At 42.4% G+C, this 57671-nt stretch carries 58 protein-coding genes and 1 pseudogene (1 of these 59 running past the window's edge); 23 read left to right on the top strand and 36 right to left on the bottom strand.

Annotated elements, in window-relative coordinates; translation table 11 throughout:
• Positions 1 to 189: 189 nt before the first annotated feature.
• Positions 190 to 921, bottom strand: a complete 732-nt coding sequence (gene yaaA / locus IKB69_RS03080) for a peroxide stress protein YaaA (protein WP_290945989.1) — start codon at positions 919 to 921, stop codon at positions 190 to 192.
• Between the two features lie 60 nt (positions 922 to 981).
• Between yaaA and IKB69_RS03085 the strand changes: the two genes are divergently transcribed.
• Positions 982 to 1515, top strand: coding sequence for a DUF4149 domain-containing protein (locus IKB69_RS03085; protein ID WP_290945992.1), 534 nt, complete (start codon positions 982 to 984; stop codon positions 1513 to 1515).
• A gap of 35 nt (positions 1516 to 1550) precedes the next feature.
• Here IKB69_RS03085 and IKB69_RS03090 read toward each other — a convergent pair whose 3' ends face one another.
• The 5 genes from IKB69_RS03090 to IKB69_RS09135 all read right to left on the bottom strand — a co-directional run bounded on the left by IKB69_RS03090 (position 1551) and on the right by IKB69_RS09135 (position 6592).
• On the bottom strand, positions 1551 to 2867 hold the full coding sequence (locus IKB69_RS03090; RefSeq protein WP_290945994.1) for an RNA polymerase factor sigma-54: 1317 nt from the start codon (positions 2865 to 2867) through the stop codon (positions 1551 to 1553).
• Between the two features lie 8 nt (positions 2868 to 2875).
• A complete protein-coding gene (gene lptB, locus IKB69_RS03095; RefSeq protein WP_290946152.1) occupies positions 2876 to 3592 on the bottom strand; it encodes an LPS export ABC transporter ATP-binding protein in 717 nt (238 codons plus the stop codon).
• A gap of 84 nt (positions 3593 to 3676) precedes the next feature.
• Positions 3677 to 4129: a tRNA (adenosine(37)-N6)-threonylcarbamoyltransferase complex ATPase subunit type 1 TsaE gene (tsaE, locus tag IKB69_RS03100; RefSeq protein WP_290945996.1), complete on the bottom strand. Its 453-nt coding sequence runs from the start codon at positions 4127 to 4129 to the stop codon at positions 3677 to 3679.
• Positions 4119 to 6119 (bottom strand): DNA polymerase III subunit gamma/tau, encoded by a 2001-nt coding sequence (locus tag IKB69_RS03105; protein ID WP_290945998.1) that lies wholly within the window; start codon positions 6117 to 6119, stop codon positions 4119 to 4121. The genes tsaE and IKB69_RS03105 overlap by 11 nt, the downstream gene beginning before the upstream one ends.
• A gap of 14 nt (positions 6120 to 6133) precedes the next feature.
• Positions 6134 to 6592 carry a cytochrome c gene (locus IKB69_RS09135; RefSeq protein ID WP_363240144.1) on the bottom strand — a complete coding sequence of 153 codons (459 nt, stop codon included), beginning with the start codon at positions 6590 to 6592 and terminating at the stop codon, positions 6134 to 6136.
• A gap of 83 nt (positions 6593 to 6675) precedes the next feature.
• Between IKB69_RS09135 and folD the strand changes: the two genes are divergently transcribed.
• The 9 genes from folD to ychF are packed head-to-tail and all read left to right on the top strand — an operon-like array spanning position 6676 to position 13880.
• Positions 6676 to 7527, top strand: a complete 852-nt coding sequence (folD, locus tag IKB69_RS03115) for a bifunctional methylenetetrahydrofolate dehydrogenase/methenyltetrahydrofolate cyclohydrolase FolD (protein WP_290946000.1) — start codon at positions 6676 to 6678, stop codon at positions 7525 to 7527.
• A gap of 16 nt (positions 7528 to 7543) precedes the next feature.
• Complete coding sequence (lepB, locus tag IKB69_RS03120) at positions 7544 to 8518, top strand: signal peptidase I (RefSeq protein ID WP_290946002.1); 975 nt, start codon at positions 7544 to 7546, stop codon at positions 8516 to 8518.
• Between the two features lie 21 nt (positions 8519 to 8539).
• Entirely contained in the window at positions 8540 to 9205 is a 666-nt protein-coding gene (locus tag IKB69_RS03125) for a site-2 protease family protein (protein WP_290946005.1), read from the top strand.
• Between the two features lie 6 nt (positions 9206 to 9211).
• Positions 9212 to 9646, top strand: a complete 435-nt coding sequence (gene rpiB, locus IKB69_RS03130; protein ID WP_290946007.1) for a ribose 5-phosphate isomerase B — start codon at positions 9212 to 9214, stop codon at positions 9644 to 9646.
• Position 9647: 1 nt separating this feature from the next.
• The gene (locus IKB69_RS03135) at positions 9648 to 9986 is read left to right on the top strand and encodes a hypothetical protein (RefSeq protein WP_115011649.1); all 339 of its coding nucleotides are present in this window, start codon (positions 9648 to 9650) and stop codon (positions 9984 to 9986) included.
• Positions 9987 to 10006: 20 nt separating this feature from the next.
• Entirely contained in the window at positions 10007 to 10567 is a 561-nt protein-coding gene (gene apt, locus IKB69_RS03140) for an adenine phosphoribosyltransferase (protein WP_290946011.1), read from the top strand.
• Positions 10567 to 11301: a DedA family protein gene (locus IKB69_RS03145; protein ID WP_290946013.1), complete on the top strand. Its 735-nt coding sequence runs from the start codon at positions 10567 to 10569 to the stop codon at positions 11299 to 11301. The genes apt and IKB69_RS03145 overlap by 1 nt, the downstream gene beginning before the upstream one ends.
• Complete coding sequence (locus tag IKB69_RS03150; RefSeq protein ID WP_290946015.1) at positions 11301 to 12776, top strand: leucyl aminopeptidase; 1476 nt, start codon at positions 11301 to 11303, stop codon at positions 12774 to 12776. The genes IKB69_RS03145 and IKB69_RS03150 overlap by 1 nt, the downstream gene beginning before the upstream one ends.
• A 3-nt stretch (positions 12777 to 12779) precedes the next feature.
• Positions 12780 to 13880 (top strand): redox-regulated ATPase YchF, encoded by a 1101-nt coding sequence (gene ychF, locus IKB69_RS03155; RefSeq protein ID WP_290946017.1) that lies wholly within the window; start codon positions 12780 to 12782, stop codon positions 13878 to 13880.
• Between the two features lie 152 nt (positions 13881 to 14032).
• Here ychF and IKB69_RS03160 read toward each other — a convergent pair whose 3' ends face one another.
• The 3 genes from IKB69_RS03160 to IKB69_RS03170 form a co-directional block, all read right to left on the bottom strand.
• Positions 14033 to 15529 (bottom strand): hypothetical protein, encoded by a 1497-nt coding sequence (locus tag IKB69_RS03160; RefSeq protein ID WP_290946018.1) that lies wholly within the window; start codon positions 15527 to 15529, stop codon positions 14033 to 14035.
• A 274-nt stretch (positions 15530 to 15803) separates the two neighbouring features.
• Positions 15804 to 15962 carry a hypothetical protein gene (locus IKB69_RS03165; RefSeq protein ID WP_290946020.1) on the bottom strand — a complete coding sequence of 53 codons (159 nt, stop codon included), beginning with the start codon at positions 15960 to 15962 and terminating at the stop codon, positions 15804 to 15806.
• A gap of 377 nt (positions 15963 to 16339) precedes the next feature.
• Complete coding sequence (locus IKB69_RS03170; RefSeq protein ID WP_290946022.1) at positions 16340 to 17848, bottom strand: sodium-dependent transporter; 1509 nt, start codon at positions 17846 to 17848, stop codon at positions 16340 to 16342.
• A gap of 120 nt (positions 17849 to 17968) precedes the next feature.
• Between IKB69_RS03170 and IKB69_RS03175 the strand changes: the two genes are divergently transcribed.
• The gene (locus IKB69_RS03175) at positions 17969 to 19042 is read left to right on the top strand and encodes a tyrosine-type recombinase/integrase (RefSeq protein WP_290946024.1); all 1074 of its coding nucleotides are present in this window, start codon (positions 17969 to 17971) and stop codon (positions 19040 to 19042) included.
• Here the strand turns inward: IKB69_RS03175 and IKB69_RS03180 are convergent.
• From IKB69_RS03180 to IKB69_RS03260, 17 genes and pseudogenes are all read right to left on the bottom strand, one after another.
• Complete coding sequence (locus IKB69_RS03180) at positions 19023 to 19571, bottom strand: methylated-DNA--[protein]-cysteine S-methyltransferase (RefSeq protein ID WP_290946026.1); 549 nt, start codon at positions 19569 to 19571, stop codon at positions 19023 to 19025. The genes IKB69_RS03175 and IKB69_RS03180 overlap by 20 nt on opposite strands.
• 2 nt (positions 19572 to 19573) lie before the next feature.
• Positions 19574 to 20200 carry an ATP phosphoribosyltransferase gene (hisG, locus tag IKB69_RS03185; protein WP_290946028.1) on the bottom strand — a complete coding sequence of 209 codons (627 nt, stop codon included), beginning with the start codon at positions 20198 to 20200 and terminating at the stop codon, positions 19574 to 19576.
• 2 nt (positions 20201 to 20202) lie between these two features.
• Positions 20203 to 20880 (bottom strand): type III pantothenate kinase, encoded by a 678-nt coding sequence (locus IKB69_RS03190; protein ID WP_290946030.1) that lies wholly within the window; start codon positions 20878 to 20880, stop codon positions 20203 to 20205.
• On the bottom strand, positions 20880 to 22016 hold the full coding sequence (locus IKB69_RS03195; RefSeq protein ID WP_290946032.1) for a hypothetical protein: 1137 nt from the start codon (positions 22014 to 22016) through the stop codon (positions 20880 to 20882). The genes IKB69_RS03190 and IKB69_RS03195 overlap by 1 nt, the downstream gene beginning before the upstream one ends.
• Positions 22016 to 22699: a tetratricopeptide repeat protein gene (locus tag IKB69_RS03200; protein ID WP_290946034.1), complete on the bottom strand. Its 684-nt coding sequence runs from the start codon at positions 22697 to 22699 to the stop codon at positions 22016 to 22018. Before IKB69_RS03200 ends, IKB69_RS03195 begins: the two co-directional genes overlap by 1 nt.
• A gap of 16 nt (positions 22700 to 22715) precedes the next feature.
• The gene (dut, locus tag IKB69_RS03205; protein WP_290946036.1) at positions 22716 to 23171 is read right to left on the bottom strand and encodes a dUTP diphosphatase; all 456 of its coding nucleotides are present in this window, start codon (positions 23169 to 23171) and stop codon (positions 22716 to 22718) included.
• 24 nt (positions 23172 to 23195) lie between these two features.
• A complete protein-coding gene (greA, locus tag IKB69_RS03210; protein ID WP_290946038.1) occupies positions 23196 to 23687 on the bottom strand; it encodes a transcription elongation factor GreA in 492 nt (163 codons plus the stop codon).
• A 50-nt stretch (positions 23688 to 23737) separates the two neighbouring features.
• Positions 23738 to 25078, bottom strand: coding sequence for a DNA repair protein RadA (radA, locus tag IKB69_RS03215; RefSeq protein WP_290946040.1), 1341 nt, complete (start codon positions 25076 to 25078; stop codon positions 23738 to 23740).
• Complete coding sequence (gene ftsY, locus IKB69_RS03220) at positions 25078 to 25953, bottom strand: signal recognition particle-docking protein FtsY (RefSeq protein ID WP_290946041.1); 876 nt, start codon at positions 25951 to 25953, stop codon at positions 25078 to 25080. Before ftsY ends, radA begins: the two co-directional genes overlap by 1 nt.
• A gap of 8 nt (positions 25954 to 25961) precedes the next feature.
• On the bottom strand, positions 25962 to 26630 hold the full coding sequence (locus IKB69_RS03225; RefSeq protein WP_290946043.1) for a thioredoxin fold domain-containing protein: 669 nt from the start codon (positions 26628 to 26630) through the stop codon (positions 25962 to 25964).
• A 34-nt stretch (positions 26631 to 26664) separates the two neighbouring features.
• Positions 26665 to 28239 carry a ribonuclease Y gene (gene rny / locus IKB69_RS03230; protein WP_290946045.1) on the bottom strand — a complete coding sequence of 525 codons (1575 nt, stop codon included), beginning with the start codon at positions 28237 to 28239 and terminating at the stop codon, positions 26665 to 26667.
• Positions 28148 to 28867: a 5-formyltetrahydrofolate cyclo-ligase gene (locus IKB69_RS03235; protein WP_290946047.1), complete on the bottom strand. Its 720-nt coding sequence runs from the start codon at positions 28865 to 28867 to the stop codon at positions 28148 to 28150. Before IKB69_RS03235 ends, rny begins: the two co-directional genes overlap by 92 nt.
• 3 nt (positions 28868 to 28870) lie before the next feature.
• Complete coding sequence (locus IKB69_RS03240) at positions 28871 to 30178, bottom strand: hemolysin family protein (protein WP_290946156.1); 1308 nt, start codon at positions 30176 to 30178, stop codon at positions 28871 to 28873.
• Between the two features lie 61 nt (positions 30179 to 30239).
• On the bottom strand, positions 30240 to 31820 hold the full coding sequence (locus IKB69_RS03245; protein ID WP_290946049.1) for an inorganic phosphate transporter: 1581 nt from the start codon (positions 31818 to 31820) through the stop codon (positions 30240 to 30242).
• Positions 31821 to 32011: 191 nt separating this feature from the next.
• Positions 32012 to 34162, bottom strand: a complete 2151-nt coding sequence (gene flgE, locus IKB69_RS03250) for a flagellar hook protein FlgE (RefSeq protein WP_290946051.1) — start codon at positions 34160 to 34162, stop codon at positions 32012 to 32014.
• A gap of 201 nt (positions 34163 to 34363) precedes the next feature.
• Positions 34364 to 35362 (bottom strand): annotated as a pseudogene (locus tag IKB69_RS03255) (CapA family protein); the annotation flags it as partial.
• A 29-nt stretch (positions 35363 to 35391) separates the two neighbouring features.
• On the bottom strand, positions 35392 to 35538 hold the full coding sequence (locus IKB69_RS03260) for a hypothetical protein (RefSeq protein WP_290946053.1): 147 nt from the start codon (positions 35536 to 35538) through the stop codon (positions 35392 to 35394).
• Between the two features lie 254 nt (positions 35539 to 35792).
• On the opposite strand from IKB69_RS03260, the gene rpsB reads away from it, so the two are divergent.
• From rpsB to IKB69_RS03280, 4 genes are read left to right on the top strand one after another with little or no spacing between them, the layout of a single operon-like run.
• The gene (gene rpsB / locus IKB69_RS03265; RefSeq protein ID WP_290946055.1) at positions 35793 to 36566 is read left to right on the top strand and encodes a 30S ribosomal protein S2; all 774 of its coding nucleotides are present in this window, start codon (positions 35793 to 35795) and stop codon (positions 36564 to 36566) included.
• Positions 36567 to 36619: 53 nt separating this feature from the next.
• Positions 36620 to 37684, top strand: a complete 1065-nt coding sequence (tsf, locus tag IKB69_RS03270) for a translation elongation factor Ts (RefSeq protein WP_290946057.1) — start codon at positions 36620 to 36622, stop codon at positions 37682 to 37684.
• 45 nt (positions 37685 to 37729) lie between these two features.
• Positions 37730 to 38356: a phosphoserine phosphatase SerB gene (gene serB / locus IKB69_RS03275; RefSeq protein ID WP_290946059.1), complete on the top strand. Its 627-nt coding sequence runs from the start codon at positions 37730 to 37732 to the stop codon at positions 38354 to 38356.
• Positions 38357 to 38363: 7 nt separating this feature from the next.
• The gene (locus IKB69_RS03280) at positions 38364 to 39242 is read left to right on the top strand and encodes a radical SAM/SPASM domain-containing protein (protein WP_290946061.1); all 879 of its coding nucleotides are present in this window, start codon (positions 38364 to 38366) and stop codon (positions 39240 to 39242) included.
• On the opposite strand, the gene IKB69_RS03285 is transcribed toward IKB69_RS03280, so the two are convergent.
• Positions 39232 to 39894 carry a YgjP-like metallopeptidase domain-containing protein gene (locus tag IKB69_RS03285; RefSeq protein WP_290946063.1) on the bottom strand — a complete coding sequence of 221 codons (663 nt, stop codon included), beginning with the start codon at positions 39892 to 39894 and terminating at the stop codon, positions 39232 to 39234. The genes IKB69_RS03280 and IKB69_RS03285 overlap by 11 nt on opposite strands.
• 73 nt (positions 39895 to 39967) lie before the next feature.
• On the opposite strand from IKB69_RS03285, the gene rplI reads away from it, so the two are divergent.
• The 8 genes from rplI (at position 39968) to IKB69_RS03325 (ending at position 47949) form a co-directional block, all read left to right on the top strand.
• On the top strand, positions 39968 to 40411 hold the full coding sequence (gene rplI, locus IKB69_RS03290; RefSeq protein WP_290946064.1) for a 50S ribosomal protein L9: 444 nt from the start codon (positions 39968 to 39970) through the stop codon (positions 40409 to 40411).
• A gap of 9 nt (positions 40412 to 40420) precedes the next feature.
• A complete protein-coding gene (locus IKB69_RS03295) occupies positions 40421 to 42805 on the top strand; it encodes a hypothetical protein (protein WP_290946066.1) in 2385 nt (794 codons plus the stop codon).
• A 134-nt stretch (positions 42806 to 42939) separates the two neighbouring features.
• A complete protein-coding gene (locus tag IKB69_RS03300) occupies positions 42940 to 43785 on the top strand; it encodes a substrate-binding domain-containing protein (RefSeq protein WP_290946068.1) in 846 nt (281 codons plus the stop codon).
• 119 nt (positions 43786 to 43904) lie between these two features.
• Positions 43905 to 44870, top strand: coding sequence for a 16S rRNA (cytosine(1402)-N(4))-methyltransferase RsmH (gene rsmH / locus IKB69_RS03305; protein WP_290946070.1), 966 nt, complete (start codon positions 43905 to 43907; stop codon positions 44868 to 44870).
• A 29-nt stretch (positions 44871 to 44899) separates the two neighbouring features.
• Positions 44900 to 45232, top strand: coding sequence for a hypothetical protein (locus tag IKB69_RS03310; RefSeq protein ID WP_290946072.1), 333 nt, complete (start codon positions 44900 to 44902; stop codon positions 45230 to 45232).
• 69 nt (positions 45233 to 45301) lie between these two features.
• Entirely contained in the window at positions 45302 to 45553 is a 252-nt protein-coding gene (locus IKB69_RS03315; RefSeq protein ID WP_290946074.1) for a YfhL family 4Fe-4S dicluster ferredoxin, read from the top strand.
• Positions 45553 to 47010 carry a Ppx/GppA phosphatase family protein gene (locus tag IKB69_RS03320; protein ID WP_290946076.1) on the top strand — a complete coding sequence of 486 codons (1458 nt, stop codon included), beginning with the start codon at positions 45553 to 45555 and terminating at the stop codon, positions 47008 to 47010. The genes IKB69_RS03315 and IKB69_RS03320 overlap by 1 nt, the downstream gene beginning before the upstream one ends.
• Positions 47011 to 47019: 9 nt before the next feature.
• Complete coding sequence (locus IKB69_RS03325; RefSeq protein WP_290946078.1) at positions 47020 to 47949, top strand: lipid A biosynthesis lauroyl acyltransferase; 930 nt, start codon at positions 47020 to 47022, stop codon at positions 47947 to 47949.
• A 52-nt stretch (positions 47950 to 48001) separates the two neighbouring features.
• Here the strand turns inward: IKB69_RS03325 and IKB69_RS03330 are convergent, their stop codons facing one another.
• The 9 genes in view from IKB69_RS03330 to recJ are tightly spaced (at most 38 nt apart) and all read right to left on the bottom strand, a layout consistent with a single transcriptional unit that may run on beyond the window.
• The gene (locus tag IKB69_RS03330) at positions 48002 to 48670 is read right to left on the bottom strand and encodes a flagellar protein (protein ID WP_290946080.1); all 669 of its coding nucleotides are present in this window, start codon (positions 48668 to 48670) and stop codon (positions 48002 to 48004) included.
• On the bottom strand, positions 48667 to 49086 hold the full coding sequence (locus IKB69_RS03335) for a flagellar FliJ family protein (RefSeq protein ID WP_290946082.1): 420 nt from the start codon (positions 49084 to 49086) through the stop codon (positions 48667 to 48669). Before IKB69_RS03335 ends, IKB69_RS03330 begins: the two co-directional genes overlap by 4 nt.
• Entirely contained in the window at positions 49070 to 50356 is a 1287-nt protein-coding gene (locus IKB69_RS03340) for an adenylosuccinate synthase (protein ID WP_290946084.1), read from the bottom strand. Before IKB69_RS03340 ends, IKB69_RS03335 begins: the two co-directional genes overlap by 17 nt.
• A 3-nt stretch (positions 50357 to 50359) precedes the next feature.
• The gene (locus tag IKB69_RS03345; protein WP_290946086.1) at positions 50360 to 51226 is read right to left on the bottom strand and encodes an ATP phosphoribosyltransferase regulatory subunit; all 867 of its coding nucleotides are present in this window, start codon (positions 51224 to 51226) and stop codon (positions 50360 to 50362) included.
• 9 nt (positions 51227 to 51235) lie between these two features.
• Entirely contained in the window at positions 51236 to 52165 is a 930-nt protein-coding gene (locus IKB69_RS03350; protein WP_290946088.1) for a ribose-phosphate pyrophosphokinase, read from the bottom strand.
• A gap of 38 nt (positions 52166 to 52203) precedes the next feature.
• The gene (locus tag IKB69_RS03355) at positions 52204 to 53817 is read right to left on the bottom strand and encodes a hypothetical protein (protein WP_290946090.1); all 1614 of its coding nucleotides are present in this window, start codon (positions 53815 to 53817) and stop codon (positions 52204 to 52206) included.
• Positions 53814 to 56384: a Smr/MutS family protein gene (locus tag IKB69_RS03360; RefSeq protein WP_290946092.1), complete on the bottom strand. Its 2571-nt coding sequence runs from the start codon at positions 56382 to 56384 to the stop codon at positions 53814 to 53816. The genes IKB69_RS03355 and IKB69_RS03360 overlap by 4 nt, the downstream gene beginning before the upstream one ends.
• Positions 56378 to 56629 carry a hypothetical protein gene (locus IKB69_RS03365; protein ID WP_290946094.1) on the bottom strand — a complete coding sequence of 84 codons (252 nt, stop codon included), beginning with the start codon at positions 56627 to 56629 and terminating at the stop codon, positions 56378 to 56380. Before IKB69_RS03365 ends, IKB69_RS03360 begins: the two co-directional genes overlap by 7 nt.
• Positions 56626 to 57671 carry the 3' portion of a single-stranded-DNA-specific exonuclease RecJ gene (gene recJ, locus IKB69_RS03370; RefSeq protein ID WP_290946096.1) on the bottom strand. Its footprint extends 604 nt past the window's final position, so 1046 of the gene's 1650 nt are visible here — the last part of the coding sequence; its start codon lies off the right edge, out of view — the gene reads right to left on this strand; its stop codon occupies positions 56626 to 56628. Before recJ ends, IKB69_RS03365 begins: the two co-directional genes overlap by 4 nt.

Consider the following 57671-nt stretch of genomic DNA (forward strand, 5'->3'; position numbering starts at 1 on the left):
ACCAAAAATAACAATATCGCGATCCAAACCACACTTTAAATTATGATAAAAGCTGGAATAAGAAAGCTAAATGCTATGAAATTTTGGGAAGCAGAATATTATAGATTCATTACTTAAATGTTGCTGAAAGGGATTGGAAAACCAAGCATTTAAATCACTCGACCCAAATTGCCACTTGCTACTACCTGATCAGCAAGAAGTGGAGTAAGCAAAGTTCGTGCTAATATAATAGCGTAGCTTTTCTGCTAAATCTGACATGCCAACTATGCTAGCATAAAACAACGCAAGCTCTCTTAATGCCAAGCCGCGATGATATTTTGCTTGATGACTTACCCTGCTAGGGAAATTTAGCGTGTAGTGGGGTAGTTTGATAGGATATGCCTTGACATATACCTGCGCGCGCAGATCAACAATCGTTTCATCTACCTCTGTAGATAAGAACTCATCTATCTCTTCTTGTTGAGCTTGATAAAGCTTACGCAAAGACAAAGTGCTAGACTTGTAATTCTGATTGAGATGATAGAAGGGCAGTCTATCGCTAGCACGCACAAGTCCAAATAAATTACTTGTAATGAGCACAGAATCCAGTAAGAATCCTTGCGCACTAGAATCTAAGCTACAAAAATCCAAAGCCTTATACGCCACGCCATTATACAACTCTATGGCTTGGATTCTAGGGGAGTCTAAAATCTCACTACAAAGCCCCAAAGTCTCTAAGCTAAGCCTCTTGGTGCCAAACACTTTGCATAGCTCATCATCTAAAGCATTTTGCAATGTGGATAAATATGACTGTATATGCGCATTGCGCGCATTCTTACCACCCCACATCATATCATCTATCAAACACACACCACGCTCATTACACTTAATAATCTCAGCAGGATTTTGCTTACTCTCGCTTGGGCTTAAAAGTATTTTCATTGTAACTCTTTTAGTGTATGATTGCGCACATTATACTGCATTGTCTAAAGGAAGTCACTAATGAAAGTCTTTATCATCTGTATCACAGGTATTTATCTGCTTGCCTTGGGGATTATCATAGGTGGGATCATCGCGTGTGGTGCGCTTATTGCACCTGTAATATTTAACGCTTCGCAATATCTTGCCGCTATTGAGATAGCAAATCCATCGGGTATAACACGCTATGCTTCGGGGATTTTAATGACAGAGATTTTTGTGCGCTTCAACTATCTACTCAATGCTATGGCAATTTTTATCCTTATGTATGAGCTGCTTGTCTTTAATATCTCATCAAAAAAATCTTTGTTTCTCTTGGGAGTTGGGATGTTTAGCGTGGTACTTATCTTTCTTTGTACGATGTATTACACACCAGTAATCATCGCCGCACAAGCTGATGGTGCGGCGATGACTGCCACAGAAGAGTTTGAAAGTATCCACACCCAAAGCGAAATGATCTTTCAGATTCTACTTATCTCATTAAGTACTTCGTTTTTATGGCGCGTATATCTCCTGTGCTTTAACTTACCAACTACGCCAAAATCGCGCAGGAAATAAATCTGCTAGTTTAGAATCTACCTTATCCGCGCATTCTACACGCTCATTTCATAGAGCTTTTTTCTCTCGCTTGAACTAGCGATATTAAGCTGCTGGCGGTATTTAGTGATGGTGCGACGCACGATTTTTAGCCCAAACTTTTGCTCAATCATCGATAAAATCTTGAGATCACTTAAAGGCTTTTTTTTGTTTTCATTTTTAATGATTTCAAGCAAAAAGTCTTTGATAGAAGCATTACTCACATCACCATCGATCGCCGTGGTAAAGAAACTCTTAATCGCAAACACACCGCGCGAGCATTCCAGATATTTGTTTGAAATAGCGCGTGAAATTGTGCTTGGTGCGTAGCCCAGCTCTTGAGCGATGTCCCTAAGCTTCATAGGTTTTATCTCTCCACCAGTAAAAAAGTCGTATTGATAATCCACAATCATTAACCCTACTTTTTTAATCGTAGCTTTCCTCATCTCAAGTGCATCGATTAAATCCTTTGCTTCTTTGACCTTAGATTTTATGTAGCCCTGATCGTTTGCTTGCGGATCTTTCTCAAACTGCCTATGAAACTGGTGATACTCAATAGCTACTTTATCAAGCGTTATGATTGGATAGCATTCATCATTAGTATGTACGATAATGTTGTTGTCTTCTTCATAAATGTATAAATCTGGGATTTTGTAGGCTTCTTCGTGGGCAAAGTCTAAAGCAGGGGGGTTTTTAAAACTGCGGATAATATGCATTGCTTCGTTGTATTTAGCATGTTTTTTAAAGGTGTGGTGCGTATCAAGCTTGGTGATGATCTGCTCACACAGCGCATAAGTTTCATTATCAGCTTCACTTACCTCTAGTTGGAAAAAAAAACTCTCCACCACATCTCTTGCCCCCACTCCCCTTGGTTCTAAGAAGCAAAATCGCTTGCGCACACTCTCATACTCTTGCACACTAACTTCTAGTCTTCTAGCCGCCAGCTCGATGTCTTCTTGAAAGTAGCCTTCTGCGCTAATACCATCTATAATATCAAAGGCGATCATTCTACTAAGCTCTGTGGGGAAAAGTGGAGGACAAATCTGGCGGTAAAGATTTTCATATAAGCTTTCTCGTGCAATTGTGAGCTGCTCGATTTTATCGCTATTACCAGCTCTCATGCTAGGATTTTGTGGGAGTCTGCGAAATGCCGAGCCAAAATCCTTACTTAAAGGAGATTGCAGTGTGATGAAAGGATTTTCTTTCACATATTCTTTCAAAATATCTTCTACTTCAAACAAATCACTTTGCAAAATGGGAAGCCAACTTTTCAGTGTAGTAGAAAGCTTGCCCTTGATGTTTTGTCGAAGTCTTGTACCACCAGCCACTGCCACGCTCTATCCTACGCCTTAAAATGCTCGCCCAAATAATACTTTCTCACAAGCGCATTGTCATAAATCTCTTTAGCATTACCACTTGCAAGCAATGTTCCTGATTTTATCACATACGCGCGATCACATACAGAGAGAGTCTCCCGCACATTATGGTCAGTAATAAGCACTCCAATCCCCATATCTGTGAGCGTGGTAATGATTTTTTGTATATCGATTACTGCGATGGGATCAACACCAGCGAAAGGCTCATCCAGCAAGATAAATTTAGGTTCCTTGATAAGTGCGCGTGCAATCTCTACGCGTCTTCTCTCTCCACCAGATAAGCTAAGTCCCTTGCGGGCGCGAATAGGCTCAATATTAAAAGCCTCCAGCATTTGCTCAATCTTATGCTGCCTAGCCTTAGGGGAGTTGAAAGTCGCTTCTGCGGCGAGAGCTAGATTATCCTCCACACTTAAATCCTTAAAAATACTAGATTCTTGTGGTAAATAGCCTATGCCCATATTAGATCGTTTGTGTAAAGGCTGCTTGGCAAGGCTCTTGCCATCAAGCAGCACATCACCACTGCTTGGCTGCAATAATCCGCAAATCATATAAAAAGTCGTAGTTTTTCCCGCTCCGTTTGGTCCAAGTAGCCCAACTACTTCCCCACTTTTCACCATAATGGAAACATCATTGACGATTTTGGTCTTTTTGATATGTTTGGCAAGCTGTTTGGCTTCTAAGATGTGCTGCCCTTGTGCTATATCCTGTGTAGGCACATTTCCCCTTTATGTTTAGCTTGAGTATTGTATAGTCTCTTGACTTAAACTTCAAACCTGCGCATATATTTCATAGATTCTATCACTCTGTCTAGTTACTAGAATCTTCACTAGCATACAGGCAAAGCCAGAATCTAGCAGCAAAGGTAATAGCTCCTCCCCCCACTCAATGCAATGCACCCCACTCTCGCTAAGCCAATCTAAAAGCCCAAGCTGTAGCACTTCAGTACTTGTGCGCTGATATAAGTCATAGTGATACACTCCCCCATAATCGTGCATTAGCATAAAGGTTGGCGAAGTAGCTTGCGCACTAGAATCTGTTTTACTAGATTCTAGGCTAGAGTGCTTTATATTTGTGAGAAGTGCTTGCGTAAGAGCTGTTTTCCCACTGCCCACCAAACCACTTAAAATAATCACATCTATACCTAAGCTTAAAATCTCTTCTGCCACAGCTTGTAGCTCATCTTGTGTGGCGTGGATCTGTTTATAGAGCTTAAGAGTCATTGTGCGTAGGTGCTTCTACAATCATACTTGTTACACCAAAGTGCTGCTTAATCCCATCAATAAGCGCTTGGTTCTTGTCTTTAAAAGCTTGGGTCATATAGTCTTTTTGTGGTAGATTTGACACGCTTGGATTTAGCTCATTGAAGGCTTCTTGTGAAAGTGGATTCTGTGATCCCTGCGTAACGCCCTCTTCTTGCTCCATATTCCCACGATCCCAAGGCACTTCCTCATATACTGCATCACTAATACGATCTGGGTAGATCTCTTGTGTGCTATATAAAATCAAATCACTCGGCTTAAGTTTTTTAGATTCTATGGGTTGTGGCGGGGTAGAATCTGGAGAGAGCGACTGCGAGATAGTAGAATTTCCTAGGCTGGATTCTAGCGCATTAGGATCTTTTAAGCGAGAGTCCTTTGGGTTAGGATCTAGGGGGACTTTTGGTGCTTGTGTAGAAATGCTAATGGACTCTTGCAGCTGGCTTAGTCCTGTAGCTTTGGTCTGTGCAGACTCTATACTTGCATTAGTCTTGGAGGCTTGTGAGGTATTTTTAATCGTTATTTGGGATTGGCTATGTGGGGCGAAAACCTCTTGTACAAATTCCCTAATTAACCCAAAATGCTGACGCAATAGATCTTTATCCTGCTCATCTCCACTACTTTCCCAAAGCAGTGTTGCGCTCTGGCTAGGGCTTGGAGCCTGGATAAACTGCTTAAAAGTAATGGCACGCTTAAATGCCTCCCCAAGCTCATATGAGCGATCGGAAATTTTGCTTACAAGCTGGCTAAAAGTCTGCTCATAAATGTCCGTAGCTTTAAGGCTTTGAGTAGAATCTAGTGCCACTTCACTAAGCTCCTTGCTGGGCTGCTGCGCAGGGGTGGGTGCGACAGGAGAGCTTTGCTTAGGGCTTGAAATGCTTGGGGCTTGCGCGAGAGTGGATTCTAGCACACTAATGGCCTCGCTAATATCTTGTAGCTTCGTTGCCTCACGCATTTTTAAGCTCATTAGCAATAACACAAACGCACCATCAGGATTAAGATTTAATAGACTCTTTGCTTGACTTAAAATCCCCAAAAATCGATCAATCACAAGCAGAGAAAAATCCTTACTCCCGCTTAAAAGCATATCTTTGAGAAAAATTAACATCTCATCAATGATCATCTCGCATTCATACTCGCCCAAAATCTCCAAAGCGGAGACAATTCCTTGCTCATCATCGTGCATAATACTTGAGAAAAAATCGCGCAAATTCTTAGGATCGACAATGCCTAGCATTTGAGCCACTTGCTCTATAGTTAAATATTTATCGCAGTAGTTAATTGCCTGATCGGTAAGTGTAAGCGTATCTCGCAGGCTACCTCCACCGCTACGCGCAATAATATCAAGCGCGCCTATTTCATAGCCAACCTCCTCTTTTTGTAAGATCATCTCCAGATGTGCAATCACAGCTTTATGTGCAATCTTTTTAAAGCGAAAATGCTGAGTGCGACTTAGGATAGTTGCTGGAAGCTTAAGCGGATCAGTAGTAGCTAGGATAAACTTCACATACTCCGGTGGCTCTTCAAGTGTTTTTAGCAAGGCATTGAATGCTTCTTTTGTGAGCATATGCACTTCATCAATGATAAAAATCTTAAACCTAGACATTGTGGGGACATATTTTGTCTGCTCAATTAAATCGCGGACACTATCGATGCTACGATTTGAAGCAGCATCCATCTCGATAATATCAATATTTCTCCCATCTAGTGTAGCGAGACAGATCGCACACTCTCCACAAGGCGTACTCGTAGGTCCCTTTTCACATTCTAGTGCGCGCGCAAAGATTCTAGCTGAGCTTGTCTTGCCACTGCCACGCAAGCCGCTAAACAAATAAGCATGCACTATGCGATCCTTGTCCAATGCCATAGAGAGAGTTTGTGAAATAGTCTCTTGCCCAACCAAATCACTAAAGAGCTTTGGGCGATACTTCAGCGATAAAGCTAATGAACTCATAGTGCTCCTTATACTTATTTGGCAAATGTCTTATTGCGCGAAGTGATATAGAGATAGATGGCATTGATCTCTTCATCTGTTAAATTATATTTAGGCATTACACCGCTATCTTTACCTAGAGCGATTTTAAAGGCATCAAAGGCGAGATTATTGATCCGAGGAACAATGATATGTCGCTGCTTGCCTTTATGGACATAGGAAGCTAGCAAAGTTTCTTCACCATCTTTGCCATGGCATTTAATGCAACCTATCCCTCGTGGATTCTCATAGAGATTTGTGCCATACTCTTGGGGTGTGATGAAACTCTCTAAATCCTGACTAGATTCTTGGCTACTATCTTGTGGGCTAGATTCTACCTCTTGTATGACAGATTCTAAGGCGGTTCCTATCCCAGCAGCCCCTAAGCTAGAATCCGCTTGCGCTAGAGTATGCCAAGCTAGTAGCAGTACACAAGCGCGGTAGGACTTTTTCATAGTAATCATTCTGCCTTTAAGATTTTTCAAGTATAATAACATACTTTTTCAAATCCGCCGTTGCTGGCATACAAAGGCATTTAATGACCCTACTAGATGGTAAATCGCTCTCTACTCATATCCAAGCAACTATACAATCCCAAGTTATAACCCTACCCAGAGCACCAAAGCTTGTCGTAATCCTAGTAGGCGATGATGCCCCATCTATAGCATATGTTACGATGAAAGCAAAAGCCTGCAAAAATGCTGGGATTGATGGCAGTGTGTTAAAACTCCCAGAATCCACTCAAGAAAGTGAGTTGCTAGCATCTATTCACAAACTAAACATTGATGAGAATGTCGATGGGATCTTAGTGCAGCTCCCACTGCCAAAGCATATCAATACTGCCAAGATCCTAGAATCTATCACTCCAGAAAAGGATGTCGATGGATTCCACCCACTTAATGTCGGCAGAATCCAAACAAACACACAAGTAGATTCTAGCTTCGCTCCTGCGACTCCACTGGGAGTTATGAGGCTTTTGGAGCATTATCACATTAACCCCAAGGGCAAAAATGTCACAATCATTGGGGCAAGCAATATCGTAGGCAAGCCCCTAGCCACACTTATGCACAATGCGTGCGCGACTATCAGTCTCTGTCATATTTACACACAAGACATTAGCCTTTATACCAAAAATGCGGATATTGTGTGCGTGGGTGTGGGCAAGCCTAATCTCTTGCGTGCAGAAATGGTACAAGATGGCGTGGTGGTAGTTGATATAGGGATCAATCGCTTAGAATCTGGCAAACTCATAGGCGATGTTGATTTTGAAAATGTCGTAAAAAAGGCAAGTTTCATCACTCCTGTACCCGGAGGTGTAGGACCGATGACTATTGCAAGCCTACTAGAAAATACGCTGAAAGCCTATCGCTTACGCTCTCTATCTCAATAATGAAGGATCTACTACTATGAAAGCTTTTTTTGCTACTTTAGTGCGCTTTAGCTCTAGCTGGACAGGGACAATCGTCATTGTGCTATTGTTGATATTTTTTATCGCACAGGCTTTCACAATCCCATCTCGCTCAATGGTAGGGACATTGTATGAAGGAGATTTTTTGTTTGTAAAAAAGTTCAGCTATGGAGTCCCAATTCCTAGAATCCCTTGGATAGAGCTACCTGTATTCCCAGATCTTAAAGGCAATGGTCATATCATTGAGGGAGCTCGTCCGCAAAGAGGTGATATAGTTGTTTTTATCCCTCCACACAGCCCTAAGCAATATTATGTCAAACGCACCTTTGCTGTTGGTGGCGATGAAGTGGTATTCACACCCAAAGGGCTATATCTGCACCCAAGAGAGGGTAACGACTATGTACTAGAGCATTATAAAGACGAAAATCTCATAGAAGTAGGTGGCAAGATCTTTGTCTTTGACCCATATTTTGCCAAACACTTTGGCGTTAATAACCACGGCGGGCATTCGGCATTTTTTGAGATGAGCGCACTCTATCAGGGCACTTTGCTTGCTAATAAATCGCCATATCAATACACGCAAGAAAAGCGCGGAATCGCTATGGAGCCCATAATCCACAATGAGCAAATTGAGTTTTTCCGCACAAGAATCGCTGAAGATGAGTTTTTTATGATCGGGGATAATCGCAACAATAGCGAAGATTCTCGATTTTGGGGAAGTGTGCCCTATAAAAATATCATCGGTAAGCCGTGGTTTACTTACTTTAGTATGAATCTAGCTGGTAGTATAGAATCTGGTGCGACCCATGACACTAGACAGCGATATAGTGTCCGCTGGGAGAGAATGTTTAAGGGAATAGATGGATTGGAAGAGCTTGCTAGAATCCACGCAAATGATCATAACCAACCACCTATGTCAATCGCATCTGATACATCTAGGCAGATCTCTATGCGCACACTAGATTCTAAATAAGCTGCTAGATTCTAGATGAGTATGGATATTACACAATACACTTTGCAAATCTCTGTAATGATCCTAGCCTTGCTTATAAGCATCGTTGGACATGAGATTATGCATGGGCTTGTGGCTTACCACTATGGAGACTCTACTGCCAAGTATGCTGGACGACTTAGCATCAATCCTATCAAACACATTGATGTGGTAGGCTCTATCATCGTCCCTGCTGTGTTGTTTATCGCGCAAGCCCCATTTCTCTTTGGCTGGGCAAAGCCTGTGCCAATTGATATTCGTAGCATTATCCAGAATCGAGGCTATGGAGCTGCCATCGGTGTGGCTCTAGCGGGTGTGAGCTATAATCTAGCCCTAGCTCTCTTTGCATCATTACTACTCTTTAGCGGGGTGCTTGATCTTAGTATGCAAAGCCTTTTTAGCAGCATTGCCACATTGCTCTTGCTCTATCTTATTCAATACAATGTCATACTCTTTATCTTTAACCTCCTGCCGATCCCTCCGCTTGATGGATCACAAGCCCTACTCTTTGGTGCGCTTAAATTTAAACTCTATAAAGTTACTAGTTTCCTAGAATCTATCGCCCCTTATGGAATGCTCATTGTCTTTGTAATATTATTTATCCCAACTTTATCTAGCATTTTATTTTATCCTGCTACAATGCTTATGCGATTTTTACTACCACTTTAGAGAGAGATGATGATTTTTATAGCTTCTGATCACGCTGGATTCTCACTTAAGCACTTTGTCAAGCAGTGGCTTTTGCAAAATGGCTATGAGGTCTGCGATCTAGGCGTAGATAAACAAGAGCGAGTAGATTACCCTGATTATGCCAAGTTGCTTTGCGATCGTCTGCTTGAGATAGGCGAACAGGCAAAGGGGGTATTAATCTGTGGCAGTGGCATAGGTATGAGTATGAGTGCCAATAGATTTGCGGGCATTCGCGCTGCTCTTTGCACAAGTGCCTATATGGCACAGATCACGCGCAAGCATAATGACGCTAATGTCCTATGCCTTGGAGCGCGCATAAGTGGTGAGGGCGAGGTAGAATCTATGCTTGAAGCATTTTTTCACACAGATTTTGAAGGTGGGAGACATACCTGCCGCATAGGGAAACTCGATAGGAGCTAGTATGGATTTGGCATTAAAGTGGTTTGCTGGCACGATTTTTGTCTTGTTTGTCTTATATATGGTGTCCAAAACAATGTTTTATAAATCAGTGGCAAGAAAAGCTGAGCATAATGCCGCTGCGATGAAGCTCACGCTCCAAGAAGCGGAAATTCTTATCCAAAAACATCAACTACAACTACAGAGAGCATTAGGGAATATTGATATTCTCACCCAAGAGATGAATTCCTTGCGTAATGAGATAAAAACACTCAAGCAGCGCAACTCACAATACCGCGTAGAGACAGATAAATACCGCACGCGCATAAAAGACTTAGAGCAAAAAATCGAAGCCCTACTCTAATCTACACACAAAGGAACTCTATGTCAAACACACTCACACTGCAAGATATTAGCACACAAGTCCGTGATGCCCTGCGCGAGATCCCCGACTATCCAAAGCCCGGAATCTTATTTTATGACATTACCACCATCTTAGAAAATGCCAAATGCTTACACGATGTTATTGCCTTTTGGAAAGCACGCTATATTGATCAAAATATCACACATATTGTAGGGATAGAATCTAGGGGTTTTACCTTTGGCTCTGCACTAGCTTACGCGCTAGGAGTAGGCTTTATCCCCGTGAGAAAAAAGGGCAAGCTCCCATCTGCAACCTACTCGCAAGACTATGAACTAGAGTACGGCACCGATACACTTGAAATCCACGCTGATGCCTTTGCAAGCACACTAGATTCTGGCAAAAAGGCTCGTGTCGTGCTTGTAGATGACTTGCTAGCCACTGGTGGAACAGCTGCTGCTAGCATTAAGCTCATTGAAAAAACTGGTGGAGAATGCGTAGAAGCGTGTTTTTTAATCCGCTTAAGAGAACTAAATGGAGACAAAAAGCTCACAACTCCATTTATGAACATATTGGACTGCTAATGAAGCATATCAAAGAGCATTACAAAAGCATTCTTATTGGTAGTTTTATCCTAGCCTTAGTTGGTGGAGTAGCCTACTATATGATACACTCTAACTTCTCCTTAGAAGAAGTGATTGTCAGTCTTTGGAAAAGCTATGTAGCGGACTGGGGCTATGTGATTTTGTTTTGCTGGAGTATTTTAGAGGGCGAGCTTGGACTGATCTTTGCCGGGATTGCCAGCCACACTGGAGATTTAAATGTATGGCTTGCGATTTTTGTCGCAGGACTTGGTGGGTTTGTAGGGGATCAAATCTACTTTTACATTGGTCGTTTTAACAAGGGTTACATACAAGCACATCTGTCAAAGCAACGGCGCAAGCTGGCACTAGCACATTTACTTTTGCAAAAATACGGCTGGAGCATTATTTTTATCCAGCGATATATGTATGGTATGCGCACCATTATCCCTATAAGTATAGGGCTTACACGCTACTCTGCGCTAAAATTTGCCATCATCAATCTTATCAGTGCGTGGGTGTGGGCAGCCATTACTATTTTGCTTGCGTGGATATTTGGAGATAAGATTTTAGAATTTTTACAGCTATTTAAGGAGCACCCTTATATCTTTGTTATCTTTGCTTGCGCGTTGCTTGGCGGAGCTTGGTGGTTTCTCTCATCACGCACACACAAGATTGACAAAAAAATCGACAAACTCCAAAACCAAATTACCAAAACTACTCAAAAGGATCTGTAATGCTAAAAATTTCTGCGCATAAAGAGTCTTTTACACAGCTTAAAGCTGATGTTGCTATCGTGCTTGTTGTTAATAAAAAGACGAAGCACAAGTGGATTGATCAAGAGTTTTTACACGCGCTTGATTATCAAGCAAAATCTCCGCTCTATCATCAGCAGGCAAAAACACTCTACATTCCGCTAGAGTCACTTGATGTAGATTCGATGCGCGAAGCTGGGGCTACTACTACAAGAGTTCTTAAATCCTACCCATTTAAAAGTGCGAAAATTGGATTCTACACGCAAGATAGCAAGCACAATAGTGATGCTGTTATGCTTGCTTACGCGCTAGGCGCAATGCTTGGAAGTTATAGCTTTGACAAGTTTTTAAGCAAAAAGCAGCCAAGCGCACTGCGTGAGATTTTCATTAGCCTAGAATCTTACACCACGCATTCTACAAGTGCCACAAAGGAGCGTGCCCAGCAGTTTTCCAAACGACTTGATGAGATGAAAATTATCGCACACTCTGTGGATATAGCGCGTGATCTCGTCAATACCCCACCGCAAATTGCTACGCCAAAATACCTAGCCAACTACGCCCAAAATCTTACTAAAGATACCACCCTATCGTGCAAGATTCTAAAAAAACAGGAGCTAAAGAAGCAAAAAATGGGTGCATACCTAGCTGTGGCTAAAGCCTCAAGCAAATCCCCACGCCTAATTCACCTAAGCTACAAGCCCAAAAACCCAAAGAAAAAGGTCGTGCTAGTGGGCAAGGGGCTTACCTATGATAGCGGTGGACTAAGTCTCAAGCCAAGTGATTATATGGTAACGATGAAGGCTGATAAAAGTGGCGGTTGCGCGGTACTAGGTATTATGAATGCTGTGGCAAAGCTAGAGCTAGATATTGAGATACACGGCATTATCGGCGCATGTGAAAATATGATTGGTGGCAATGCCTATAAACCGGATGATGTGCTTATTTCACGAGAGGGCAAAAGCATAGAAATAGGCAATACTGATGCTGAAGGACGGCTTGTGCTAGCAGACTGCCTGAGCTATGCGCAAGACTTAGAGCCTGATGTACTCCTTGATTTTGCGACACTTACAGGAGCTTGTGTTGTGGGACTTGGAGAATATACAAGCGGTGTGATGGGCTACAATCAAAAGCTCCAGCTTGACTTTACCCAAAGTGCGCTAGATTCTGGTGAGCTAGTGGCTATCTTGCCCTTTAACCGCCATATCAAAAAACTTATGGAATCTAAAATCGCTGATGTGAGCAATGTTAGCTCATCGCGCTATGGCGGAGCGATTAGTGCAGGAATGTTTTTAGGTGAGTTTATCCGAGAATCCTACAAGGATAAGTGGCTGCATATCGACATCGCTGGACCGGCGTTTGTAACCAAAGAATGGGATATTAACCCCTATGGTGCAAGTGGGGCTGGTGTGCGTATGGGCATACAATTCCTTAGCGATTTAAGCCGAAGGAGTAAGTAAAATATGGGACTCTCTGTCGGTATTGTGGGCTTGCCTAATGTCGGCAAATCCACCACCTTTAATGCCCTAACTAAAGCCCAAAATGCTCAAGCGGCAAACTATCCTTTTTGCACCATAGAACCTAATAAGGCAATTGTGGAAGTACCAGACCCTAGGCTTTTGGAGCTTGCCAAAATCGTACAACCAAAGCGCATTATGCACTCTCAAGTGGAATTTGTTGATATTGCAGGGCTTGTGAGAGGGGCAAGCAAGGGAGAGGGCTTAGGGAATCAGTTTTTGTCCAATATCAAAGAAGCCGATGCGATCTTGCACATTGTGCGCTGCTTTGAAGATGATGATATAACTCATGTGGAAAACCGCATTGACCCTATCGCAGATATTGAGATTATCGAGCTAGAACTTGTATTAGCAGATATTGCGAGTGTGCAAAAGCGCATTGCCAAGCTCGAGAAAGAAAGCAAAGCCCAAAAAGGCGCGAATGCTATGCTAGAGCTAGCTAGATCGCTACTTGCCCACCTAGAATCTAACCAACTAGCTAGTAGCTTCTCGCAAAGAGAGTCCCAAGATTTTATCGCGCTTAATAAAGAGTTACGACTCCTTAGTGCTAAGCAAGTAATCTATGGTGCAAATGTCGATGAAAGTGCGCTAGATCAAGATAATGAGTTTGTAAAAAAAGTGCGAGAGTATGGTGCAAATAGGGGGGCTGGAGTGATTAAACTCTGCGCGAAGCTTGAAGAAGAAATGATAGGCTTGGAAGAGCAGGAGAAAGCAGAGTTGCTTGCATCACTTGGCTGTGTAGAATCTGGATTGGAGCAAATTATCCGCACAAGCTTTTATACACTGGGACTTATTAGCTACTTTACTGCTGGGGTGCAGGAAGTGCGCTCTTGGACAATTAGAAATGGTACTAAAGCCCCACAAGCGGCAGCTGTGATACATAATGACTTTGAAAAAGGCTTTATCCGCGCTGAGACAATCGCGTATGAAGACTTCGTGCGCTATGGTGGAGAAGCGAAGGCGAAAGAAGCAGGAGCTATGCGCGCTGAGGGCAAGGACTACATTGTCCAAGATGGCGATATTTTGCATTTTAGATTTAATGTCTAATTATGGAGAATTTACAGGATTTACTCCTTGAAAGCATTGTATTTGCTCTAATCTTCATAGGGTTACTTGTCTATCGCGCCACATTAAAAAAATAATTAAACAAAACTCTATGCATATAATACATAGAGTTTGAATACAATGTACCCTAAAACCTATCGAACAATTTGGTTATGTGGCAACACCTTATAGATATAATCGTGTATAGGTAGTTTAAATATATTAGCATTGTTATATAGAGATTCTCTAAGCATTTGCTTATGTCCAAATATCGCTTTAATAATAGGCTTAAGTCCTACATATGGTAACCCAAATGCACTGCTCTTATACACAAGCTCATATCTCTGCCCCATTTGCTTAAGATATGCAGAATCTACCATTTTACTTGTACTGGAATTAAGCACAATGTAATCTCCACTTGCAAGCTTAGATTCATCAAACAATATAGAAACATTATGGGTGTCATAAAGCTCCTTGAGATAAGTGTCAAAATAGCCCCAATACCAAGTCGCATACATCTTTCTATCTTCTCCATTTCCATCAAAATATAAACGCAGGCTGGGCTGCGCTTTAGCCTCTTTAGCAATAAATCCAAGTGCAGAGTGGAGCTTGACTCCCTCGCTTTTGAGGAAAGCAAAGGTATTAACGCCAATAGGGGCAGTATTGATTGCAAAAATGATTAAACAAATAAGACTTAAAAGCTTAAAAAAGAGTAATCTAATATAATTGCGTACAAGAAGAAAATACATCACCGCGCTAAAACTTATAATATAAAGAGGTATAAGATAGTAATTCTCAAAAAGCTTGAGCTTCAAAAATGTGCCTAAATATAGCAGTGCGCAAATCATCAAAACATCATAGGGTAGCACAATGGGCGATTTTCTATACACAATACGATAGATTCTATACAACACAAGCGATGGCAGTAAAACAAATAGCAAAATATCATTGCTAGCAAGGTTAAACAATCCCTTTAGTATAATAAACCACTCTTCTTGAGCATTATCAAATGTATTGCGACTATATATGCTAGTGATTTTTGGATAAATGGCAACAAAATAGATACACAAATACACTGCTGCACTTATGATAAGCGAGATATAATAAACTAGAATCCACTTTGCATATTGACGATACGCGCTTACAAATAAACCAAAGATTCCAAAGCAAGCTATCATCAAAAATGTCGGCTCTTTATAGTATATCGCGATATTTGCGCTTACAAAGCCCACGATCGCATACAAAACAGTAGGCTTAGTGCAAAATGCCAAACTAGATAAGACAAACAAGCTTAAAAATAGCATTTGCAATCGCTCTGGATAACAGATCCCAACCATTGTTGTAACAAATCCGGGGTGAAGCAAAATAAGCAGTAAAACAACAATCCTCGCCCACAGCGCACTTAAGCCTAAAACCATCTGCGAGATGCTCCACACCACAAAGCCTAATAACAACACCACAAGAGCATTAAATATAAAAAACAAATACGGATTTGTTGAAATTAGCATAAGGAGATTTAAGTCAAGCGATGCAAGAGGGAAGAATCGCCCAGATTCTGGACTATAACCATTAAAGATAGGGCGCAGATGATAAACATCAAGCCACATCCAAATATCATCTAAATTAAATGTGTAGCGCGCATAAATGATCATAAGGACACAATAAACAAAAAGAATGGAAAAATACAGAAAAAATACGCGCTTATATGTAGAGCTAGATTCTAGCTCCCCCCCCCCGTTTTACACAGAGCCTGCTTGTTGTGTTGTCCTGCATAGCCATCCTTTGTTTTTAAGCTTGGATTATAACACTTTGTGCCTTTGTCTTGCTAGATATGCAAGCTGCGCTAGCCAAAAATTTGTAAATTTGTTTTTAGCAAATACTCCACATCGGTGGTGCGCTACACTTATAACCCATTTTTGCAATACTCTAGTAGCTCAAATCGCCCACTAGCAAGTAGCTTAATACGCCACATTCTATGGATCGCTGCTGTTTTATAAATAGGGTTGCTTGCGTGGTAGCACGCCTTTGGCTTGCAGGGATTCTAGCCAAAAAACTTTCATTAGATTCTTGCACAAACTCTGCCACAAGCCCTAGCCTTACTAGATTCTAGTGCGCCAAAGCAAGCATTAGACTAGAAATTTTGAGGATTTTCTAGATAAATAGGTAGGAGTATATCTCCCTGTTTGTAAAACAAATAGCAACAGCTTCTCATACGAAGTGAAAAACTCCCCAAACTCATAGTGGCTCAGTACGCGCTAACAAGCTCGAAATTATGCACCATATCTTTGGTATGCACATTAAAATCTAGAGTTCAATGAGCAACGCCTTATACTCCAGATTTTCAATGATATGCTACATTTTGTAGCAGAATCTACACGCGCGCGGAGATGTTATCTTACACTTGCTCTTGTAACTTTGTGGCAAACTCAATTGCACGAACCATAAGCTCTTTGTGCTAATTTTTATCCAGAGATTGTATTGCCATTAGTATCCTTCTTGTTATCGCGTATGATTAGGGGGTTCAATGCTTGCATGCTAAGCTCGCCACATGCTTCTTGTGCGCGCTTTTTGGGTGTAATATCCAAAATCCCTCCGATAAAGATAGCGACAATTATGATAGGAATCCCATAGCGCACATAATAAAGCCAACCCTTTAATAGCCAGCGCGGTACTTTTGTGCCATTAGCTAGCTCTTGTAAAGCCTCTTCTCTTAGCACAAAACCCACAAAAACACTTGCTCCAAGCGCCGTAAGGACAAAAAAGACATTCCCACTAAGGAAGTCAAAGGTATCAAACACACTTCTACCCCAAAACACCACATCCACAAACGCTGATGAGCTTAATGCACAAGGAATATTCCCTAGCACAAACACGCCTAAAAGCGTGTAGTTTATAGCCTTATTGTGCGGAATATGAAAATTCTCTTCTAAAATACTAATAATAACTTGATAAATAGTAATAGAAGTTGTAAGTGCTGCTACAAGCAATAAAACAAAAAACATAATTGCAAAAATACTGCCAAAGTGCATGTAGGAAAATGCAACGGGCAAGACCTTAAACACAAGCGATGGACCAGAATCAGGTGCTAGATTTGCACTAAAGAGCGAGGGGAAAATCATAAACCCAGCCAACACAGCTATAAGGGTATTGATCACGCCGGTAAAAAGAGAAGTTTTCACCAAATCTTCTTGATTATCAAGGTGAGAAGAGAGCGTAATCATCACGCCAAAGCCTAAAGATAGCGCGAAAAACACCTGCCCTATCACATACAAAAAAAGTTCCGCACTAAGTGCGCTAAAATCTGGTACAAGGTAGAATCTAATTCCCTCCATCGCACCATCTAGCGTGAGATTACGCACCACCATTAGCACAAGACATAGCAACAAAAGTGGCATAAGATATTTGACTGATCGCTCAATCCCATCAATGACACCTTTGCGCAAAATAAGCCAATTAATCGCCACAAATACAAAAGTAAAAAAGCTGATTTGCCACGGGGCATTTTGTATATGTTTCTCATAAAATGCAATGGTTTGGGACTTTTGCAAAGGCACACTTACATCAAACCCCCCACTTGCTAGCCCCAAGGCTTGCAAAATCCCTTGCGCAATATGCACGATATATGAGAGTACCCAGCCACCAATCACCATATAATACGCTAAAATCCCAAACGCCCCAAGCGCGCTCATATAGCCCAAGACTCTCCAAAATCTTGCTACAGGCTTTTTAGATTCTAGCACACCACCGAAAGCATCGACACAATTAGTATGCGCGCGCCTGCCTATGACATTTTCTACCAAGATGATAGGTATCCCTACAAAAAGCATCGCTAGCACAAACACAGCCACATACGCCCCGCCACCATACTCACCCACAAGATAAGGGAAGCGCCAAGTTGCCCCAAAACCTATAGTAGCACCAGCCACTGTTAAAATATAAGTCAATCGACTTGACCAAATTTGCCGTTTCACTCTATGTTCCTTGCCACAACTATCGTGGCATTCTACTTGGTTTAAACTTTTATTTTTATTGTATCTGCGATATTCCAAATGCTATAATGCGCAAATCCACTACACCACAGAAGGCAATGTATGACCTACCCCCTGCAATCTCGCTCCACACTTTTGGGTAATTATGTCTTTTGGCTTGGGAAATTCTTTATCCATAAAATCACCACACTCTCTAATCGCCATATCCACGACTCAAGCACCCTAAGCAAGAGCCTAGATTCTATCCGCGATGCAACAAATCTCGATGATCTAACAGAATCTATAAAGCAAGCTAGAAATAGCGGTATGACAGGGATCAATACCTACGCTTTACCTCTCTTACGACTTGGGAGATTTTTGCAAGATTCTAGGGTGAGCGATTTAGAAGAGATTGATGAAGTCTTTTTAGCAGAGTTTATCACCCTAGGCACTGCAAAGCTCTCTAATGCCACTAAGCGCAACTATCGCATCGCTTTAATTGGATTCTTTGGTTTTATTGATAAGCACAATGAAGATGAAACTGGAAAGTCTTATATCTTTAATATTGAGTTAAAAAATCTAGCTGGCACTCGTGGCAAAAGCGGCATAAAACTCCCGACATTCTTAAAGACTGATGAGCTAGAGCAATTTTTACACTCTATTGACACTACGCCCCTGCCTGCTAAAACCCAAGCTAGAGATCGCTTGATTGTCAAATTTATCATCTACACTGGAATCCGTGTAAGCGAAGCAATCAATCTCCAAGCTCAAAAGGTAATCCAAGAAAATGATGTCTATATGCTCACCATTCAAGGTAAAGGTGATAAATACCGAGTGGTAATGATCAAAGCCTCCCATATCACGCAGCTTTTGCACTCGTGGCTTACCCTACGCGAAGAAATCCCAAATATCCAAAACAACCTGCTTTTTTGCAACAAAAATGGTAAGCCTCTAAGCCAGCCTTATGTCTATGGAATTGTGCGTAAAATCCTGCTAAACATCGGTATTAAAAAAGAAAAAATGGGCGCACATATGCTGCGACACTCCTTTGCTACCTTGCTCTACCAAAAACACAAAGACTTAGTCTTAGTCCAAGAAGCCCTAGGGCACGCGGATTTAAATACAAGTAGAATCTACACGCATTTTGACAAAGACAGGCTCATAAAAGCAGCAGACCTTATGGATTCCCTGCACTAGATTCTAGTAGGAGCAATGCCTGCTTCCTTACAAGCCCACCAGCGTAGCCTTTAAGCGAGCCATCTTTGCCTATAACCCTATGACAAGGAATAAAGATCGATAAAGGATTTTTGCCTATGGCTTTGGCGACTTGGCGCGTGAGATTACAAGCATTATGCTCTGTCTTAGCAAGTGTTTGAGCGATTTGGCTATATGAGCGCGTTTGTCCATAGGGGATTTGTATCAAAGCTTGATAGAGTCGTAGCGCAAAAGGACTACCATAGAGTGAAAATGGCGGTGCGCAAGGCAAAGGCTCTTTAGCAAAATAGCAGCGTAGGTAGTGGCTTGCTTGCATAAGGATAGCGCGTGGCTTGGTGGAGCTAGAATCTAGCCCAGAATCTGGATCCACACAATGCAAAGCGAAGCTATTGATCATAGCAAAATACGCTTGATTAGCAAACCACAGCCCACACAGCCCATTTTCATCACTGGCTAGTAGTATCTGCCCAAATGGCTCTGCCGCCATAAAGCGCGTACTAAAGTAGCGCATATTTACAGCGCTCCCCTAGAATCTAAGCATTGCTCTAATTGCGCACAAAGAGCTAGAATCTGTGTTTTCTTCGCATAAAAACTATTAGCATTGGCAACTAAATGCGCGCTTGAGTGTAAAATCGTCTCTACTTCAATGAGATTATTTTGACGCATTGTATCGCCTGTTTCTACAATATCAACTATCCCATCTGCTAGTCCCACAAGCGGAGCTAGCTCAATAGAGCCATAGAGCTTGATAATTTCAATGGGGATTGCCTTTTGTGAGAAGTGATTAAGTGTAATGTTAGGCATTTTTGTAGCGATTTTGATCTTTGGCTGGAGATAGTCAATGGGCGTATCCCTATGCTCACCGACAATGACGCGACATTTACCAATCCCCAAGTCAAGTAAACGCACAACATTGCAAGGCTGCTCTTGCAATACATCAAGTCCCGCAACCCCAATATCTGCTGCTTGGTGATAAACATAAGTAGCGACATCTTGCGAGCGCACTAACATAAAGCAAAACTCGCCTTTTTGCAAGATTAGCTTCCTATCATCAAAGGCAAATTCTTCACCAAATACTTTGGAGAAAACTTGCAAAGTATCTTTAGCTATACGACCTTTTGGTAGGGCTATGGTGATCACTTTTACTCCTTTGCCTGTATGCTTTGCTGCTCTTGTATGCTTTGCTGCTTACGCCGCTTTTGCAAAGCTTTTTCAATCGATATACGCATACCACGGAAAACAAGTGTCTCATCATAGATTGCTTGCGCAAAAAACTTCGCTAGATACTTGCCATCACCTCCAGTGAAATATGCCTTTTTACTACCAATGGTATTTTGTATAGTTAAAATTGTGCTTTTTAGCACACCATAGCCAATAGCATCTTTGGTGTTATTGGGCAAGACATTAGGTTCTAGCCCGAAGTTGATTTTCCCTCGCAAAGCTGGTGAGATTCTTGCGTAGGAGTTGATGATTTCATTAAACCCCGGGAGAATGTAGCCGCCTTGGTGCTTACCTCCACTCATTACATCAATGGTAATAGCACTGCCCACATCTATAACCACCCCATCATCAACACATAAGCACGCCGCCTTTCTATCCACACCTAAGCCATTATAGTGCGTGGGCAAATGAATAATAGATTCTAGGTCATAGGTTGTTTTAAAGGTCTTATTAAGCAGTTTTTCGTGCTGAGCATTAACACTAATGTAGTAGATCTCTTGGTTAAACATACTTTTGTGCAAGGATTTTGGCAAGATATGAGAAATTTTGCCATTATCCCAAAAGTGAAAATGCGTATTGCCAATATCACAAAGCAACATTAGCGCAATCTCCCAAAGTCATAGTAGTATTGATTGTAGTAAAATACGCTATTGCTATAAAAATTAAGCTTGTTGGGTGGTGTCCTGCCAAAGGTATCTTGCGTTTTATAGACTTTATGCGAGAAATCCCTAAGTCCTACAGCTATGACATAGCCCCCGTGTGTCTCAAAGGTATAAAGCGTGTCATTTGCTATGACTATGCCTTCTAGCTTGGCATAAGTAAATTTCTCTGTATTCATAGGTCGCAAGGTGTGATCAAGCTGGGCTAGCATACCATCTAGAGTAAGCACATACAAATAGCCCTTATAAAAAAGCGCATCTTTAATGGATTCATTGTAGCTAAACTCCTGCCCAGATACGATACTTATGAGCCTTTTGGGCGTAGCGGCAAAAATCCTCGAATCATCACCATAGAGATAAATGACATTATTAAAAAACTTTTCACTAGAGATGATGATATTGCGCTCTGGGGTGAAAGTTTTTGTGCTTACTACGAGCAATCTCCCATCAAGCGTAGGGAAGACCACAAGAGATTCTAGGAAAAGCGGTGCGGCAATTAGCTCATTCACCGCTAGCACCGATGAGCCTTTGTGTGAAAATTTGGGCTCTTGCGTTTGGGCGTTTATATCAAAAATACTCATAGAATTATCATTGCCAATAAGTGCCAAGAAACTGCCCTTAATGCTCCCACTCAGCGCACACATAGTCGTTTTTATCTCTAGCTCATCTTTGGTACAGGCTACATTTTGCTCTTTAATCGAGCAAGTTTGATTATCAAAGGCTTGCTCATCAAGCACACTTGTGCGCACAAGATACACACTCTCACACCCTTTGGCAAAGATATAATACCCACCAGACTCTCCAAGAAAACGCGATTTTTTTGGGATTTTAGCATTGTAGGGAATAATGCCACCTTGCGTAATAAGCGAGCCGTCTTTAAGCGTAGCACCATAGCGATTGCTGGTAGCAATGGGGCTAGAAAATGAGCGATCAAATATCAATATATCTTGCGCTTGTTTTGGAGTATAGTATTTCTTAGATCCGCACCCAAGCAGCAAAAAGCTCACCACACAAACGCAAATAAGCCATAGCACAAATCTATGTAAGATAGATAGCGCAGTCTTCTGTGTGAGCATTATTGAGCCTTGGGGGCGTTTGTAGAATCTACTTGAGAAGAATCAGCAGGAGATTGCACCTCTGTAATTGTAAGAGTGTCTGCTAATGGGTGGGCAACAATCCCATAATGCTTCATTTGCATAGCGATCCCATACAACCCAGAATCTGGCTTAATCACATCAAGATTAGCTCGTGCTTCTTGAATCTTATCTTCTTGCAAAAGCAAGTAGGCTTGCTGGATTGCAGCTAGGTCTGCTAGCTCTCCACTAACTTTATCAAGCCCTTGTTGCTTAAGGCTAGCTAGATCATAGCTAGCTAGCTCTTTGACCAAAGGATTTGAAGAGCTAGCTAGCTCTTGCAAAATAGATTCTACATCTTGTGTCAAATCTAGGCGAGAGAGTTGGTAAAGATCATAAAGCTCCCTTGCCTGCTCTTTTAGCTGCTTTTGTAAAAGCTCATTGTCTGGATTTTGCAAAAGCTCATCATAAAGCGCACTAGACTTTTGAGCGTGATTTTCTTGTATCGTGTCATAGATGGCAACATACCCAAGCCACACTAGCACCACTAGCACCAAGGTAACGAGATAATATTTATACTTCTTTACAAAATGCTCAAGTTTAAAGGCACTCTCTAAAAGCCTTTCATCTTGCTGAAATTCTTGCTTGATTGCTGTGAATATCTGCTTGTCATCGCCTTTTGCCATAGATTCTCCTTGTGGATTAGTGTTTGGTTTTTGCAATCCCACTTGAGCCAAAACCCTTTTCTCCACGCGTGGTTTGCGTGAGTGTGGCTACTTCATCAAATGCCACTTGCACAATGGGCACGACCACACCTTGTGCTATACGATCACCTTGATTGATAATGAAGTCTTCTTTAGCGTGGTTGATTAAAATCACCATAATTTCCCCACGATAATCGCTATCAATAGTGCCGGGCGTATTTAACACAGAAATACTATGCCTTAGTGCAAGCCCACTACGAGGGCGAACTTGCAACTCTAGTCCCTGCTCCATCTCCACGGCAATCCCCGTGCGCACCACCCCAACACCACCTGCTGGAATGGCACTAGATTCTAGTGCGTGGAAGTCAAACCCGGAAGATCCTGCACTTTGGTAGGCTGGGACTATGGCCTGTGGGTGGAGCTTTTGTATTTTTAGCGTTGTTTGTGGGGTCATTTCTATCCTTAGAAATTAATTAAGCTACGCTTCAAAAACAATTGGTTTGTAGTGAATTTTGATGATTTCAAACTCACACTCTCCACGCGGTAGGTTGATTAGCACTTCTTCGCCCTCTTCCTTGCCAATAAGTGCTTTTGCTATGGGTGAGCCATAGGAGATAAGCCCCTTTGATGTGTCGCTTTCAATGCTACCTACGATTGTATAAGTCAGTCGCTTTTGCGTATCTAGATCGATAATTTCAACCGTGCTACCAAAGCTGACTTTATCATGCGGCAAGACAGACGGGTCAATCACTTGAGCATTAGCAAGCATAGTGCTTAGATCCTTAATCCTTGCATCAATGAATAGCTGTCGCTCCTTTGCTGCGTGGTATTCGGCATTTTCTTTTAAATCGCCGTGCTCTCTAGCTATATCGATTTCTTTGACAATCTTTGGTCGCTCTACTTCTTTAAGCTGCTTTAGCTCTTTGGTAATCTTTTCATAACCATATTGACTGATAGGTTCCATATACACACTCCTAAAGCCACAATAATACCAAAAATTCCTTAAACTGCTTTTGTAGGCTACATCCACTCTAGAATCTTGCTGACTTCATCAGCTTCAAAGCATTTCACTCCCTCAAAATGGCTTTTTGGCTTTTTGGCTAGAATAACCTTATCAAACCCATAGCTTTGTAGCTCTTTGATACGCATATCAATATTGCCCACTTCTCGTATATCGCCCACAAGTGAGACTTCACCGATAAATGCTGTGCTAGCATTAAGCGCACGATTGCGGAAGCTTGAGATAATGCACGCTAGCACGCATAGATCTGCGCTAGGCTCACTGATTTTAATCCCACCTACCACATTGATAAATACATCATACCGCCCCAAAGGCAACTCTAGCTTACGCTCCAGCAAGGCTAGAAGCATATTTAAACGATTGGCTTCAAAGCCTGTGCTCTGCCTGCGTGGATTTCCATAGCTCTCACTCACAAGAGCTTGGATTTCTATCACTAAAGCACGCGAGCCTTCTAGCACCACGCTTACAGCACTACCTGCAACACTTGCGCGCTTTTGGAAGAAAATCTTTGAAGCATTTTTCGCACTATTTAATCCACTTTGACCCATCTCAAAAATCCCTATCTCACTTGTCGTGCCAAAGCGATTTTTAAACCCGCGCAAAATCCTAAGCTCCCTACTTGGATCACCTTCAAAATACAGCACGCAATCAACCATATGCTCTAGGATTCTAGGTCCAGCAATCGCGCCATCTTTAGTAATATGCCCAATAATAATTATGGCGATGTTTTGCTCTTTAGCCAATCGCATAAGCTCAAAGGTAATCTCACGCACCTGACTTACAGAGCCCGGAGCTAAGGAGAGAGCTGGAGTATAGATGGTTTGGATAGAATCGATAATACACAAACGATAAGGGCTTGCGATAAGGGCTTGCTTGATTAGATCAAGATTGATTTCACTAAGCAAGAATAGTCTTTCACTTAGCGCGCCTAATCGCTCTGCGCGCAAGCGGATTTGCCCAGCACTTTCTTCACCGCTAACATACAGCACTTGCACACCATTTTGCGCTAAGGATCCAGCAACTTTAAGTAGCAAAGTCGATTTGCCAACACCCGGATTCCCACCGATGAGATAAAGCCCACCGGGCACAATCCCCCCACCTAGCACGATGTCAAGCTCTTCTTGATAGGAGCTAAAAAAGCTATGCTTATCAACAGCTACTTCTGTTATCGCGCGTGGGGTAGATTCTTTGCTTTTGCTAACTTGTTGTAGAATCTGCTTTTGCGTATCTGTTAGTTCAAGGAGACTATCCCAACTATTACACTCCGGGCATTTACCTAACCATTTTGTCGTAGTGTAGCCACAATGCTGGCATTCAAAAAGCTGGGATTTTTTCGCCATTATATATCACTTATGAAAAAACAATCGAGAAGATTTTGGACATACACATCATTATCAAATGGGATAAGATCACCCTGCTTTTCACCCACACCAAGATATAAGATAGGGATTTGCAAATAATGCGCGATGCTAAGGATTACGCCACCTTTGCTTGTACCATCAAGCTTAGTTACGATAACACCATGTATCTCCACACTTTGACTAAAGATTCTAGCTTGTGTTAGAGCTTGTGAGCCCTGTGTGCCATCAAGTATTAGGATTTTACGCACATTAGCATTCTGCGCGGCTTTAGCGCAGATCCGATCGATTTTCTCAAGCTCTTTTTGGAGATTGCTTTGGTTGTGCAATCGCCCTGCAGTATCGATGATGATATGCTGCACACCCCTAGCAAGCCCTGATTGGATCGCATCATAAGCTAGTGCGCTAGGATCGCTACCTTGCTGGGAGGCGATAATGGGGACTTGCAACTTTGTCGCCCAAAGTTGTAGCTGCTCAATCGCTGCTGCACGGAAAGTATCGCCAGCTCCTAGCAGTACTTTTTGTCCTTGCTGTAAATAATGATAAGCAAGCTTGGCTATAGTGGTAGTCTTGCCCGCACCATTTACGCCGATGATTAAGGTAATTTGCGGAAAAGTAGATTCTAGCGGGGCTTGTAGCATCGCAGTAGAATCTAGCGCAAAAAGCTTGGTGATCTGCTCTTGGACTTGAGTGCGACTAGGATATTTGGGGAGATGCGAGAGCATAAGCTCAATGAGATCATAGTCAATATCTGCTTCGATAAGGAGCTCTTCTAGTATGTCTTTATCAATTTTGTCGCTTTTATCAGCAAATATCGAAGCTAGATTCTGGGCAGTTTTAGCAAGATAAGAGAGCATTTTAGATCCTAATTAGTAAGCTGTGCAATATCGCTAGAAAATATCTCCTCTGGCACGATACCTTCATAGTCTTGATAAAATCGCTGCTCTGTATCATAGAGTACAAAATAAGGTAGCTTTGTAGAATCTAGCCTAGACTCCACGAAAGCTTCTTCTTTAGATTCTAGTGGAACTTCTAAACTAGAGTCTCTATTTTGCGCTACAAGCAGGGCATTTATACGCGCTTGCTTTTTCTCTAGTAGATTCTGCAACAAAGAGACTTTTGAGCTCTCTTGCAAAAGTGTAAAGGCAATACCGAGTCGATCTTTCATACTCGCTAGACTCTCTTCTTGCTTGGTAGATTCTACTTGAGATTGCTGCTCCTTTTCTAACACACCAAAAATTACTACATTATCTTCATTAGCCTGAAGATGATTTAAATGCTCGTAATACCCCTGACACGCTTGACACTCACTTGATATAAACACCAAGAGCACTGCAGAATCCACCTTACTACCATTGTGCTTAACAAGCATACTATCTTCGTGCAAAGTAATAGTATAGCTACTAAAGTCATCTGCTTGTAAACTATGCTCTTGCGATGGACTTTTATCATCACTAGGACAGCCCATAAAGAGCAAGCAGCTCATAAGTAAGCCATAAACCACAACAACGCGCTTTAAAACAATATTCTTCATAAATTCCCCTTAAGATGGATTTGTCTTTAAAGTATCAATGTGCAAACTCTACTGCACGCACTTCGCGTATCACGCTTACTTTAACCTCACCCGGATAATTTAGAGTCGATTGAATCTCTTGGGCGATTTCTTTTGCCAGCACAATACTTTGGGAATCACTCACAATATCTGCCCTCACAATCACTCGTAGCTCACGCCCAGCATTGATGGCATAAGCCTGCTTGACACCCAGCTTATCTTGGGCGATTTTCTCCAAATCTTGCATTCTAGTTAAAAAGCTCTCCAACACATCGCGCCTAGCTCCCGGGCGCGCAGCTGAGAGTGTATCTGCTGCGCACACTGCTGCTGCTTCTATACTCTCAAAAGGCTCATTGCCGTGGTGGGACATAATGGCATTAATAACCACAGGGTGCTCCTTATAGCGTGTACAAATCTCTGCCCCAAGGGCTACATGATTTCCACTGCCTTGATCAATCGTTAAAGCCTTGCCAATATCGTGCAAAAGCCCAGCGCGTTTTGCTAGCTTCTCATCACCGCCAAGCTGTGCAGCGATAACACCCGCTAGTTTAGCTGTTTGAATAGAGTGTCCAAGGGCATTTTGCCCAAAGCTAGCTCGATAGCGTAGCTTGCCAATGAGTCTGATGATTTCTGGATGGGGAAAATCAATCCCCAAGTCAATTAGGACATTTTTTCCTTCATCAAGGATCTCTTGCTCCATTTGCTCCTGCACGCGCACATAGACTTCTTCGATCCTAGCGGGGTGGATTCTACCATCTTCGATCAGAATATTAAGCGTCTTTAGCGCAATAGCACGGCGATAAAGATTAAAACTACTTAAGATGATAGTTGCTGGCGTATCATCAATGATCACATCAACCCCGCTAATCATCTCAAGCGTTTTGATATTTCGCCCTTCTTTGCCAATGATTCTGCCCTTCATCTCATCATCTGGGAGTGTTAAAACATTGATAAGCCGCTCCGCTGCAAACTCTCCTGCATACCTGCTTGTGGCAAGTGCTAAGATATGGTTAGCCGTTTTTTGTGCTTGATCTTTGGCTTCTTTCTCATAACGACGGATAAGATGGGCTTTTTCATCAATAAGCTCATTTTCTAAATTCTTTAGCACAATATCTTTAGCTTCTTGCTTAGTAAGCCCTGTATAGTGAATTAGCGTGTGATTAAGCTCATCAATTAGGCTGAGGTATTGCTTTTTGATATTTTGATGCTCTTGCTTGTGCATAAGCAACTCATGTTGCTCATTTTTGATTTGTACTTTTTGCTGATCAATTGCTGCTTGCTCACACTGGAGCCTATCTTGGAGATTTTGCTCTTTACGCTCTAGGGCGTGAAGCTTGTGTGTATATGTATCATAGAGCGCGCGCTCCTTTTCTTTATAACCCTGCTCCAAAGAGAGCTGCATATCTTTTAGCTCTAGCTGCTTTTTATGTAAGAGATTTTGTGCTTCTAGCTCGATTGCTTGGGCTTTTGCCTTTGCTTGTTCAAGCAAATGACTAGCATCAAGAGCGAAAAACTTTTTGCAAGCCAGATAGACGCTCAACCCTACAAGAAGCCCGAATCCTAGAAATCCTATGAGAAGAATCCACCACATTATAAAAACCTCTTAAATTATGCATCTTTAATGTATAGCTGATATATTCGTGTGCATTAATATCAAACCCTTGTGTTATATATGTGCTAGATATGTGGAGATTTTGACTGACAAATACCCTATACGGCGATGGTGACCTAGGTTTAAACGACCGATCATACACACCCTTCCCCATACCAACACGACCAAATGCCATATCAATCCCAAGACTAGGAATCAGCACGAAGTCAATTTTACGGGGGTGCTGACAGGATAGCTTTGGCTCAAAAATCCCCAAATGATTCTGCACTAAGGGCAGGCGATATGGTAGCATTTTTACCTTAAGACCTTGCATAGTTGGGAGAAAAACTTGCCTGCTTTTATGCTTTTTTAGCTTCTTTAGTAAGGGAATAATGTCTGGTTCATGAGCTAGCGGATAAAACAGCGCGATATGCCTGAAATCCCGTCGTGTGATTAAGGATTCTAGGTAAGCACAAAGCTTTAAGTTAGCATAGCGACTTTGTGTCTTGGCAGAAACAAGCGACTTGGCAACAAGACGGAAATCACACTTGCTAGCAAAAGCTCTAGAAGTATGTGCTGAGATGGGATAAATAGGCAATCTACCACACTTCCTAGAATCTAAGGACATAAACTAGGCTTCTTGATCCATCTTATGAGCTTTAAGTCGCTTGATCCTTGCACCATCCATTGCCAAAACACTAAACTCTAAAATACCTGTTTGTACAACATCACCCACTTCTGGAAGTCGCCCAAGCAAGCTAAAGACATAGCCACCTATGGTAACCTGCTCAAATTCTTTTGCAAATTCCACACCCATAAGTTCTTCTACACTCCCTAAATCAAGCATTCCATCAAGCTCATAGGTATCTGGGCTAATTTGCGTGAAATCCTGATTTTTACAATCGTGCTCATCGGTAATATCGCCCATCACTTCTTCAATAATATCCTCCATTGTTAAAAGCCCTGCCGTCCCACCATATTCATCGATGATTAGAGCAGTGTGAATCTGCTCCTTATTCATAGTTTTTAGGATTTCTACAATGCGTGCTGTCTCTGGAACAATGATCATCTTGCGGATAATTTGCTCAAAATTAATAGGTGAAAATGAGCTTGGACTCTTGTGCTGACTGATCCTACTTATGAGCAAGTCGCGTATATGAAGCATACCAATGATATTGTCTTTGTTGCCACTGCAGTATGGATAACGCGTAAAGTTTGTTTGAGTAACAATAGAAAGATTTTCTTCATAGCTATTATCAGCATAAAGACACACCATATCCTTGCGAGGAGTCATAATCTCTTTAGCAATCGTTTCAGAAAAATCGACAGCATTTTTGATAATCTCCCCTTCTAGAGAGTCGATAAAACCACCTTTTAGACTTTCACCTACGATGATTTTTAACTCCTCTTCAGAATGAGCGTTTTCCTCTTCACTTGCTGGCTGGATACCTATACGCCGTAGGACAAAATTTGCAAGTTTGTCAAACAAAACAATAATAGGATAAAAAATAACAGAAAAATAATAAAGTGGATAAGAAATAAGCAATGCAGACTTCTCTGTCTTAGCAATGGCGATAGACTTCGGGACAATCTCACCTAGCACAACATGAAAAAGCGTGATAAGTGTAAAAGCAATGATAATACTAATAGTATGGATAATAAGAGAGTCTTCGGGTAAAATACTTTCAAAAGGAATTGCCACAAGCTTAGCAAGCGCTGGCTCTCCAATCCACCCCAAGGCAAGCGAGCTTAGCGTAATCCCAAGCTGTGTAGCACTTAGATACGAATCTAGCCTCTTAGTGATAGAGAGAGTAAGCTTAGCAGTGTTATTGGTCTTAGATAATTCTTCAAGCTTAGAGCGACGCACCTTAACAATCGCAAATTCCGCGACAACAAAAAAGGCATTAAGTAGAACAAATAATAATGCAAGAAGTAGCATTACAACCGAGTGATACGGGTCCAATTTGACTCCTTAGGATAAAATTTAGAGTATAGCATATTTATCCTAAAATTTTTTGAATGGTAAAAAACGCAATCGCTCCAAGCATACCAGAAGCAGGCACCGTGATAATCCATGAAGCGATAATGCGATTAATCTCACTGCGTTTTACAAGCTCGTGCTTATAAAACTTCTTTAATTCTTTTTTCTCTTTTTTATTTAAGTAGAAATCATCACTTCGTGTTTTATCCTTAAGAAGCTCTAGCATCACGCTCTTTTGCTTGACATTGGCTTTAGCAAAATTTCTTAAGAAAGTCTCTATAGTCTTTTGATCTTTGCCTTTATGAGCTTTAATGATTTGCTCGCACATTTCAAAATACCTACCTTTAATATATTCGCGCAAAAAGCCCACACCGATAACAGCACCAATGGCAATATGTGTCGAGCTAACAGGAAGCCCCAAGGCACTTGCAAGAAGCACCGTAAGTGCAGCACTCATAGCGATACAAAATGCCCTCATTCTATCAAGCTCTGTAATTTCACTTCCCACAGTGCGAATAAGCCTTGGACCATAGAGTCCAAGCCCAAGTGAGATCCCAACTCCACCCACAAGCATAATCCAAAATGGCACATTTGCCTTAGCTATCCCACCTTCTGCAGATTCTGCTAGGGATTGATGGATAGCAGCAAGAGGTCCTATGGCATTAGCAACATCATTTGCTCCGTGCGCAAAGCTCAAAAGTGCTGCAGAAAAAATAAGCGGAATCGTAAAAAGTGTATTGATAGACTCTTTGGTATTGTCAAGCTGAGAGGCTTTTTTACGAATAATTGGTGTCGTGATAAAATATCCAGCTGCTGCCACAACAAAAGCTATACCAACTGCCTGCCACGCACTAAATGGATAAAGCTTAGAGAATCCCTTAAGCATAAGATAAACCCCAAATGCCCACACCATAACAAATACTAGAATCGGCACTATTTTTTTCGCAGCATCTTTTTTATCTTGTTTATAGGTGATTGTGCGCTTGATGAAAAACAAAAAAAGTACGGCGATAACTCCCCCAAGCACAGGGGAAAGCACCCAGCTTGAAGCGATCTTTCCAAGCACCCACCAATTCGCCACGCTAAAGCCACCAGCAGCAATCCCTGCACCAAGCACACCACCTACAATAGAGTGCGTGGTTGATACAGGCGCGCGCAATATGGTTGCAAGATGCACCCATATTGCTCCAGCAATCAAAGTAGCAAGCATAACAAACAAAAACACTTGCGAGTCGCTAATATTTTTAGGATCAATAATACCTGATTTAATGGTATTAACAACATCGCCCCCAGCCAAAATCGCCCCGCTTGCTTCACAAATAGCAGCAATAATAATCGCCCCTGTAAGTGTGATCGCTTGCGATCCAACAGCGGGTCCAACATTATTAGCCACATCATTTGCACCAATGCTCATTGCCATATAGCCACCAACTAGCGTAGCAAACGCAAGTAGTATAGGGGATGATCCACCACCAAAGTTTATAGCAATAATCGCAATAGCCACCATAAACAATACGACCGCCCCAATTTTAATCCGATCTATTTGGTTGTCTTTTGTATTGACACCTTGCTGAATCTTTTTTATGTCCTTAATATCCATATCACACTCTCCTTAAATAATAACCCCAATTAATTGTGTGGTAGCAAATAGCCTAGTAAAAGCAAGCATAAAGTAAAATAAAATATTAGGATATTTTTAAAAGGCATAGTCAAAGGGTGGCAAAAAGCAAGTAGAATCTAAAACTTTCATAACGCAACAAGGTGTGCCATAAGCACACCTATGCAATCAACCTATTGCTTAAGATTTAGTAGAGTATTTAGAATTTGATCGGAGGTTGTCACTGCTTTGGAGTTTGCTTGGAAGCCACGCTGCACGACAATAAGCTGTGTAAGCGAGCGACTCAAATCGACATTACTCATCTCAAGCTTAGAGCCAGAGACTCCTCCACGACGACCTGTATTTGCCGCACCAATCATCGCTTGCCCAGAGTTCCCAGTTGAGGAAAACACATTGCCACCTTCAGCTTGAAGCCCCGTGTTGTTGGCAAAGTTTGCTAGAGCAACTTGTGCAAGAGCCAGCGTGCGACCATTACTAAAAGACCCTAGCAATGATCCCACTGAGTCAAAGCGTATATCCACTAAATCCCCTGCCCCATAGCCATCTTGCTCAATAGCATAAGTTTCTGACTGCTTATCCACGCTAGTAAGTCCACCAAACCCACCGGTAGAGCCAAACGATAGGCTTAGTCGCTGTGGAGCTATGGAGCCGTTTTTAGGATCAAATTGTAAAATAGGTGGATTCATACCTGCCAAACTTCCATCACTATTAAAGCGCAATCGCCCACCCTCAAAGATATTTGGACGCGTAGCAGAAGCCCCATAGATGACAGAAGGCTCTGGAACGATTGCTCTAAAGCTCCACTCCGCAGAGCCTGTTTTGACAAACTCAAAGCGGATTGTGTGTTTAGATCCTAGAGAGTCAAATAGCTCAATGGTTGTCGTGTGTGTAGCGTGGCTTAAGCGCGTAGTTGATACGGAAGCCCCACCCTCTAGTAGCGATGCTGTGTTTAAGCCACGCATAGTGTTTCTAAATAGCACATTAGTAGAAACTTGATCTGACCCATAGGAAGCGACGAATATTGACATATTCTGCACTTCTTCATCACCATTATCCTGGTTTAGCATTTCAAACATACCAAACTTATTGATGGTAACAGACACAGAAGCAGTGGAGTCATTATATTCTTTATCTGGCTCCTTAATCATATTTGCATCATACTGCAAGAGCCTACGAAGCTCCTCTGTTGTCCTAAACTGCCCTGTTGACGAATCTGGAGACTCTGATCTAGTATAGCGATAGCGGAAAGAAGTGATGTCAGAATCCCCTTCGACAAAGTTTTCAAACGCACCCGTCCCACCTTTAGTAATAATGATATTCTTAGTCTTTTCATCACCATCCATTTCATTGCGATTGACAAGCTTTAGTAATTTACCCTCCATATACGCTTCTATCCCGGTCTTATCGCGCACACCATTGATAGCATTTTGTGCAGCTACAAGTGTAGACATCCCACTTAGTGCAGAATCATTGGAGAAAGAAATTTTTGCACCATTGATAGTGATAGAGCTATTTTCTTTAGTAGGAACTACGCTGTTAATCATTTGAGCATTCTTATAACTCACCCAAATCCCTTGATTTTCTGTAAGTCCAAAGGCATCGCCATCTTGGTTGAAAAGCGCGCCCATATCTTCTTGCATTTGCGTGAGATTTCCAGCAGAATCATAAAGTGGGTTGATCCCATCAGCGGGGGTCTTGCTTGTAGAATCTAACGCATAGATATTAGCATTTTGGTCAGTGTGTCGCCCAGCATTTAGATTGGCTCGGAGCCTGATATTGGTTGAGGATCGCGCAGGCATTACCATATTTGGGTCGATTTGGATATTGCGAATAGGTCCTGTGCTATCAATATGATAGAACTCTTGCTCGCTCATTTTTGAGGCATTCTTCAAGTCATCTTTAAGCCAACCTTGCACAACATAGCCACCTGTTGTTACAAGATTTCCATCTGCATCGAAGAGAAAGCTTCCATCTCGCGTATAATTAAGCGTGATCCCTTTATCTGGGGAGATGACGAAAAACCCTTCTCCTTCAATTGCCATATCCGTTTTGACATCGGTATTTTGCGTGCTTCCTTGTGAAAAAACCTTTGTCGTAGCATTAATACCAACACCTAGTCCCACAGAGAAGTCATTCTGACCTCCAAGCCCCGTTTTATAGGGAGCAGTAGCAATAAGCTTTGTTTGAGAAAGCATATCGACAAACGAAGCACGAGAGTATTTAAACCCAACCGTATTGACATTGGCAATATTGTTACTCTCAATATCCAAAGCAATTTGATGTGCCTGCATACCACTTACACCTGACCATAATGACCGTAGCATTTTCATCCTTTTTGGTGAATTTGCCAAATAAGAAAGCAAAAGTCATTCCAAAATGGAGTGGTATATCCACACACAATCACTCACTACCAAACCCCTAGGATCTAGGCGACAATCTACTCCATGCAAAGTCCTAGCCACTAGATTCTAGTAACTAGGACTTACTCCAAAAAGTAGCAGTAATTAGTGGTATCGCTATATATTTTAGCCTTTATAGTATAGTACATACTTTAGGTACAGTTCTTGGACAAAGCGATGAGTAGGGATATTGATATTGTGCAACAACAACGCCTGCCTTGACTCAAGATACCTAGTATGAAAAAATAAGCTTTTAATAAAAAGTTTAATATTAGTAAGCCAGCTATTATCCCTGCTAGGAAGCAAAAATATATACTCATAATACTTCATATACTGCGGATATGCTTGCGTAACGATCTCCATAATAGCCTGCTTATAGGCATACTCATCACGCAATATCGCATTAAGACTTTCCATACTCACACAAAGCCTACTAGAATCTATCTCCTCCAAACTTTCCCCTATCTGCTGGGAAAACACAAGCTCATAGCTAGCGATTTTACCCCTGTCAAACCTAAGCACAACACTTAGTCCCTGCAACTCTAGCGGATCGGTAATCACACGATTGTAGGAGAAAAAGAAATTCCCCAAGCTATAAAAAATCCTAGATTCTCGTCCATCTTTTGTCAAATAGTCTTCATAACCTTGGATAATATGGGGATGATGAGCCACCACACAATCTGCCCCCATATCGCAAAACATTTTATAAAGCTCTCTAAATTGCGGCAGTGGCTGGGCTGCATTCTCTAGACCGGCATGGATCACAGCAATAACCACATCAACCTCCTTTTTAAGTGCTTGCAAATGTGCGACAAACTCCCAGCCAAAACAATCAATATAGCCATACCCAGCTCCTAAAAATTCGCTACTAGAGTCCAGCATACCAAATTGCGACTCTGCGGCATTAACAAGGGCTATTTGTGTATCATTGATGGAATAAAAAAGTGTGGGGTTCTTAGAGTGTTTTGTAGTTTTGACGCCCGCATAAACAGCTTGAGATTCTAGGATTTGCTCTATACTTGCATCTATGCCAACTTCACCCCAATCTGCGATATGGTTATTTGCTAGCATAAAACCACTAAAGCCAGCTGCAACTAACTCGCTAATTGTTTCACCGTGTGTATGAAGCGATGGTCCGGCTTTAAGCGTTGGAGTTACCCCCCCCCCCCCGTTTTTGACAAAATCGGGGCTTCTAAATTACAAAAACTAATATTGCTCCTAAGCTTTTCTTGCAATGCTTTATCGATAATAAAGCTACCATTCATCGCTACTACATCACCACAAAACATCATACCCTGCATTTACTGCGCTCCTTAAAATCAATGGTAAGTATAAATTTTTTAGATTCTAGCTACCTAAATATTTGAGCTGGCATTATAATATTTTTAAGAGAGAAATTATAAAAGCTTAGCTACAATCGCGCCTGTCCTTTGTCAAGCCTTAATTAAACATAAGTGCTGTTCCAAAGAAATTCACACACGCCAATCCTTAATTTGTGTTGCAGATATTCTGTATAAGGGCGTGGAGGACAAACCAAAACTACAAGGAGACTCCAATGGTAACAATGAAAGACTTGCTTGAATGTGGCGTGCATTTTGGACACCAAACAAGACGATGGAATCCAAAAATGAAGCCTTTTATCTTTGGTGTGCGCAAAAATATCCACATCATTGATTTGCAAAAGACTATCCGCTACTTCCGCTACACTTATAATATCGTGCGCGATGCTGCAGCCGAGGGTAAGACAATCTTATTTGTCGGCACAAAAAAGCAAGCAAGCGAAACAATCAAAGAATGCGCAGAGAAAATCGGTGCACCCTATGTGAATTACCGCTGGTTAGGCGGTATGCTTACTAACTTTAGCACCATTAAGCGCTCCGTACGCAAGCTAGAAATTATCGAAGAAATGGAAGAAAGTGGGCAAATAGATCTGCTTACCAAGAAAGAAAAGCTTATGCTTTTGCGCAAGAAAGAAAAGCTTACACAATACCTTGGTGGTGTGCGACACTTGAAAAAAGTACCAGATATGCTCTTTGTCATTGATGTGGTGAAAGAAAAGATTGCCGTAGCTGAAGCCAGAAGACTTGGAATTCCCGTGGTTGCGCCACTTGATACAAACTGCGATCCAGATAAAGTGGATTACCCTGTGCCGGGCAATGATGATGCTATCCGCTCTATCCAGCTTTTTTGCAAAGAAATTGCAGAAGCTATCATTGAAGGGCGTGAAATGAATGATACACAAGAGAGTCAAGAAGCTCAAGAAGATACACAAGAATCAACAAGTGAAGTGGAAAAACAAGCCGTGATTAATGAAGCTATGCAAGAGTAAGAGTAGTCAAACATAGCATTAGCACTAAAGAAATATTAAGGTAAGGAGAAGATATGAGCGAGATTACTGCCCAGCTTGTCAAGCAGTTGCGCGAAATGACTGATGCAGGAATGATGGATTGCAAAAAAGCCCTAGTAGAAGTGCAAGGAGATTTGCAAAAAGCAGTAGAATATCTACGGGAAAAAGGCTTAAGCAAAGCTGCCAAAAAGGCAGATAGAATCGCTGCTGAAGGGATTATTTCCGTTAAGGTAGCAAGTGATTTTTCCCAAGCTTGTATGATTGAAGTCAATTCTGAAACAGACTTTGTCGCCAAAAACGATGGATTTAAGGATTTAGTAGTCAAAACTAGCGAGCTTGTATTTACACATAATATTAGCGAGATAAGCGCACTAGAATCCTTACATATAGAGAATCAAAGCTTTGATGAATACCTAAAAACACAAATCGCTAAGATCGGTGAAAACATTGTCGTGCGCAAAACCTATAGTATAAAAGCAAATCGAGGCACAATTGTCAATGGCTATGTCCATAGCAATGGGCGCGTGGGTGTAATTATCGCGCTAAGGGGTAACGAGACAAATACTCACAAGCTTGCCGAGCTTGCGCGCAATCTCTGCATGCACGCCGCTGCGATGAAGCCTGCACACATTGATTATAGTGGTTTTAGTGCAGACTTTTTGGAAAAGGAGCGCATAGCACTAATTGCTGAAGTGGAGAAAGATAACGAAGAGCTGAAGCGACTAGGCAAACCTCTAAGAAATGTCCCCAAATACATCTCTCGCGCCCAGCTTACAGAATCCGTGCTAACAGAGCAAGAGCAGATTTTAAAAGAAGAGCTAAAAAAACAAGGTAAGCCTGAAGCCATTTGGGATAAGATTATCCCCGGGCAGTTAGATCGATTTATCGCGGATAATACGCTTGTTGATCAAAGACTTACATTGCTTGGGCAGTTTTTTGTAATGGATGATAAAAAGACCATTGCCCAAGTGCTTGCAGAGAAATCTAAAGAATGGAACGACTCTATCGAGGTAGTAGAGTATGTGCGCTTCGAGCTTGGTGAGGGTATAGAGAAGAAGACTGAGGACTTTGCTGCCGAAGTCGCCGCCCAGATGCAATAAGCCCCAAGCTTCTGCAATAAGGGTTTAAAAGCTGAGGCATAGCCGATGATAAAGCTTGCGGTATTTGACTTTGACTCGACCTTGATGGATGGTGAGACAATCGACTTTTTAGCTAAGGAATATGGGGTTTGGCAGCAGGTTAGTAGCATTACTGAGCGTGCTATGAGTGGCGAGCTAGATTTCTTTGAGAGTTTAAATGAACGAGTGGCACTTTTAAAGGGTTTGCCACTTGAGCAAGCTAAGAGAGTTTGTCAAAATCTACCCCTTATGCAGGGCGCAGAAGAGTGTATAGAAGAGCTTAAAAATATGGGAGCAAAAGTCGTGTGTTTTAGTGGTGGATTTCACTTGGCCACGCGGTATTTTGCTAACAAGCTAGGGCTTCACGCTGATTTTAGCAACATTCTACACACAAATGGCGGTTTCCTTAGCGGCAGAGTTGGGGGGGATATGATGTTTAGTAACTCTAAAGGCGATATGCTTAGACGCCTCCAATCTCTGCTTAACACCACAAAGCAAGAAACAATTGCCATAGGTAATGGTGCGAATGATTGTAGTATGCTGGAGTGCGCAGGCTATGCAGTCGCCTTTTGTGCTAAGCCTATACTCAAGCAACACGCAAATATTATTATCGATGAAAAAGATTTACGCAAGATTCTCCCATATATTCACTAAGTAGCATATGAAAAAAATTTATATTGAGCTAAGTGATATTTGCCATCTTGCTTGCTCTTTTTGTCCAGCACAAAAGGGTGTGCGTGGCGCGATGTCACCCACAGTTTTTACACAAGCCCTGGATTATGCACTACCCTTATCGAATCGCATTGCCTTGCATATTTTAGGTGATCCTTGCGCACTGCCAAACCTTAGTCAATATCTTGCCATAACGCGTGAAAAAGGTGCGCAAGTCGAGCTGGTAACAAGCGGGGTATTTTCTCATAAACATAGTCCCCAAACACTTCTAAGCCCCCCGATCTACCAGCTCTCTACCTCTCTAGAAGCTGGCATAGATAATGCTATATCTAGCTATGGCACAAAACTTACACCCCTACTTACACAGCATTTGCATAATCCCAACTGCTTCCTAAATCTTAGAATCCAAGACTCTAGCCTTTATCAGCGCCAGTCAATCCTATGCGACCTACTACGCCAAATTCTCCCAGATTCCATCTCCACCCCCACACACAAAGCCTACCATCCAGCACTACACCACGCTTTAGCGTGCAATGATCTAAGCGCGCTTTTTGATGAGAAAGGGCGCATCCGCCTATGGAGTAGAGCATTTCTCATCAAAAAGACACATTTCACTTGGGCGGGATTTTGCAAAACATCTAGCACACAAAAATTCTGCCCAGCCCTAAAGGAGCAAATAGGCATTTTAAGTGATGGCACAATCGTACCCTGCTGTATGGATACTCAAGGCTCAATCAATCTTGGCAATATCGCGCATATAAATTTACAAGAAGCTCTACGCTCTCCTAAAGCAATAGCGATAAAAAATGGCTTTAAATATGGTAGAGCTATTGAGCCACTATGCCAACAGTGTGGCTTTACATCCTAGTCTGCTCCAGTCTATCTAGTAGCGCACTAAACAGTCCCCAACGACTTTTAAGCGATTTGCGCAAAGCTCTCCACCTTGGGCAATGCGCTCCTACAAGCTCCCAAAACTGCGCAGAATGATTGTTATGCACAATATGTGCTAGCTCGTGAATTACCACATAATCAATTTCTTCTTGCGGGGCAAATACTAACAGAAGTGAAAAGCTTAGGCGATCTTTCGTGCAGCTCCCAAGGCGCGACATTGACTTACGCACAGCAAGCTTGCTAAAGCGCACTCCCATAGCATTGGCAAGCACATCTGTGCGTTGCATTAGATAAGTGTGTAGCATAGCACGCAGCTCCATAAGTGGCACAACTGGCACCCATTTACCAAAGAGCAAAATCTCATCGCAATGCTTTTGCAGTATCTCTAAAGTCTCCATCCTAGCTTGCATTAAGCGTATACATACATTATCAATCCACTCCTTGTGTGCTTGCATAAATGCCAAAATCGCCTCATTTGTAGTGTGGGGTGGGCAAGTGAGCTTGATGATAGGCTGGCTAGATTCTAGGCTTGGACGGACATTTATGCGCATATACTTGCTGGGCTTTTGGCATACCATAATGGCTCGCCCATCAAACACAAGCGATCTATGCGAGACATTTAGCTTCATTTGCCACTCTTTAATATTGTTTAATCATATTCTAAGTGCTACAATGCACACAGATTATATCCAAAGGAATCCTATGAAAGTCTTATTGCTAGAAGATATCAAAGGACTTGGCAAAAAAGGTGAAATATGCGAAGTCAAAGATGGCTATGGGCAAAATTTCTTAATCGCTAAAAATAAGGCAAAGCACGCTACCAATGAAGTCATCAACAAATACAAAGCCCAGCAAAGACACCAAGCCGAGCTAGAAGCCTTAGAGCTAGAGCAGCGCAAGCAACTTGCCAAAAGTCTAGAATCTATTACGCTAACTTTGGAGAAAAAGGGCAATAATGGCGCGCTCTTTGGCTCCATTACTAAAGAAGAAGTAGCCACTGCCCTACAAGAAAAACACAAGCTCCACATCGACAAAAAAGAAATCGATATACAAACACCTATTAAGCATATTGGTGAGTTTGTGGTCATTGTCCGCCTTGGCTCTGGCATCACTGCCAATCTAGCCTTACAAGTTAAAGAGCTATAAGACTTATTTATGAGAGCTTTTGCTATTCTGTGTTTGTGCGCAGTGAGTGTATGTGCAGATACTATTGCTAGCTACACTATGCCAGCTCTCATCACACTTACCCCAAATGCTAGCAAAAAGGATACAACGCTCTCTCAGGCAGGCAATGGCGAACAAACATTTTTCCACGCTCAAAGCTTTAGTGTCAAAGGTGCGAGTAATGCCACCTATACCCTAAGTGCGAATGACAAAACTACGCACTTTCAAAATGTAGGACTACGGCTTACAAATGAGGCTAAAGTCGAGCTAATAGGTTACCACACTCTCTCTTTTGATAATGGCAATTCTCTTATATTAGATTCTAACTCAAACCTTTATGTAACCCTAAGCGATAAACCCCTAATCAATCCTCAAGCAAGCGAGTATGGTGGAGCATCTAAAGTGCGCTTTGGCGAGCATAGCAAGCTATTTTTAGCGCAAAACTCGCAAGCCAGCTTCACACAACTTCAATTCTTTATCCACGATGGGGAAATGCTTGTGGAAAATGGCGCGAGCCTTAGCATTGAAGCAGACAAGGCGATTAGATTCCAGCACAAGCTTCAAAACAATGGTGGCACACTCACGCTAAAGGGCAATATCTACAATGTCGGCAATACGCGCGGGCTTATACCAAATGACTACACTACCACAGCGCAATTTGTAAGCCACAATGGCACAATCATTATCGATGGAAATTTCTACAACGGTGGGCAAACAGATAAGGGTGTAGATAGCTCTGGGGGCAGCAGTGGGCTAAACCCATTTGATCCAGCCTTTGGTGGCGGAGGTGATATTATCCTTTATGGTAGCACAATGAGTGTTAGCGGGGAGCTTATCTCCCAGCAAGGAGGTGTTTTTATCATAGGGGGAGATTTGCTCAAGCCTAAAGATTCTAGCATTAAGCTCTATGGCAGCGTGCTAGAAGCGCAAAAAGGCATACAAAACAAACAAACAAGCACCATCATCTTTGGCGCATATAATGGCAAGCTTGGTCAAATCAAAGGCGATATTACCAACGATGGAGCAATCTTGGTAGATTTTAAAGGCTTAACTCTAGGCAAGCACACTTTCATACAAGGTACATCCACCAATCAAGGCACACTATCCCTCGCACAAGCTCAGCACGATTTCCTAACAGTCGCACTAATAGATTCTAACACTGCTCTTAACATCACGCGCAAGGAGGATGCTATCCGCGCCTTTCACAATACTCTAGGGGCAGATGCACCAATCTTGCAGGCATTAGATTCTGTATTTGAGAGAGCGGATATGGGGAGTATCTATACTTATGGTGGCAAAGAGTCTCTATCTGTGCTTGTTAGCGATACACAAGGACTCTTAGTAGCCCAGCAAACTATGCCACTAGCTACACTAGAATCCTTACAGGCTCTCCACATAACAGCAACACCCCTAGCTCCACATACCTTAGCTAAACTTAATGCTACACAGGCACACACGCGCCTTGCCTACAATAGCTCATCCTTGACGAGGCAGGTACCACACGCTGTGCCCAAAGTCTATGTCCCATATCAAAACGCTCTACTTGCGATGCCAAGCTATGCATACGCACCGCAAAGACGCGTAGCACTTGATATGCGCGCACTTGGTGGCGGAGTGTTTGGCAAATATGGAGCAGGTGGGCTTATGGGACTAGAAGCTGGGGCTAGCACGCAAATCTTTGGACACAATCTGCGACTAAGCGGAAGCTTTCTCTATAATACCTTAGGACAAAATCTTGCGAGTACTAGCACCAAAAACACAAGTTATGCCTTTGGACTCTCACTTAGCGATACGATTGCTTGGAGGTCTTTGGAGTTAGATCTAGGACTACTAGGATCTTTAGGGGCTTTTGAGGCGCAAAACTCCATTGCCATCTCTGGAGCTAGACTAGATTCTAGCTCAAGTTTCTTGGCAAGTCGCTTTATGGGCGAGATAGCACTTGGATATAGGTTTTTTATGGGGACTGCATTTTTTAAACCTTATGCAAGTGTACGGCAGTATCTACTCACGCAACATAGCGCAAGCACACAAGAAAGCACGATCCAAACAACCTTGCAAGCCTACACAGATTATATGATCAATATCAGCTTTGGGGCACAAAGCGGCGTGGCTTTTGCTGCATTTAGAGGTATTGGAATACTAACTGCACGAGTCGATTATGAGCCACATCTCTATAATACTAAGCAAGAATCTACCATCTCTCTAGGTAGCACAAGTATCCCAATCTCGCTGCCATATAGCGATCGCTTCGCCCTAGGCATCAATGCCCACTACCAACTACGCCGTAGCACGATGGGGTTTGAGCTATTCTATATGCGCGCCTTTGCCGGTGTGCATTCTCTAGGTGGAAGCGCAACAGTAGCATATAGATTCTAACTCCACCTAAACGCAAGGTAGAATCTAGCTCTGCAGGGTTTTAGATTTACCCACTTTTTACAAAAGTAGCTTGACACTTTACATTGGATTACTACCATTCTACTTGCATTCTAACTTTACCAAAGGAGTCTCTTATGAGAACATTTGCTTTTACACCGAGTTTAAAAAAATTTGTCCTAGCATTTAGTGTGTTTTCTGTAACACTTGCTAGTGCTGCACCTATTAGTCTTGTCTCCAGAGAAGAAGGCTCAGGCACAAGAGGGGCATTTGTAGAGATTTTTGATCTCTTGCAAAAGCAAGGCGATAAAAAAATCGATATGACCTCACCACGCGCAGAAATCACAAATTCTACTGCTGTTATGCTCACCACCATTGCGCGCAATAAAAACGCTATCGGTTATGTTTCACTCGGAGCACTTAATAATAGTGTCAAAGCACTCAATATCGATGGTATCGCCCCAAGTGTAGAAAATATCAAAAGCAAGAAATACACCATTTCTCGCCCATTTCTTGTCATCACAGCAAAGTCCAACCCACTTGCAGATGATTTTCTAGACTTCATTGGATCAGATAAAGTCCAAGAAGTCATCACAAAATCTGGCTATATCCCACTAGATGCCAAAGCCTATACCCCCAAGAATCCAGAGGGCAAAATCGTCATCGCCGGATCCAGCTCTGTAACCCCACTTATGGAGAAGCTAAAAGAACTCTACATTGCCCAGAATCCAAAGGCTACAATTGAAGTGCAGCAGTCAGATTCTACAACAGGCGTAAATGCTACGGTGCAGGGCATTGCTCATATTGGTATGGTAAGCCGAGAGCTCAAAGATAGCGAACTTGCAAAAGGTGTAAAACCTCGCGTGCTTGCTCTTGATGGTCTAGCAGTGATTGTCAATCCAAAAAATCCCCTTGATAACCTATCAAAAGATCAAGTTAAGGCAATCTTTAGTGGTAGTATAAAAGACTGGGATCTTGAATAACCAACGCAAGCCTTAAATCCTACGAACTTCTCGTAGCCTCTTAAGGCTACGATTGCCACTTTACCTTATTTTTATCAAGTTTTCCTTAGTATTTTGTTTTTCTTAATCTAGGATAGTCTATGCGACATATTCCCGTGCTTATAGAGCATATACGAGAGATTTTCGTGCCTTTACGCTCTTGCTCTAATGCTGTTTTTATCGACTGCACACTAGGGCTTGGCGGACATAGCAGGGAGATTTTGGAGCTATGTAGGGGTATCACACTTATTGGGATCGATAAAGATTCTAATGCCATTGCACTTGCTAGAGAGAATCTAGCTGATTTTAGCGATCGCATTGAAATTTTGCACGCAAATTTTGCACAAGGCTTTGCGCAAGCACTAGAGCTTGCACGCTCGCAAAATAAGCGCGTAGTAGGTGTGCTAGCAGATATTGGTGTAAGTTCCTTGCAACTTGATGATATGTCGCGTGGCTTTAGCTTCATAAGCGATAGGCTGGATATGCGAATGGACACGCGCCAAGCGCAGAGTGCGAGCTCCATCATCGCCGAATATTCCCAATATGCACTAGAAGAAATTTTGCGTAACTATGGACAAATCCCAGAATCTAAAAAAATGGCGCGACTTATCAAAGAATTTGCTAATACATACCCACGCGATGGAGGATTCTACAATGCACAGAGCTTAAGTGAGTTTATCTCTAAGCATTTCTCCAAGCATAGACCCCACTCTAAACTCCACGCCGCCACGCTTGCTTTCCAAGCATTGCGCATTGAAGTAAATAACGAGCTTGGCGTACTTAGGGCTCTGCTAGATTCTATTGAGCAAGCAAGTAGTGCGGATTTGCGTGGTGCGATTGTGGGAATCATTAGCTTTCACTCTTTGGAAGATAGGTTAGTAAAAGAGCGTTTTAAGCATTTTGCACGAGCATGCATTTGCCCAAGCGATGCTATTCGCTGTACGTGTGGGGCTAATCATAGCAAGGGCACAATACTTACAAAAAAACCTTTAGTAGCAAACCCCAAAGAAGTGTGCGCAAATCCAAGATCTCGCTCGGCAAAACTTCGTGCTTTTGCGCTACAATAATACCTTAAAGCATACTGCAAGGAGTATCTATGTCAACTTCTCATAAAAACTCTTATGGCGATATTCGCGTGGAAACAAGCGAGAAGGCAGCTTTGTATGAGGAAGAGCCTGCAAGCGGACTGCATATACGCTACTTGATTCTCCTATATAGTGCGCTTTTTCTCGCACTCTTTATCTCTATGCCTAAAATTTGGTTATCAAGCTCGATCTACTACATTAGTCGCGACATCAATAAGCTACAAACACAAAGCGACCTGCTTAAAGAAGAGCATAGGCGCTTGCAAAATGAGCGAGAATCCTTGCGCTACCAATATCTCAAAACCCAGTCCACCCCCAATACGCCAACTTCTAAGGAAATATAGAATTTTAAGAGAATTTAAGATAATTTTCGTTAGAAACACGCTTTATTCACTACAAACTAAGGGGAGAATATGAGCTTAATGATTAATGATGAATGTATCGCTTGCGATGCGTGCTTAGAAGAATGTCCAAATGAAGCGATTGTAGAGGGAGACCCTGTCTATGTAATTGATCCAGATTGCTGTACAGAGTGTGTAGGATATTATGATGAGCCAAGTTGCGTAAGTGTATGCCCAAAGGATGCCATTGTCCCAGATCCAGATAATAGAGAGAGTCTAGAAGAGCTAAAATACAAATTTGAGCAGCTTAACAAAGGCGAGTAATGGCAAAAATTACTGCAGTGATTGATATTGGCTCAAACTCTGCAAGAATGGCGATCTTTGAAAAGACAAGTCGATATGGATTTCGACTTATTTATGAGTGTAAGTCGCGCGTGCGGATTTCTCAAGGTTGTTATGAAAATGGTGGATTTTTGCAAGAAGCTCCCATAAGGCGTGCAATCAATGCGCTTAAAGAATTCCATGCCATCGCTAAAAAAAATTCCGCTAGAAAACTTTTATGCGTGGCGACTTCAGCTGTGCGTGATGCCCCTAATCGCGCAGATTTTCTCGCTAGAGCAAAAAAAGAAAGCGGTATAAGTATAAAAGTCATTGATGGAGCAAAGGAAGCGTGGTATGGTGGCTTGGCGTGCGCAAATCTATCGCACAAGAAAGATGGCATTACCATTGATATAGGTGGCGGTAGCACAGAGTGTGCAATCATTGAAAATGGCGACATTAAAGAAGTGATTTCTCTGCATTTAGGGACGATCCGCTTAAAAGAGCTATTTTTCGACCATAAAAACCTAGAGCAAGCAAAGCAGTTTATCAAGCAAGAATTGCAAAAAATCCCCACTCACTTTACACACCACAATGTATTTGGAATTGGCGGAACAATCCGCGCGCTTGCTAAAATCACCAGCAAACAGCGCAAATACCCAATAAAAACAATCCACGGCTATGAAATTGCTGTCAAAGAAGCAAGGTCGTTTATCCAAACAATCTACAAAACAAAAGAAGAGGATTTAGTAGGGTTTGGTGTCTCACCTGATCGGCGCGATAATATCCGCTCTGGTGCGCTAATATTTGCTATGCTACTTGATCACTTTGGGGCTAAATGCATCACGGCAAGTGGCGTGGGAGTGCGAGAGGGGGTGTTTCTTGCTGATATGCTACGCACGCAAAAATACCGCTTTCCGAGTGGGGTTTATCCATCGCTTATTGCTCTGCAAGATCGCTTTAAAGTTTCTACAAAATGGGGAAAATCAATCGCCAAAGAAGCAAATGCGATCTTTGATGTACTCGCTTGCGAGCATAAACTTGATGAAAGCAATAAAAGATATTTGCGTATTGTCTCCCAGCTGTGCGATGTAGGTGGATTTTTAAACTTCTATGGGCGTATGAACCACGGAGCATATTTCTTGCTACATGGACTTGACTATGGATTCTCCCATACTGATAGAGCGGTGCTATGCCTGCTACTTGAGTATATCAATAAGCGCATACCAAAAGATGATGCCATAGCACACATCACAGACATTATGCCACCTATTGAGAATCTTCAATGGCTTAGCTTTATTCTATCGCTCTCCTATGCGCTATGTATGAGTGGAGATCATTTGCTACAATATAGCTATGAACATAGCACATTATTTATCACGGCTGATTCTAAGCTTGTGCTAGCACGAGAATCTATTGCAGGCATTATCCCACCTACGCAAATCCGCATAGTCATCTCTTAAGTGTTTTTGATGAATATTGTCGGCGTGCTACTTAGAGTATTTGTCAATGTGCTTGGTGCTACTTTAGCAATTATGCCTAATCGTGTGTTTGTGCTGTGTGTGAAGGGACTTGGGTTTTTAATGTGCCTTTTGGACAACAAACGCCGCTACAACGATGCCCTAACAAATCTACACTTCATCTATGGAGACTCCCTAAATCTTGCACAAAAGCGTGCTATTATTAAGCGTTGCTATCAAAACTTCGCCTTTGTGATTTTAGAGAGTATTAGAATCCCAAAAATCCCCTACCATATCCATAAGCAGCGTTTTGATATTATTGATGAACATTATGTGTTAGATAGCTTGGAAAAAGATGGCAGTGTCGTGCTTATATCAGGGCATTTTGGATACTGGGAGGCACTGGCGACTTTTCTCCCACCTCGCCTAGAGCCTAATAAAATGGCAAGTCTAGGGAGACTCACAGGTATTGATAGCATCGATAAGCTTATTATTTCTCGCAGAGAGCTACAAGGCGTGCGCTTTATCGATAAAGCAGGGGCATTTAGAAACCTGCTCAAATTCTACACACAGGGGAATGCTGTAGCCGGGATTTTGGTCGATCAAAGCATCTCATCAAACCAGGGCGTGTGTGTGGAGTTTTTGGGCAAAAAGGCGAGTCATACGCCCATAGCTTCCGTCCTTTCACGCCGATTTAACATCGCCATTGTGCCGGTGTTTATTGATATAAACAAAGATTACTCACGCTTTGTTATGCGCTTTTTTCCACCCATTTATACTCCGCACACACAAGATCTAGCAAGTGATCTAGCGCAAGCCACCCAAGCACAAGCAGATATTACGAGCAAAGTAGTGCGTAGCAATCCTTCAAGCTGGTTTTGGTTTCATCGTAGATTCAAGGATTACTACCCAAATCTCTACGCTAAAAAGCCAAACCGCTAAACCCTCTCCTCTACCCCAACCGCGCTAGAATCTAGCCCACACTGCTTGACGCTTAGATTCCACCATTTTCTTGGAAGTCTCTTTGATCCTGCTCTAATTGCTCTAGCTTAGGCTCATCTCCGGGGATTTTTGCCACAGGCTTTGGCTTATCGTCATTACTAAAGGGTGGTCCTTTAGCGATGATTTTTGTAAGCTCTGCGGCGCGCTTAGCGTCCATTTTAGCTAGAATCTTTGCCATATCTGCTGCTGTGAGCGAAGAGAGAATCGTCGCTGCTTCTGCATCATCTAGCTCGGCGATTATAGGCGCGGCTTTAGAATCTTTCATACCAGAAAAGCTTTTTGCCACCTTGGAATTTGATGAAGTTTGAATCTCTTTAAGCAATGCTTCATTTCTAGCCACGAGGGCTTCTATAGCTTTTTGCTTGTCATCTTGGAGCTTTGCTACCTTTTGCGCTTCTTGTTTGGCTTCTTGGATTCTGGCATTTAAGGCTTCCTCTTGCTCTTTCAGCTTAGTTTGCTTTTGATCTAGGAGATTTTGTGTGGCATTTTTGTAGGCTTCAAGATTCTGTATTTTTTCATTTAAAGTGCGAAGATTCTGGGCTATCTCATCTTTGCGCGCTTCAAAAATCGCATTACACTGCAAAAGCGCATCGGGGTTTGGCTCTTTTTTATCCGCATACGATACGCACAATACCACAAGCAGTATCAATAAAGCTCTCATAATAACTCCTTTCTATGTAGTAGAATCGCCACTTCATCAAGCTCTCTACGCTCTTTTTGTTTGAGTGTTTTTATAAGATTCTCGCGCTCTATCTCGCGGATATGCTTGAGTTTTTCAAACTCAATGCAAAGCAGTCGATACTCCCGCTCTAACTCTTGTATCCGTGCTTTGTCCTTAGCGATTTGCTCTTGCAAAGAATCTATCTCAAAAACAAAAGCTCTTTTTTTAGCATTTGCTTGGAGAAGCACGCTAAAATCCCCAGCTTTTGGCAGACTCATCTGCGCTATTTGGCTAATAAGCCCATTAACTTGGCTTTGCTTTGCAGCTATGTCGTTGTTATAGCGGACAATGTGTTGCTCACATAAGGAGAGCTTTTGCTCTTGGGCTTTGATAAGCTTGTCAAATTGCGCAATCATAGCGATAAATAATCTCGCTTCTCTCTGCACCTGTGGAAATCATCACAATTTTTACCCCCACAAGCTCTTCTAAGCGCGCGACATATGCCTTTGCATTAGCGGGCAAGGCATCAAAACTTCTCACCCCCTTGCTTATCTCCCCAGTCCATCCCGGCAAAATCTCATAAATTGGCTTAGCATTTTCCAAATCACTTGGCACATAAGTAATTTTTCTGTCTTGATATTGATACGCCACACACACAGCGATTTCTTCAAACCCATCTAGCACATCAAGCTTCATTAATGCAATTTTATCACAGCCATTAAGCCTGCACGCATAGCGCGCAGCAAGTGCATCAAAGCCTCCACACCTGCGCTTGCGCCCCGTCGTTGTGCCAAACTCCGCACCCTTCTCACACAAGAGCGCGCCAAACTCCTTGCTATCTTCTGTAGGAAAAGGTCCATATCCTACACGCGTGCAGTAAGCTTTCATAATCCCAAGCACACTAGCAATATCACGCGGAGCTAGCCCGCTCCCAGCACAAGAACCAGCAGCAATGGTTGTTGAGCTTGTTACAAAGGGGTATGTGCCATGATCAATATCAAGCATACTGCCTTGTGCACCTTCTAGCAAGATTCTTTTCCCCTGTGCCTGCGCCTCCCAAAGAAGTGAAGTCGTATCAGTAATAAAAGGAGAGAGAATTGTATGAGCAGATTCTAGGGAGTTGATGCTTGCTTGCACCAGCTCTTCTAAGCTAGAATCTAGCGCGTTAGATTCTTTGAGCGTGCGCACTCGCCCCTGTAATCGTGCGATGATTTGCTCTCTTTGTGCTGGAAAGTTGCGCACATCACACGCCCTTAGCCCTATACGCGCGATTTTATCAGTATAGCAAGGTCCTATGCCCTTTTTGGTTGTGCCTATGGCATTTGCAGCGCGCTCAAGGCTAGAATCTAACTCTTGATGAAAGGGCAAGATAATGTGCGCCCTATCAGAGATAAACAGCCTACCGCGCAAGACTTGCTCCCCACCAAACTGCTGCATTTCTTCAATAAGCGCGGAAGGCTCAATGACCACGCCATTGCCAATAATATTGATACAATGAGAAGTAAGAATGCCTGATGGAATTAGATGTAAGGCGTATTTTTTATCGCCTACAACAATGGTATGCCCAGCATTATGCCCACCCTGATAGCGCACGATATAGTCATAATCTTTTGCTAGCACATCAACAATCTTGCCCTTGCCCTCATCGCCCCACTGAATCCCTACGATTAAATCCGCCATACACACTCCTTATTGATAACTCTTGCTAGACTCTCGCGCTAGAATATAGCTAATCACACTATCTGTATAAATCCCAAATCCACAGCACAAACACTCTTGTATATTGTATTTACCCCCAAGCATAAGCGTGTCATTCTCACTAAACACACGAAACACCACATCATCATAGTAATCCACAAGTGGTGGCTCAAGCGGAGAGATGAGAATTTGCTTAGACTCGCAAGCGTGCGCTTTATGCGATAATCGCTCTAATTCAAAGCGCAAAAACATCGGTGCTTTTGGTAAAAAGCTATCCAAGTCTTGCAAGGTATTTAAGCGCAAAAGCTCTTCAATAAATCGAGCTTTTTGTGCAAGGTCTCGCATGGACAGAGCCTTGTAAGTGTCTTTATCTATGCCAATTTCTGCTAGCACAAGAGCTAGAATCTTTACATTGCTAAACTGCAAGGTTGCCTTAACATCACAGCGCGAGAGAATCTCAAGCCCAATGTTAATCATCAAGTGCAAATTATCATCATAAATAGATTCTGCACCGATTTGGTAGATCTCATTGGTAGGGTAGCTAAAAACTGGCTGGACATAAAACCATTTCTTATGGCTAGTAGCTCGCTCCAAACGCTTGGTAATAGTGCGGATCGTATCGATTGTAGAGTCATAGCGTAAAGAAATTTGGTGATTGTTTTGGCTGCTTAGGCGAATTAGGTGGCGATTAGAAAAGTTTTGCTGATGTTCAAGGTAGGAGAAATATGGAGTAATCACCTCCTCAAAGCTATGGCTATAAAATATCTCGCACGCCACATTCTCAAGTACGCGCTTAATCCTAGCACTTCTGCCAAAATACAGCTTCGTCCCCTCTGGGATCTCGTGTTCAAAAACCATAGCCACTCTTTACATAAATAGTGAATTAACGCTTTCATTGTGGTAGATTCTACGCACAACTTCAGCAAACAATGGCGCAACATTAAGCACGGTGATTTTTTTGCACGCTTTGCACAAGGGGATAGAATTGCTCACAATCACTTCATCAAGTACGCTCTCTTCTATGCGCTCGATTGCTGGACCACTTAAAATCGCGTGCGTGCCTAGAGCCATCACAGAAGTAGCACCTTTATCTTTTAGAGCCTGTGCTGCTTTGCACATAGTCCCAGCAGTGTCGATCATATCATCGACTAAAATCACATCTTTACCTTGCACATCACCGATAACATTCATCACTTCACTCTCATTTGCCCGTTCTCTACGCTTATCGACAATAACCAAATCAAATCCAAGCTTTTGCCCAAAATACCTAGCCCTAGCCACTCCGCCAATATCTGGACTAGCGATAATGGGATTTGGGAGCTTTTTACTACGGATATGATCTTGAAAAATAATTGAGCCATAAAGATTATCTACTGGAATATCAAAAAAGCCTTGAATCTGCCCCGCGTGTAAATCCATAGTAATGACACGATCAATGCCCGCGTTTTGGATAAGGTTTGCCACAAGCTTGGCAGTGATTGGCACGCGTGGAGCAACTTTCCTATCTTGGCGCGCATAGCCAAAGTAAGGGATGATAGCAGTGATAGAGTTAGCAGAGCTACGCTTAAAGGCATCACTCATAATGAGCAACTCCATAAGGTTGTCATTAGTTGGCATACAAGTAGGCTGTATGATGAATACATCTTTCCCGCGCACAGATTCTTGGATTTGCACGCCTATTTCACCATCGCTAAAACGATTAATCATAATCTTGCTGAGCACTACATCTAAATGCTTGGCGAATTCCTGCCCAAACTCCTTATGTGCATTTCCACTAAATACCCTAAAACCTCGCATACTCACTCCTAGTTGATCTTCTAGCTTTATGGGCTGGATTATAGCACATTTTCCATTGCTTCATTTATGGCTTTAAGCCTACATTCTAGCTCATTTTCTTTATCAAAACTTGCACATTGTGCTAAGGCTTTTTGCATTTGTTGATCGCATAAGTTAGATTCTGTGATGATATATTCCCCAAGTGTCAAAAGCCCATATCTTGTATCGCCATCACCCTTTTTCTCCATAGAGCAAAGATTTTGGCGCGCTTTGACGGGTAGCAAAAGCGGGTGTATCGTGCGTAGCGACTTCTCTAAGCGATTATGTGCCACTAGCTCTGGCGGAGCATCTCTATGGAATCTAAAAAGCTTTTCTTCTCTATGTGCTTCATCACGCACACAGCCTAGAATCTCGCCCTTATGCTGGATGAAAAATAGTGAAGCGATCCGCCCGCCAATGACCATACTCGGATGGCTTAGAAGAATGTCTGCTTGCAAGGTATTAGGATCTAGCACAAAAGCTTCATAAAATAGTAACCCTTGTGTAACCATCGTATGCGTGCGCGCAAGTGGCACCCTGTACCCATCATTAAACACATCAAAATACCCTAGATATTCCACTAGCTCATCATTTTGAACAATGTCTTTTTGCCATTGTGTCAAAGCTCTCTTACTAGAATCCACCCCATAGCCCGCGCGCGCTAAATCACTAGCTAAGTGCTCCTGCCTATTTGTATCAAGTAGCTCTGCTGCATACAAGCAAATTTTAGGGCGATTTTTTTCCTCATACACTAAGGTGGCATAGCGTGGTAAGTCCTGCGTGGTTATGGGGCTTTGCACTAGGTAGATTCTACTGCCTGCGATGATATAAAGCTTTTCATCAAATGGCAATAGCAAAGGTTCATCGATAAAAGGCGGTAAGCAAAGCACAAAAGCCTTAGAATCTTGCGTGACAATTCCTACACACCCGCGTGCTCCTTGCGTAAAAGTGCGCACAAAGCTGTGGCTTTGACTATCTAGGGCTATAAACAAATTCGAGTGAAGCTGACTTGGATCGCGAAGTAGTGCAGGCAGAATCTGCACAAGGCTAGCAAAGATAGTCTGATCATTTAACAAAACAACAAGCAAAGGCGCAAGCTGGCTTGGAAGCTTATGTTCATCACCCCCAGCGTGCAAATATGCGCGAATATATGCCACTAAGGTGCGTAGATGGTAGAATCCATTTAGGCGATACTCCAGCATTGCTAGAGTTAGGTAAATCTCCTTATCATCACGCTTTGTTTGATCACTTCTCATTGCTTGAAATAGCACTGCTTGCGCTTGTAGCAATGTCTTCCTTGATGCAAGCTCTTTTTCAAAGGCTTTAGCATTAATGCGAAGTATTGTGCTTGGCGCAAATGCTAAAGACTCTGGACTTTTATCGTGGATAAATGATGCAAAGGGATTGTTAAAACCTTTGGCAAAGCTGCTAAAATCGGGCGCACTAGATTCTAGCTCTTTAGCAGTAGAATCTATAACAATAGGCGTGGGCGCAGGGGTAAAAAAGCGCGCAAAATCCCTAGCCCCCACAAAGCTAAACACCATATCATTAGAGTCTTTTACATTCTGTGCACCTATGCCTAGCACCATGAGCACAGCCCAAGATAGAGCGATCGCAAAAGCAAGCTTACTCATAGTCTAACTAGCTTCGCGCCATAGCCGCCCATATTTAGTGGGGCATCGCTAAAAGATACAACTTTAGGGTGATTTTGCAAAAAGTCTTTTACTACCGCTGATAATACTCCTGTACCAATACCGTGGTAAATTAGCACCTCATCAAATCCAGCAATTAGGCTATCACTAATAAAATCGCCAAGCTTTTCTAATGCTTCTTCTGCGCGCAAACCATGCAAGTCAAGCTTGACACTTGCTTTGTGCGTGTAAGACAGGGTTGTTTTTGTAGCATTGTGTGCATTTGTAAGCGTGCTTGCAAGAGTTTTTGAGAGTGGAGCAAGCGTGCTTTTTTCCACCTTTAGGCGCATACCAGAATCTAGCTCTATTAAACAATGATCCTTTTGAGCGCGCACAATATGCACGCTCTGACTCCCATAGCGCGCCAAATCTCCAGCCTTAAACTCCTTGCGCACTTGGTCTTTCTTGAAACTAGAATCTAGCTTGGGCTTGTGGCGCAAAATCTCGTGCGCGCGGTTTAGATTCCTATGTATGTCTTCTTGCGTGTTCGCCTGCGCTTTTAGGGCTTGCAAGGCATTGTTATAAGTAAATTCTAACTCTCGCTCCCTAGCCTTATATGCCCGCTCTAACTCATAGATTTTCTCACTATAAGTCTCTTTGGCATTGCGCGCTTTTTGGATACGCTTTTGTAGCTCTTGCGCTTTAGATTCTAGCTCTAGCGTGAGATTGCTACTATGCTCTATAAGGGCATTTAATCGCTCTTTATCACTGCCATAATGTTCTTTAGCTCGCGCGATAATATGCTTGGGTATGCCAAATTTCTGCGCAATCTCAAAAGCATAACTCTTCCCAATGCTGCCGTGCAAAAATGTATAAGTCGCGCTTGATCTCTCCGCATCAAACATCGCTGCTGCTAGCTGGATTCTAGAATCTTGTGCCATAAGGGCAGCTAGGCGTTTGTGGTGAGTAGTTACTACAAGCTTAGAATGTCTATCAAGCAAAAGCTCTAAAAGCACTTTATACAAGCTAGCTGCCTCATCAGCATCAGTGCCTAGCTCGATTTCATCAATGCCTAGAAGCAAGTCGTCTTTATCTAGCTGCTGGCTAAACTCTAGCACTCTCCCAGCAAAGGTACTTATATCATCTTTGGAGCTTTGGGGATTAGAGATAATGGCATAGATATGCTTGTAGTGGGGAATTTTACTTGCGTGGGGGTTGATTTTCATAGGAAGTAAAAGCTTGGCTAAAAATACTACGCTTAGGATTGATTTAAGCAGCATTGTCTTACCCCCAGCATTAACTCCTGTAAGTAGTAACAAGCCTTTATCAAAGGTAAGACTTATGGGCTTGGGGTTTTTTAAAATGGGGTGGCAGAAATCTTGTATAACTATGGCTTTTTGTCCTTTTGGGTGATTTGGCTTGGTTTTTGAGTATTGGCTTTTTGTGAAAAATCCTGCTACCTGTGGCTTGTTTAGAAGTTCTGCATTTTGGGTAAGCCCCATAGAATTATGCGCTTGCTCGTTTAGAGTTGTTACGCTGTTAGGAGAATCTAGCTTTTTACTAATTGCATTATTTTTGTCATTGCAAGCAGGCTTGCCTGCGTGGCAATCCATACCAGAATCTAATTTAGATTCTAGCTCTGTTTGCTCGCAATGGGAGTGATTTTTTTCTTCTAGGATTCTAAGATTGTGGTATTGCTTTGTCTGATTACCCAAAACCGAATCCTTTGTAGCGACAAACTCTAGCCCTAGATCTTTGGCAAACCTAACCCTAGCACAAAGCAAATCCACCAAATCAAACTGCTTATCCAAAAACTGCAAGAATCTAAACTCCCCTAGCATTATCTCACTAAGTGTAGTGCAAAGCTTTTGGATCTCTAAAGCGTAGAGATCACGCAGCTCTTGTTGCTTATCATAGAGCCTAGCAATCTCATTTGGCAGCACATAGAAGAAGCCACCTTGCGTACGATCAAGCACAGAGCCCTTAAGCACGCGCGAGTAGCCAGCCTTTAGCAAAAGAGCTTGTGCATCATAGAGCAAGTGGATTTGTTTATCGACAAGATAGGGGGCTAGATTCTCTCTTACTAACAAGGTATTAAGGGACTGCTTAATGGAGTCTTGCGTGCTAAAAATCTGCGTGCGCAGGTTATCAATATGGCTAAACCGACCTGCTTCTATCTCGCCTTTTTCATCAAAAATACAGAGTGCTTCACGCAAGTTAGCGGGGATAATGATCTTTGCCACAATGGTGTGGAGCTTGGATTCTGGGAGTGGGGCTAGGGCATTTTGTAGTGCCGTGAAAAACTCCAGCTCTCTAGCAAAACCCCAAATATCCTGCAAGCTTAGAGTGGCACGCTTTTTCAAACGCAAAAACGCGTGGGAGAAATTCTCAAGTGCTGGTAAAGTTGGCAGAGACATAGAATCCATCTCGCGCAACACTGCGTGGTAGAAATTCTTATCTCCTTGTAGATAGATGGGCTTAGGGCGTGCTAGATAGGTGCTAAAATGTGTGAGAAAATCATCTAAATCAAGGCTACTCACTAGCTGTAAATCTGCTTGAGAAACTAGCATTTAACCCACTTTGTGTGCTTTGTGGCTTGAAATAACTTAGCTAGCCACAGGCTTTTTACCAAAAAATCCCGCATCAAACCAAAGATAACATTTTCAAGGTTGCGCACTTGCGCGCGACCATTGATTTGATTGTATGTTGCTTGCGCAAAATCTACAGATTGCCATACCCCTGCTTTCGCAGTGTTTTGCAATGACGAATAAGGACTAGAATCTAGTTCAAAAGCTAAATCTCTACACTTACTCACCCTATCCTCTCCGCTTCTTGTAGCACCATTATAGGCTTCCCACTATATGAATCCATCTGCATAGTAAAACTCGCTAGAATCCAATCTCTCGCCTCAAACTTCTGTTCGCAAAAAAAGTAAATCCCCCCAATATCCGTGCCAAAAAAGCTAAATTTCCTATGCTGCTTAATGGATTGGATCTGGCGGATTTGCAACCTAGCCTGAAGAATTGGCTTAGGATTCCCCTGCCCATAAGGCTCAAACTCCTGCAATAGTGCAAAAAGCTCTTCATTAATATCACTTACATCAATGAGTAAAGCTCCCAGCTCTTCTTGCGTAGTTTGGCACTTAGGCAACACGCTAAGGCTATCTAAATATGCGCATAGTTCATCAAAGCTAGCAATCTCCACACTAAGCCCAGCTGCCTTGCTATGCCCACCAAACTCCCCTAGAATCTCATTAGCCCCAAGTAGCATACTCATCAAATCCACTTCACCAAATGACCTAGCACTCCCTTTTAGCATAGATTCTAGCCCCGGCTCTTTGGTGCGCGAGAGCACAAAGGCTGGTCGCTTATAGAAGTTTGCCATTTGCGCAGCAACAATACCCAACACTCCTTCGTGCCAATCATCTCCGCGCGCGATCACAGCATTTTCATACACGATGACACAAGCCTTTGCAGATTCTAGGACAGATTTTGCCGTATCTTTGCGGGCTTGATTGAGTGCTATTAATGCTTGTAGCCCAGAATCTAGCGCGCTAGCAAGGCTGCACGCTTTAAGACGATGCGCGCGATCATCTTGCGTGAGTGCAGATGAGAAGTTACCAGAATCTAAAAGTAGAAACTCACTTGCTATGCGCCCTTCCCCCATACGCCCCGCAGCATTAAGCAGTGGAGTAAGTGAAAAAGCAATATCCGTAGCAGTGATATAGCGTGTCTTTAGGTAGGTCTTGAGCTTTTGCAAGGCTGGATTTTGCGAAGTGGGTAGCTGCTTTAGCCCATAGAGCACGATACATTTGTTGATTTGGGTTAGTGGCATCATATCAGCTATGGTCGCTAACA

Origin of the sequence: Helicobacter sp. (genome assembly GCF_017502485.1) — a bacterium.
In the GTDB taxonomy this organism is placed as follows: Bacteria; Campylobacterota; Campylobacteria; order Campylobacterales; family Helicobacteraceae; genus Helicobacter_B.

Coding starts and splice junctions, on each gene's coding strand:
- yaaA (WP_290945989.1), bottom strand. CDS start 921: ATGAAAATACTTTTAAGCCCAAGCGAGAGTAAGCAAAATCCTGCTGAG.
- IKB69_RS03085 (WP_290945992.1), top strand. CDS start 982: ATGAAAGTCTTTATCATCTGTATCACAGGTATTTATCTGCTTGCCTTG.
- tsaE (WP_290945996.1), bottom strand. CDS start 4,129: ATGACTCTTAAGCTCTATAAACAGATCCACGCCACACAAGATGAGCTA.
- IKB69_RS03105 (WP_290945998.1), bottom strand. CDS start 6,119: ATGAGTTCATTAGCTTTATCGCTGAAGTATCGCCCAAAGCTCTTTAGT.
- IKB69_RS09135 (WP_363240144.1), bottom strand. CDS start 6,592: ATGAAAAAGTCCTACCGCGCTTGTGTACTGCTACTAGCTTGGCATACT.
- folD (WP_290946000.1), top strand. CDS start 6,676: ATGACCCTACTAGATGGTAAATCGCTCTCTACTCATATCCAAGCAACT.
- lepB (WP_290946002.1), top strand. CDS start 7,544: ATGAAAGCTTTTTTTGCTACTTTAGTGCGCTTTAGCTCTAGCTGGACA.
- IKB69_RS03125 (WP_290946005.1), top strand. CDS start 8,540: ATGGATATTACACAATACACTTTGCAAATCTCTGTAATGATCCTAGCC.
- rpiB (WP_290946007.1), top strand. CDS start 9,212: ATGATGATTTTTATAGCTTCTGATCACGCTGGATTCTCACTTAAGCAC.
- IKB69_RS03135 (WP_115011649.1), top strand. CDS start 9,648: ATGGATTTGGCATTAAAGTGGTTTGCTGGCACGATTTTTGTCTTGTTT.
- apt (WP_290946011.1), top strand. CDS start 10,007: ATGTCAAACACACTCACACTGCAAGATATTAGCACACAAGTCCGTGAT.
- IKB69_RS03145 (WP_290946013.1), top strand. CDS start 10,567: ATGAAGCATATCAAAGAGCATTACAAAAGCATTCTTATTGGTAGTTTT.
- IKB69_RS03150 (WP_290946015.1), top strand. CDS start 11,301: ATGCTAAAAATTTCTGCGCATAAAGAGTCTTTTACACAGCTTAAAGCT.
- ychF (WP_290946017.1), top strand. CDS start 12,780: ATGGGACTCTCTGTCGGTATTGTGGGCTTGCCTAATGTCGGCAAATCC.
- IKB69_RS03160 (WP_290946018.1), bottom strand. CDS start 15,529: ATGATCATTTATGCGCGCTACACATTTAATTTAGATGATATTTGGATG.
- IKB69_RS03175 (WP_290946024.1), top strand. CDS start 17,969: ATGACCTACCCCCTGCAATCTCGCTCCACACTTTTGGGTAATTATGTC.
- IKB69_RS03180 (WP_290946026.1), bottom strand. CDS start 19,571: ATGCGCTACTTTAGTACGCGCTTTATGGCGGCAGAGCCATTTGGGCAG.
- IKB69_RS03190 (WP_290946030.1), bottom strand. CDS start 20,880: ATGTTGCTTTGTGATATTGGCAATACGCATTTTCACTTTTGGGATAAT.
- IKB69_RS03195 (WP_290946032.1), bottom strand. CDS start 22,016: ATGCTCACACAGAAGACTGCGCTATCTATCTTACATAGATTTGTGCTA.
- IKB69_RS03200 (WP_290946034.1), bottom strand. CDS start 22,699: ATGGCAAAAGGCGATGACAAGCAGATATTCACAGCAATCAAGCAAGAA.
- dut (WP_290946036.1), bottom strand. CDS start 23,171: ATGACCCCACAAACAACGCTAAAAATACAAAAGCTCCACCCACAGGCC.
- radA (WP_290946040.1), bottom strand. CDS start 25,078: ATGGCGAAAAAATCCCAGCTTTTTGAATGCCAGCATTGTGGCTACACT.
- ftsY (WP_290946041.1), bottom strand. CDS start 25,953: ATGCTCTCTTATCTTGCTAAAACTGCCCAGAATCTAGCTTCGATATTT.
- IKB69_RS03225 (WP_290946043.1), bottom strand. CDS start 26,630: ATGAAGAATATTGTTTTAAAGCGCGTTGTTGTGGTTTATGGCTTACTT.
- rny (WP_290946045.1), bottom strand. CDS start 28,239: ATGTGGTGGATTCTTCTCATAGGATTTCTAGGATTCGGGCTTCTTGTA.
- IKB69_RS03235 (WP_290946047.1), bottom strand. CDS start 28,867: ATGTCCTTAGATTCTAGGAAGTGTGGTAGATTGCCTATTTATCCCATC.
- IKB69_RS03240 (WP_290946156.1), bottom strand. CDS start 30,178: ATGCTACTTCTTGCATTATTATTTGTTCTACTTAATGCCTTTTTTGTT.
- IKB69_RS03245 (WP_290946049.1), bottom strand. CDS start 31,820: ATGGATATTAAGGACATAAAAAAGATTCAGCAAGGTGTCAATACAAAA.
- flgE (WP_290946051.1), bottom strand. CDS start 34,162: ATGCTACGGTCATTATGGTCAGGTGTAAGTGGTATGCAGGCACATCAA.
- IKB69_RS03260 (WP_290946053.1), bottom strand. CDS start 35,538: ATGCAGGGTATGATGTTTTGTGGTGATGTAGTAGCGATGAATGGTAGC.
- rpsB (WP_290946055.1), top strand. CDS start 35,793: ATGGTAACAATGAAAGACTTGCTTGAATGTGGCGTGCATTTTGGACAC.
- tsf (WP_290946057.1), top strand. CDS start 36,620: ATGAGCGAGATTACTGCCCAGCTTGTCAAGCAGTTGCGCGAAATGACT.
- serB (WP_290946059.1), top strand. CDS start 37,730: ATGATAAAGCTTGCGGTATTTGACTTTGACTCGACCTTGATGGATGGT.
- IKB69_RS03280 (WP_290946061.1), top strand. CDS start 38,364: ATGAAAAAAATTTATATTGAGCTAAGTGATATTTGCCATCTTGCTTGC.
- IKB69_RS03285 (WP_290946063.1), bottom strand. CDS start 39,894: ATGAAGCTAAATGTCTCGCATAGATCGCTTGTGTTTGATGGGCGAGCC.
- rplI (WP_290946064.1), top strand. CDS start 39,968: ATGAAAGTCTTATTGCTAGAAGATATCAAAGGACTTGGCAAAAAAGGT.
- IKB69_RS03295 (WP_290946066.1), top strand. CDS start 40,421: ATGAGAGCTTTTGCTATTCTGTGTTTGTGCGCAGTGAGTGTATGTGCA.
- IKB69_RS03300 (WP_290946068.1), top strand. CDS start 42,940: ATGAGAACATTTGCTTTTACACCGAGTTTAAAAAAATTTGTCCTAGCA.
- rsmH (WP_290946070.1), top strand. CDS start 43,905: ATGCGACATATTCCCGTGCTTATAGAGCATATACGAGAGATTTTCGTG.
- IKB69_RS03310 (WP_290946072.1), top strand. CDS start 44,900: ATGTCAACTTCTCATAAAAACTCTTATGGCGATATTCGCGTGGAAACA.
- IKB69_RS03315 (WP_290946074.1), top strand. CDS start 45,302: ATGAGCTTAATGATTAATGATGAATGTATCGCTTGCGATGCGTGCTTA.
- IKB69_RS03320 (WP_290946076.1), top strand. CDS start 45,553: ATGGCAAAAATTACTGCAGTGATTGATATTGGCTCAAACTCTGCAAGA.
- IKB69_RS03325 (WP_290946078.1), top strand. CDS start 47,020: ATGAATATTGTCGGCGTGCTACTTAGAGTATTTGTCAATGTGCTTGGT.
- IKB69_RS03330 (WP_290946080.1), bottom strand. CDS start 48,670: ATGAGAGCTTTATTGATACTGCTTGTGGTATTGTGCGTATCGTATGCG.
- IKB69_RS03335 (WP_290946082.1), bottom strand. CDS start 49,086: ATGATTGCGCAATTTGACAAGCTTATCAAAGCCCAAGAGCAAAAGCTC.
- IKB69_RS03345 (WP_290946086.1), bottom strand. CDS start 51,226: ATGGTTTTTGAACACGAGATCCCAGAGGGGACGAAGCTGTATTTTGGC.
- IKB69_RS03350 (WP_290946088.1), bottom strand. CDS start 52,165: ATGCGAGGTTTTAGGGTATTTAGTGGAAATGCACATAAGGAGTTTGGG.
- IKB69_RS03355 (WP_290946090.1), bottom strand. CDS start 53,817: ATGAGTAAGCTTGCTTTTGCGATCGCTCTATCTTGGGCTGTGCTCATG.
- IKB69_RS03360 (WP_290946092.1), bottom strand. CDS start 56,384: ATGCTAGTTTCTCAAGCAGATTTACAGCTAGTGAGTAGCCTTGATTTA.